Raw genomic sequence first — 56937 nt, forward strand, 5'->3', positions numbered from 1 at the left:
CGCTTTGCCTGGGAAAAACGCTGCACACTTTTGCGCGACTGCGTCATTTGCGCGAGGCGTAGCCGCCCCGATTGATGCCGTGGCGCTGCAGCTTGTCGTAAAATGTCTTTCTCGGAATGCCGAGCGCTTCGATGGTGCCACGTACGTCGCCGTCATTGGCCGAAAGCGCATCGCGGATGATCTCCGCCTCATAGCGTTCCAGCCGTTCGGGCAGCGTGCCGCCGGTAGGTTGAGGGGAAACGGGGGCAGCTCCGCCGCCTTCCACGCCCAGCACCACGCGTTCGGCATAGTGGGAGAGTTCGCGGACATTGCCGGGCCATGAATGGGTGGCAAGATAGCGGCGGACATTCTCTGAGAGTTGCGGGACATCGCGGCGGAAGCGGTCGGCCGCACGGGCGGCGAAATGGGAAAACAGCAGCGGAATATCGTCGCGACGCTCCCTCAGCGGTGGAATGGAAATCGTCACGACATTCAGCCGGTAATAGAGATCCTCACGAAAATCCCCGCGCACTTCGGGATCGCCGAGGTCGATCTTGGCAGCCGCGACGACGCGAAGGTCAACCGGACGGACCTCGTTGGTGCCGAGCGGGGTGATTTCACGCATCTCCAGCACTCTCAGCATCTTGACCTGCGTGGCGAGAGGCATGCTCTCGATCTCGTCGAGGAAAAGCGTACCGCCGCTCGCATGCTCGATGCGGCCGGTACGGCGCTTCTGCGCGCCGGTAAAGGCACCGGCCTCGTGGCCGAAGAGCTCGCTCTCGATGACGGTTTCGGGTAGCGCCCCGCAGTTCAGCGCCACAAAGTTGCCCCTCCGGCGATGGCTCCACTGATGCAGTATCTGGGCGACCACCTCCTTGCCGCTGCCGGTTTCGCCGGCGACGAGCACGTCGACATCGGTATCGGCTATGTGGCGAAGGATCTTCCTCAGGTTTTCCATGACAGGTGTCTGGCCGATCAGCGGCGAATTCTCCTGCGCATCTTCGGCCGCCTTGCGCAGCATGCGGTTTTCGAGAACGAGCCGGCGCTTCTCGCTTGCCCGGCGCACGCTCTGGACGAGCCGGTCGGCCGCGAAGGGTTTGGCGATAAAATCATAGGCGCCATCCTGGATCGCCCGGACGGCCATGGGGATATCGCCGTGGCCGGTCATCAGGATCACCGGCAGGTCGGCATCCATGCCTTGCAGCGTGGCGAAGAGCTGCAGCCCATCGATCTCGGGCATGCGGATATCAGTGACGACAGGGCCGGCAAAATCGGCAGGTAGATCGGCGAGAGCAGCTTTCGCGCCCTCATAGGCCGAAACGGAAAAGCCGGCGAGTTCGAGCGTCTGGGCTGTGGCGCGGCGCAGGTCCTTGTCGTCGTCGATCAGCGCAACGGGCATCGGTGTGGCCATGACCTCAAGCCTTCTTCAGATGAACGATGAATCGGGTGCCGCTGCCGTCGCTGTCGACCTCCATCCGGCCGCCGTAATCTCCGACGATATCCTTGGAGATGACCAGTCCCAGGCCGAGACCGCTTTCCTTCGAGGTGTTGAACGGCGTGAACAGGCCTTTGCGAATCTCCGGCGAAATGCCGGGGCCGTTGTCGGCGACCGTCAACGTCACCATCTCCGCATCGCCTGACGTCTTGATCTCGACGCGACCCTGATCAGCCTTCGGCGCCACCGCCTCCAGGGCGTTCTGAAGCAGATTGATCAGCACCTGTTCGAGGCGGATCCTGCTGCCCATGACCTGCAGGTCGGCGGGCGGCAGATCGATATCGAGCGTATCCATGCGCCCTGCAAAGCGGCTGCGCAGCAGCATCACCGCGCCTTCGATCACATCTCTCAAGCCGGTCGGTTCGGCGCTGCCGCGGCCCTTGCGGGCAAAACTCTTCAGCTCCTCGGTGATCGAGCCGATGCGCTCGGTGAGCGCGGCGATGTCCTGCAGATTTTCGCCGGCGGGCGCCGTCTGGCCGCGGTCGAGGAAGGTGCGAGCATTGTCCGCATAGGCGCGGATGGTCGCGACCGGCTGGTTGATCTCATGGGCGACGCCGGCGGCGACCTGACCGAGGATCGCCAACCGGTTGGCCTGCACCAGATCCTGCTGCACCGCCTGCAGCTTCTGCTCCGTATTCCTGTGGCCTGTGATTTCGGCCTGCAGCCGGTCTCGCGCCTGGCTGAGATCCTGCGTCCGCTCGGCCACCCGCTGCTCCAGTTCTTCGCGCGCCTGCTGTTCCCTGAAAATCCGCAAGGTGACCGCCTGGCGGCGGCGCAACAGAAAGGCTCCTCCGGCAAGCAGCGGCAAGAGCGTCAGCAACGCCAGCATGCGGGCTTCGCGAATGCCTGCATCGACGGCCGGCCCCAGCGCCACCAGATGCTGCAACAGCCATCGGGTCTCGGGAACCGGCGTGCCGACATCAAGAAACCTCGTCTTTCCAGCGCCGCCCGGCATGACGATCTCGACGACGTCGAGCCTGTCGCCAAGGCTTCGGACAATATCGAGCGGCAGCGGCTGAAGCGGCGCATCGCCGAATTGCAGACTGTCGCGGATCGTCGTCAGCCGATCTTCGGCGATGCGGCCGATCGTCATGAACCGCCACGAGGGAATGCTGGTGATGAGGACGATGCCGCGTTCATCGACGACATACGAGGGGGCGTCGGTGGCGTTCCAATCCGCCTCAACGTCATCAAATTCCAGCTTGACCACGACAACGCCCAGGAGACCGTTGCTGGCTAATATCCGCTCGGAGATATAAAGGCCGGGCTTCTTGCTGACGGTGCCGAGCGCGAAGTGCTCGGCCTGTCCATTCGCGACCGCACCCTGAAAATATTCGCGGAAACGATAGTCGTTGCCGACGAAGCTTGTTGGTTCGCGCCAGTTGCTGGCCGAAACCGCCACGCCGTCCTTGTCGATGACGTAGATGACAGCGGCTTTCGTGCCCGCCGCCAGCATTTCCAGCTTCTGGCTGAGCCGCTCGAACGTGCCGGTGTCGTTTTGCGTCAGCGCCGCTGCGAGTGCCGTGTCCTGCGAGAGCACGAAGGGAAGCGCCCGGTATTTTTCCAGCACAGTACGCAGCAGTGCCGCATTCAGCCTCGCATCCGTGCGAGCCTGCTCTTCGAGGGCGGCCTCTGCCTGCTGCCGGCCGATCTCGCCGCTCGCCCACAGGCACGCGACGACGGCGAGAAGCGCGGTCGCCGCATAGGCCCACCACATTCGGCGGATGCGATGATGCAGCGGCAGGGAAGGCCACAGCTTTTGCGACACGGACAAGGACATGGCGGATTTGTGCATTTTTCTGCACGAGATGCAAACGAGTTTGTGCGGATTTCCGCATTTCTTCACCAGCTACTGGCAGGCAAGAATTTTTTTACACTGAAAAATCAACTGGTTAATTTCGGCATCCGAAACTGGCACGGCGATTGCGAAAGACCGGGCAACAACGGCTGAGCTGTTGGAGTGAAGCGAACGGCTCGGGAGGCCGGAGTTCGTTCCGTAGGAGCCTTAGGAGGATATCATGATCGCAGCACCATTCGATGCAGTCGCAGACAGCAAGGGCAAAAAGCCCTTTTATACTCATCTTTACGTTCAGGTCCTCGCAGCCATCGCCGCGGGCATCCTGCTCGGCCATTTCTATCCCGAGCTCGGCACCCAGCTGAAGCCGCTTGGCGATGCCTTCATCAAGCTCGTCAAGATGGTCATCGCCCCGGTCATCTTCCTGACGGTGGCGACCGGAATTGCCGGCATGAGCGACCTCAAGAAGGTCGGCCGTGTTGCCGGCAAGGCAATGCTGTACTTTCTGACCTTCTCGACGCTGGCGCTCGTCATCGGCATGGTCGTCGCCAATGTCGTCCAGCCCGGCGCCGGCATGAACATTGATCCGGCGTCGCTCGACCCGAAGGCCGTGGCCACGTTTGCCGAAAAGGCGCATGAGCAGAGCATCGTCGGCTTTCTCACCAACATTATTCCGTCGACGATCGTCGGGGCGTTCGCGGATGGCGACATTCTGCAGGTGCTGTTCTTCTCGGTGCTTTTCGGCATCGCGCTCGCCATGGTCGGCGAAAAGGGCGAGCAGGTCGTGACCTTCCTTAATGCCCTGACGGCTCCGATCTTCAAGCTTGTCGGCATCCTGATGAAGGCCGCCCCGATCGGCGCTTTCGGCGCCATGGCCTTCACCATCGGCAAGTACGGCATCGGATCGATCGCCAACCTCGCCATGCTGATCGGCACCTTCTACATCACCTCACTGCTCTTTGTTCTCGTAGTTCTCGGCGCCGTCGCCCGCTACAACGGCTTCTCGATCCTGGCGCTGCTGCGCTACATCAAGGAAGAGCTGCTCCTGGTTCTCGGCACTTCGTCTTCCGAGGCCGCACTTCCGGGGCTGATGGACAAGATGGAAAAGGCCGGCTGCAAGCGCTCGGTCGTCGGCCTCGTCATCCCCACAGGCTATTCCTTCAATCTCGACGGCACCAACATCTACATGACGCTGGCCGCGCTCTTCATTGCCCAGGCGACCGGCATCCAGCTCTCCTGGGGTGACCAGATCCTGCTGCTCTTGGTGGCGATGCTGAGCTCGAAGGGTGCCGCCGGCATCACCGGCGCCGGCTTCATCACCCTTGCCGCGACGCTCTCCGTCGTACCCTCCGTGCCGGTCGCCGGCATGGCGCTCATCCTCGGCATCGACCGCTTCATGTCGGAATGCCGGGCGCTGACCAACCTGGTCGGCAATGCGGTCGCGACGATCGTCGTCGCACGCTGGGAAAAGGAGCTGGATACGGCGCAGCTCGCTAGAGCGCTGGGCGGTCAGGCAGAAGAGGGCGCTCCGGCTGCCGGGCTTCAGCCGGCGGAATAACCTCGGCTGATTGTCGGCATCTTTGCAGCGGCCCGTTTTACAGCGGGCCGTTCGCTTATTGATAATTCGATTCCTAGTCGTCATCCTCGGCCTCGTGCCGAGGATCTGCTGCCCAATCGACGGGGGATAGATGCTCGGACAAGCCCGAGCATGACGGAGGAGGGGTTGGCGGTCTTCGTCAGCGGCGCCGGCGGGCCCTTGTCCAATCGGCCGTCTCACTTTCCACTCAGCCGCGGTTGTCGCCGAGAAGGCGCTCGTAAACGGCGCCGATAGCACTTGCTTCCTTCTCCAGCGCGAAATTCGCCCGGACATGACGCAGCGCATTCTCGCCATGCGCGATCGCCAGTGCCGGATCTGCGATATAGGGGGCGATTGCCCGTGTCAGCGCCTGGCCATCGCCGGCGGCGACGACCGCGCCAGTCTCGCCCTCGGCAACGAGTTCGGCATAGGCGCCCGCATCCGATGCCACGACCGCCGTGCGCGAGGCCATGGCTTCGAGCGGCGTCAGGCCAAAGCCTTCGTTGCGGGAGGGGGCGACATAAAGAGTCAGGCGGCGATACCAGACCTTGATATCAGGCACTTCGCCGAGGAAGAGGATGCGATCGCCAAGGCCGGCGGCGGCCACATCGGCCTTGAGCTTCTCACCGAAGGCGGTGTGCTCCGCCGTCACCCGCCCGGAGACGACGGCCGTCCATTCGGGGTGCTGCGGCAAGAGCTCGATCATCGTCCGGACGAAGAGATCAGTGCCCTTCTGGTGGCGGACACGGCCAAAGCAGCCGACGAGATAGCGGCCGGGAAGGCCGGTCGCAGCGATGCCGTCCTCGGCCGTTTCTGGCGGGTGAAACAGGGAAAGATCGACGCCGTGCTGGATGACGGTGTGGGGCACCTCGAGGAAGGAGCCGGACTGGTCGCTGGTTGCGATCACCGCGTCCATGCGGCGGATCAGCCATTTCGTATAGGCGGTGTGACGGCGTTGCGCGGCCGAGGTGAAGAGCAGCTTCAGCGGCATGCGCAGGACATGGCGAAGCAGAATGCCGACGGCCATCTCGTTGTTGCGGCGGGCGTGCCAGACGCGGTGGCGCCGGCGTGCCGGCGGGCGCCACAGGCCGAGGAGCTGCGGCCATGTCAGTTTCGCCAGACCCTCCGGAAGGCCGGGACCGAGGGTCGCGATCCTGATGCCGAGCCGGAGTTGGCACGGGATGAGCTGGACGATGGTCGACGTGACGCCGGAGAGCCGGCGCTTGAAATTGGGCGCAATGATCTCGACGTCACGAATGTCCGGCAATGGGTGGATCTCGTGTCTGACGGGCGATCAGCCCCAGGAAACCTGGAGGATCTCGTAGGCCTTGGAGCCACCGGGTGCGTTGACCTCGATGGAATCGCCGACTTCCTTGCCTATCAGCGCGCGGGCGATCGGGGAGGAGATGGAGATGCGGCCGGCCTTGACGTCGGCTTCCTGGTCGCCGACGATCTGGTAGGTCTTTTCTTCTTCGGTGTCCTCGTCGACGAGCTTCACCTTCGCGCCGAACTTGATCTTGTCGCCCGACATCTTGCTGAGGTCGATGACTTCGGCGCGCGCCGTCAGGTCTTCGAGTTCGCTGATGCGGCCTTCATTGTGGCTCTGGGCTTCCTTGGCGGCGTGGTATTCGGCGTTTTCGGAAAGGTCGCCATGGGCACGGGCTTCGGCGATCGCCTCGATGATTCGGGGGCGCTCCTCCTGTTGACGCCAGCGCAGTTCTTCCTGCAGCTTGACGAAACCACCCTGTGTCATCGGTACCTTATCAACCATTTTTCTGTCCTTCACTCCTTGCGTCTAACAGTCCCTGCCTTTGAGCAGTCCCGCACACACAAAAGAAAACAGGTCCCGAAGGGGAGCTTCGGAACCGTGCCACAAACTTAGTCGAACGCTTATAGCAGATCGGCGATGCCGATTTCCAGAAAATTCGCATAAGTGCAACTCAACCCACCGCGGCATTTGGCGATGCGACCCGCAATTGGGCAAAAACGGGATCGTTTTGGTTGACTTTGCCCATAAGAACATATAGTGAACATAGGATGAAGAAGTCGCTTGCCGAACGCCTCGCCATCCTTTCCGACGCCGCGAAATATGACGCATCATGCGCTTCCAGCGGCACGGTGAAGCGCGATTCAAGCGCAAGCGGCGGGCTCGGTTCGACCGAGGGATCCGGCATTTGCCACGCTTACGCTCCGGACGGGCGGTGCATTTCGCTGCTGAAGATACTGCTCACCAACTTCTGCATCTATGACTGCGCCTATTGCGTCAATCGCTCCTCCAGCAATGTCGAGCGGGCACGCTTCACGGCGGAGGAAGTCGTCTGGCTGACGCTTGAATTCTACCGCCGCAACTATATCGAAGGCCTGTTCCTTTCCTCCGGCATCATTCGCTCTTCCGATTACACAATGGAGGAGATGGTCCGCATCGTCCGCGAACTGCGCGTGACCCATCATTTCCGCGGCTACGTCCATTTGAAGGCGATCCCCGAGGCGTCGCCGCATCTGATCGAGGAGGCGGGCTTATATGCCGACAGGCTGTCCCTCAATATCGAGCTGCCGACCGACAGCGGCATCACCCGCTTTGCGCCGGAAAAGAAGCCGGCGAATATCCGGCGATCGATGGGCGATCTCAGGCTGAAGATCGAGGCGGCCGGCGAGCCGACGCTGAAGACGAAGAGACGCCAGCGTTTCGTGCCGGCCGGCCAGAGCACGCAGATGATTGTCGGCGCGGACGGGGCGAACGACGCGACCATCCTTGCGAGCAGCGGCCGGCTTTACAGCAGCTATGGCCTGAGGCGCGTCTATTATTCCGCCTTCAGCCCAATCCCGGACGCTTCGAAGAACCTGCCGCTGATCAAGCCACCCCTGATGCGTGAGCACCGGCTCTACCAGGCAGACTGGCTCTATCGCTTCTACGGTTTCGGTATCGACGAGATTACCGCAAACCAGGCGGGGGGCATGCTCGATCTCGACCTCGATCCGAAGCTCGCTTGGGCGCTGGCCAACCGGGGCGAATTTCCCGTCGACATTAACAAGGCCGAGCGCGAGCAGTTGCTGCGTGTGCCGGGCCTCGGCACCAAGACGGTAAAGGCGATCGTTTCGGCGCGCCGTTTCCGCCGTCTGCGGCTCGAGGATCTCTCGCGGCTCGGCGTTTCGATCAAGAAGGTCCAAGCCTTCATCTCAGCGGAAGGCTGGTCGCCGCGTCGGCTGACCGACCGGCCGGACCTGCGCGCCATGTTCGAGCCGCAGCCCGAACAATTGTCGTTGCTGTGATGCGCCGGGTCGTGCTTGCAGGGCGTGGTGACCTTGGCGAATGGCGCGATGCCGCACGCGCCTTGGCGGCCGCCGGCATTCTGCCCGAGGAGATCGACTGGCGCGAAAAAAGCGCTGAGGCCGATCTGTCGTTTCAACGCGACGCCATGCTGCCGGTGCCTGCAACATCACGCAAGCAGATGACGGTGCCGCCCGCCTTCATCGAGCTTGCGGAAACGGTGCTCTGCCATTCCGATCCGGCGCGGTTTTCCCTGCTATACCGCATGCTCTGGCGCCTCCAGCTGGACCGGCAGCTGCTCGAGGTGACCTCCGACGAGGATGTCGTGCGGGCCAGGCTGATGGCGAAGAACGTTCGGCGCGATGCGCACAAGATGACGGCCTTCGTCCGTTTCAAGGAAGTCGGCGCGGTATCGGCAGCGCGTCGAAAGTTCCTCGCCTGGTTCGAACCGGATCATCATATCGTCAGGCGCACGGCTCACTTCTTCCAGCGCCGCTTCAACGACATGGATTGGTTGATCGCAACACCGAAGGGATCGGCCGCCTGGGACGGCGAGCGGCTGACGATCACCGACGAGCCTTGCGAAAAGCCCAATCTCAGCGATGCCACAGACGAACTCTGGCGCACCTACTATGCCAATATCTTCAACCCGGCGCGATTGAAGGTGAAGGCGATGCAGGCGGAGATGCCGAAGAAATACTGGAAGAACCTGCCGGAGGCCGATCTCATTCCAGGGCTGATTGCATCGGCCGAGAGCAAGGTGCGGGAGATGGCGGCGCGGGAAGCGACGCAATCGCTACCCTTCCACGACCGCTTGCAGCAGGCCGCGCGCAATCTCCGAGCCGAGCCAGAGGCCGCCGCGGGCACGCTGGAAGCACTGCGCGCGGAAGCCGCCGTCTGCACGCGCTGTCCGCTGCACGCCCATGCGACCCAGACGGTATTCGGGGAGGGGCCGCCGGATGCGCAGGTGATGTTCGTCGGCGAGCAGCCGGGCGATCAGGAGGATATTTCGGGGCGTCCTTTCGTCGGCCCTGCCGGCAAGCTTCTCGATCAGGTGATATCAGAGGCGGGCATCGACCGGTCGAGGCTCTACGTCACCAATGCGGTGAAGCATTTCAAATATGAGCCGCGCGGTAAGCGTCGCATCCACCAGAAGCCAAACATGGGCGAGGTGAAGCATTGCCGCTGGTGGCTCGATCGGGAGTTGGCGCTCGTCAAGCCGAAGCTGATCGTCGCGATGGGGGCGACGGCGCTTGCGGCGCTGACCGATGTGAAGGAGCGCCTGCAGGATGTGAGAGGGAAGGCGATGGCCATCGACGGAGAACGCACCCTCTTCGTAACCGTGCATCCATCCTATCTGTTGCGCATTCCCGACGAGCGGCTGAAGGCGGAGGAGATGGAAAGGTTTCGCGAAGATATGCTAAAAATCCAGGGGCTTATAAAAATGGCTGCATAAATTGATTCCGCTTGAGCTCGCGCCACCGCCCATCGGGCGATGGCGCTTTATGCTCAGGCGAAGTAGCTCTGCAGCGGCCGCACTTCGAGATTGCCTGCCTTCAGCGCCTTGATCGCCTGGGCGGCGGCTTCGGCGCCGGCCATCGTCGTATAGTAGGGCACCTTCTGCATCAGCGTGGCGCGGCGCAGCGACTTGGAGTCCGAGATCGCCTTGTTGCCATCGGTGGTGTTGATGACGAGCTGGACCTGGCGGTTGCGGATTGCGTCCTCGATGTGCGGGCGGCCCTCCAGAACCTTGTTGATCTTGGTGGCGGTGATGCCGTTTTCGCCGAGGAACCGGGCGGTGCCTCCGGTTGCCAGCACCTTGAAGCCCTGTTCGACGAGAATGCGGATCGCCGGCAGCACGCGCGACTTGTCCTCGTCGCGCACGGAGACGAAGACCGTTCCGTCGCGCGGCAGTTCGACGCCGGCGCCGAGCTGCGATTTGGCGAAGGCCAAGGCAAAATCGGTGTCGAGGCCGATGACTTCGCCGGTCGAGCGCATTTCCGGGCCGAGCAGCGTGTCGACGCCCGGGAAGCGGGCGAAGGGGAAGACAGCTTCCTTGACAGCGATGTGCTTGAGCTTGCGCGGATCGGGCTTGTCGCCATAGGCGGCGAAGGTGGCGTCGAGTTTCTCGCCGGCCATGACGCGGGCGGCGATCTTGGCGATCGGTGCCCCGATGGTCTTGGCGACGAAGGGCACGGTGCGCGAAGCGCGCGGATTGACTTCGAGAACGTAGACCGTGCCGTCCTTGATGGCGAACTGGACGTTCATCAGGCCGCCGACATTGAGCGCTTTGGCCATGGCTTTTGCCTGGCGCTCCAGCTCATCGAGCAGTTCGACGGGCAGCGAGCGAGGCGGCAGCGAGCAGGCGCTATCGCCGGAATGGATGCCGGCTTCCTCGATATGCTCCATGATGCCGGCGACATAGACGTCGGTGCCGTCGGAGAGGCAGTCGACGTCGACTTCGATGGCGTGGGTCAGATAGCTGTCGAAGAGCAGCGGGTTCTTGCCGAGCAGGGTGTTGATCTGGCCGGTCTTGTCGTTGGGATAACGCTGCTTGATATCTTCCGGCACCAGTTCCGGCACCGTGTCGAGCAAGTAGGTCTGCAGCTGGCTCTCGGCATGGATGATCTGCATGGCGCGGCCGCCGAGCACGTAGGAGGGGCGCACGACCAGCGGGAAGCCGATTTCGGCGGCGACGAGACGGGCCTGCTCGACCGAATAGGCGATGCCGTTGTTCGGCTGATTGAGGTCGAGCTTCATCAGAAGCTTCTGGAAGCGGTCGCGGTCCTCGGCGAGGTCGATCATGTCGGGCGCGGTGCCGAGGATCGGGATGCCGTTCTTCTCAAGCGCCTCGGCAAGCTTCAGCGGCGTCTGGCCGCCGAACTGGACGATGACGCCGACAACTTCGCCCTTTTCCTGTTCGGCGCGCAGGATCTCGATCACGTCTTCGGCCGTCAGCGGCTCGAAATAGAGCCGGTCCGAGGTGTCGTAGTCGGTCGAGACGGTTTCCGGATTGCAGTTGATCATAATCGCTTCATAGCCTGCATCCTTTAGCGCGAAGGCGGCATGGCAGCAGCAATAGTCGAATTCGATGCCCTGGCCGATGCGGTTCGGGCCGCCGCCGAGGATGACGACCTTCTTGCGGTCGGAGACCTGAGCTTCGGAGCGGGCGGCGCCGACGAAGGGCGTCTCGTAGGTCGAATACATATAGGCGGTGGGCGAAGCGAACTCGGCCGCACAGGTGTCGATGCGCTTGAAGACGGGGCGGACGTTCAGGCCGTTGCGCAGTTCAGCGACTTCCTTCGGGCGCTTGCCGGTCAGCGTCGCCAGGCGCGCGTCGGAAAAGCCCATGGCCTTCAGCATGCGGAGGTTCGCCGCATCATTGGGGAGGCCATGCTCGCGGATGCGGGCTTCCATGTCGACGATATTCTTGAGTTCGGCGATGAACCAGGGGTCGATCTTGCAGCCTTCATGCACCTCTTCGATGCTGAGGCCCTGGCGCAACGCCTGGGCGACCATGCGCAGGCGATCCGGGGTCGGCGTGCCGATGGCGGCGCGGATGGCGTTCTGGCTGGATTCGCCTTCCTCGAAATCGGGGATCTCGATTTCGTCGAGGCCGGTGAGGCCGGTCTCGAGGCCGCGCAGCGCCTTCTGCAGCGATTCGGCGAAGGTGCGGCCGATCGCCATGACTTCGCCTACCGACTTCATGGCCGTGGTCAAAACAGGCGAGGCGCCGGGGAATTTCTCAAAGGCGAAACGCGGGATCTTGGTGACGACATAATCGATCGACGGCTCGAACGAAGCGGGCGTTGCGCCGCCGGTGATGTCGTTTTCCAGTTCGTCGAGCGTATAGCCGATGGCGAGCTTGGCGGCGACCTTGGCGATCGGAAAGCCGGTGGCCTTGGAAGCGAGCGCCGAGGAGCGCGAGACGCGCGGGTTCATTTCGATGACGACGAGGCGGCCGTCTTTCGGATTGACGGCGAACTGGACGTTCGAGCCGCCGGTCTCGACGCCGATTTCGCGCAGCACCGCTATCGAGGCGTTGCGCATGATCTGGTATTCCTTGTCGGTCAGCGTCAGCGCCGGCGCGACGGTGATCGAATCGCCGGTATGGACGCCCATCGGATCGATGTTCTCGATCGAGCAGATGATGATGCAGTTGTCCGCCTTGTCGCGGACGACTTCCATTTCATACTCCTTCCAGCCGAGCACCGATTCTTCGATCAGCACTTCGGTCGTCGGCGAAGCATCGAGGCCGCCGCCGACGATCTCAAAGAATTCCGAGCGGTTGTAGGCGATGCCGCCGCCGGTGCCGCCGAGCGTGAAGGAGGGGCGGATAATGGCGGGAAGGCCGACATGGTCGAGTGCCTGGGCGGCGATCGCCATGGCATGGTTCATGTAACGCTGCTTGCGGTCGCTTTCGCCGAGGTTCCACTGGTTTTCCAGTTCGTCCAGCGCCTTGTCGAGGTCGGATCCGGAGAGGCTTTCGCGCAGCTTGTTGCGCTCGGCCTCGTGTGTCTTGCGGTCGAGGTCCTTGATGTCGGTGGCGTTCGCCAGCATCGAGCGCGGCGTTTCCAGGCCGATGCGGGCCATGGCTTCGCGGAACAGCGCCCGATCCTCGGCCATGTCGATGGCCGCGGGCTTCGCGCCGATCATCTCGACATTGTAGCGGTCGAGCACGCCCATGCGCTTCAGCGAGAGGGCGGTATTCAGCGCCGTCTGCCCACCCATGGTCGGCAGCAGCGCGTCCGGGCGCTCCTTGGCGATGATCTTGGCGACGACCTCGGGGGTGATCGGCTCGACGTAAGTGGCGTCGGCCAGGCCCGGGTCGGTCATGATCGTCGCCGGGTTGGAATTGACGAGGATGACGCGGTAGCCTTCCTCCCTCAGCGCCTTGCAGGCCTGGGTGCCGGAATAGTCGAATTCGCAAGCCTGGCCAATCACGATCGGTCCCGCGCCGATGATGAGGATCGATTTGATGTCTTGGCGCTTCGGCATGGGCGATATCCATTGTCTGGCTGCGCAAAAAGCCGGCCAGGGTGGGAGATCACCGGGTCGGGTCGCGCATTGAGGTCTTTTCAGGCTAGAAGCGGCTTATAGGCAAATGTTTTTGCAAACGGAACCCCATAAATCGCGGAATCGACAGGAATCCGAACAGGCGCGAACGGCTATTCCCGGCCGGGGATGACGAGCGCCCGGATTTCGCCGCCACGCGCCGGATTGATGATCGCTTCGCGGGCTTCCGCGAGCCCGATCCTGCGGGAGATCAACGGTTCGACCTTGATCCTGCCGGTGGCGATCAGATCGGCGGCGCGGCCATGGGTGAAAGGGTTGACGAAGGAGCTTATCAGCCGGACTTCGCGAATGAGCAGGTCAAAGGGCTCGATCTCGATCTTTGCCCCCTGCGGCATGACGCCGAGAATGACGGCGCTGCCGCCGCGGCGGGCAAGCCGCGGCGCCTGCTGCATGGTGTCAGTGACACCGGCGCATTCGAAAACGACATCGGCGCCGCCGGGCAACAGTCCGTCCGCGGCGGTGATGCGGGCAATGATATCGCCGTCGCCAGGATCAGCCGTTGCGGTGGCGCCGAGGTTTTCGGCTAGCCGGCGTTTTTCGGCGCTCCGCGTCACCAGCACGACGCGGGTTGCGCCGGCAAGCCGGGCCAGTTGAAGGGTGAGCAGGCCGATCACGCCGCCGCCAAGTACGATGACTGAGGCGCCGGCGTGCAGCCCGGCAAGATCGACGCCGTGAATGCAGCAGGCGAGCGGTTCGCAGAAGGCGCCGTGGAGCGGGTCGAGATCGGCCGGCAGTGCGAAGGCCTGACTTTGCGGCATGCAGACATAATCGGCGAAGCCGCCGTCGCGGTGAATGCCGATTGCCTGCAGGTTCCGGCAGAGGTTGACGCGGCCGCGCCGGCATTCTTCGCAACCGCCGCAGGAAATGTTCGGATCGCCGGTCACGCGCATGCCGGTGCGGAAATCGGTCACATCAAGTCCGACCGTCTCGACGATGCCTGCGAATTCATGGCCGAGCGTTACCGGCGGCTTCGACGGAAATTCGCCGTGGAAGATGTGGCGGTCGGTGCCGCAGATGCCGCAGGCCTCGATCCGGACGAGCAATTCACCCGGCCCTGGTTGCGGCTTTTCGAGTTCGCAAAGCTGCAACTGCCCTGTCGCTTGCAGGCGCACTGCCTTCATCGCCATCTCCTCCAGATTCTCCTCTTTTATCAGGAAGAGCGAAAGCAGGAGTCTCGTCAAGCTGTTGACGCATCTTCTTTGCGTGAACGACGATGCATGTCGAGGCATGGCTGCGGCAGGCCGGAGGGAACAATAGCCCGTCCCTGAAGTTTGCGGCCAAGAAGCTGGAGGCTTTGATGATGGATCCGAAAGACAAGGAACCGGCGGAGGGATCGCGAGAGACCGTGGATAAGGAGCTGGCACGGCAAGGGAAGGGCAAGCCCCAGGCCGACGGCGGCAAGAGTGCTGAACGAAAGGGAACGGAACGAGGCGCGAGGAAAAAATGAGCCGTTCAATCGGCTGTTTTTGATGCGGATGAAGCCGCTGGAATTCCTGCCGCTGACGGTTATATAAATTCCTTGATTATAAGCATCGGGATTGTCGGGGAGAACGAAGATGGAATGGAGAGGCCGGCGTCAGTCCGACAATGTCGAGGATCGTCGCGGCAGCCGCACAGGCGGCGGTTTCGGCCGCGGCGGCGGTTTCAGCTTTCCCTCGGGCGGCGGTGTCCGCCGCGCCGGCGGTGGCTTGAGCATCGGCACGATCATCTTCCTTGTCGTTATCTATTTCATCTTCAAGATGATGGGCGTCGATCTGCTGCAGGTGCTCGAAACCGGCGGCCTGTCGAGCGGCCCCGGCTACGAGCAGAGCCAATCGGAAACGCGCACGCCGGCCAATGACGAGATGACCGCCTTCATGCGCACTGTTCTTGCCGAGACCGAGGATACCTGGAACGGCATTTTCCAGGCACGGGGCCAGACCTACGAGGAGCCGCGGCTCGTTCTCTTCTCGGGCCAGACACAATCGGCCTGCGGCTTTGCCTCTGCTGCGACCGGTCCGTTCTATTGTCCGGGTGACCACAAGGTCTACCTCGATACGACGTTCTTCCAGGAACTGTCCGACCGTTTCGGCGCGTCGGGCGATTTCGCCGAAGCCTATGTCGTTGCCCATGAGGTCGGCCATCACGTGCAGAACCTTCTCGGCATCCTGCCGAAGTTCAACCAGGCCCGTCAGCGCATGAGCGAGGAGGAAGCCAACAAGATGTCGGTGCGCGTCGAGCTGCAGGCCGATTGCTTCGCCGGCATCTGGGGCAAATATACCGAGCAGAAGGGCATCCTGGAGGCCGGTGACCTCGAGGAAGCACTGAACGCCGCCCAGCAGATCGGCGACGACACACTGCAGAAGCGCTCGCAGGGTTACGTCGTCCCCGAGAGCTTCAACCACGGCACCTCGGCGCAGCGCGCCAGTTGGTTCAAGCGGGGGTTCGACAGCGGGCAGCTGACGGCGTGCGATACTTTCTCGGGGCCAGTTTGAAAAGGCGAGGGCCCTCCGTGCAGCCCCCTCATCCACCTGCCGGCACCTTCTCCCGCTGGGGAGAAGGGATTACGTCGCTACGTTCTCGCTCTTAGAGGACCGTAATGGAACGAGCGCAATCGGCTTGCTACCTCTTCTCCCCACCGGGGAGAAGGTGGTCCGTAGGGTCAGATGAGGGGGCTGCACGGCAGGACGTTCCCACTTATTCTCCCTATCCATAACGCCCGCGGCCGCCCGCATCCTTCGGCACGGCGCGATCGATCGCGGCGAAAACCTCCGCCGACTGATCGACAGCGCGTGAGCCGAGCGCGGCGGCGAGCGCCGATGAGCGGGACGATATCCTTCCCCTTGGCGATGACCAGGCGATGGCGATCTGGCCGAACGAGACGCTGCCGCGGCGATCGCGCAGCTTTTTCCACCAGCGAGGTTCTGATCAATGCCTTGCTGCCAGCCTTGCTGCGATTGCAAGAGAATATGTCGCTGGCGATCCGCGTCCATCGGTTGAGGCGCTCATGGTTTTCCCGTACAACTCAACAATGCATTTGAATGTTCACGGATTGTTTCGGTTTCTTTTCTGAGCTATGTCACTTTCCGGCGACGGAGATCGTCTTTTCAGAAAAAACCGCTGTAGAGATGCCTCATGCTTGATCCGAAATTCGTTCGCCGCGGCCTGTTCCTGGTCTTCGTCATCCTCTTTCTCGATATTATCGGCATCGCCATCATCATGCCGGTGCTGCCCGCCTATCTGGAGCAGCTGACCGGCGGCAGCGTCAGCGATGCGGCGATTGACGGCGGCTGGCTGATGCTCGTCTATGCCGGCATGCAGTTCCTCTTTGCGCCACTGCTTGGAAACCTGTCCGACCGCTTCGGTCGCCGGCCGATCCTTTTGCTGTCGGTGCTGACCTTCGCGATCGACAATTTCATCTGCGGCATCGCCACCAGCTTCTGGATGCTGTTCGTCGGCCGCGTGCTTGCCGGCATCAGCGGCGGCAGCTTCGCCACCTGCTCGGCCTTTATCGCCGATATCAGCACGGAGGAGAACCGGGCGAAGAATTTCGGGCTGATCGGCATCGCCTTCGGCGTCGGCTTCACCATCGGCCCCGTCGTCGGCGGCTTCCTCGGGGAGTTTGGCCCGCGCGTGCCGTTCCTCGGCGCTGCCGCTTTGTCGCTTCTTAATTTCATCGCCGCCTGCTTCCTGCTGCCGGAGACGCTGGAGGCGAAGAACCGTCGCCGCTTCGAGTGGAAACGTGCCAATCCGCTCGGCGCCTTGCGGCAGATGCGTCACTACCCCGGCATCGGCTGGGTCAGCCTCGTCATGTTCCTGTTCTTCCTGGCGCATGCCGTCTATCCCTCGGTGTGGGCATTCGTCTCGACCTACCGTTATGGCTGGAGCGAGGGTCAGATCGGCCTGTCGCTCGGCATCTACGGCATCGGCGCGGCGCTCGTCATGGGGCTGGTGCTGCCGCGTGTCGTGCCTCGGCTCGGCGAATGGAAGACAGCGCTTCTCGGCCTCTGCTTTTCCGCTGCGGGACTTACCGGTTATGCCTTCGCCTGGGAGGGCTGGGTGGTTTACGTCGTCATCGTCGCGACCGTCATCGAAAACGTCGCCGACCCGCCGCTGCGCAGCATTGCCGCCGGCAAGGTGCCGCCGTCGGCGCAGGGCGAGCTGCAGGGCGCGCTGACCAGCCTCAGCAGCATCACCACCATCGTCGGCCCACTGATCTTTACGCAGATGTTCGGATATTTCACACGGCCACACGCGCCCGTCACCTTTGCCGGCGCGCCTTATCTCACGGCCGCGGTGCTCATCCTTCTGGCCGCCGGGGTTTTCCTCACACGGGTTCGGGTGAGGGAGCCGGCCGAGGCGCTGGAGGCCGCGGGCTGATCGATCAGAAATGGTGATGTGATGATGAATTTTTCATCATCTGCCTGTTTTGGGGTGGTTCTTGTCGGGGCTTTGATCTAAGTCCGAATGATATTTCGCAGCAAGTTGCGACGACCGCATATTTCAATCACAGGACTGGTGTCATGGACACGTCGATCGACGCGCGCAGCCTTGCGCCGAGAAACGATAATCGTTGGGGCGCACATTTCCGCGCAACGCTGGCGCTCGGCATCCCGCTGATCGGCGCTCAGCTCGCCCAGCTCGGCATCCACACCACTGATGTGATGATCATCGGCCGCCTCGGCGCCGAGCAGCTGGCGGCCATGGTGCTGTCGGCCCAGTTCCTGTTCACGATCCTGATCTTCGGCTCGGGCTTTTCCATTGCCGTCATTCCGATGGTGGCGCAGGCCTATGGCCGCGGCGACGTCGTCTCGGTGCGCCGGTCGCTGCGCATGGGTCTTTGGGTGGTGATCGGATTCTGGATCATCGCGCAGCCGGCCTTCTTCAATGCCGAACAGATCCTGCTCTTTGCGCAGCAGAAGCCGGAGGTGGCGAGGCTCGCCCATGGCTATATTCTGATCGGCCAGTTCGGCGTGCTGCCGGCGCTTCTTTTCAATGTCATGCGGGCGCTCGTCAGCGCCATCGGCAAGGCGGGGATCATCCTCAACGTCACCATCGTCACGCTGGTGATGAACGCGATCTTCGCCTATGCGCTCGTGCTCGGCCATTTCGGCTTTCCGGCAATGGGGCTCGAAGGGGCGGCGATCGTCTCGGTGGTGGTACAGACGGCCGGCTTTGTCTTCATCCTGGTTTTTGTCCAGCGGCGGGAAGAGACGCGGCGCTACGAGATCTTCGTCCGGTTCTGGAAACCGGACTGGCACGCGTTGCTGGAGGTCATCCGACTTGGTTTCCCGATCAGCGTCACCGTGCTTGCCGAGGTCAGCCTGTTTACGGTCGCTTCGCTCCTGATGGGTTATATCGGCACCATCGAGCTCGCCGCCCACGGCATCGCCTTGCAGTGGGCCTCGATCGCCTTCATGATCCCGCTCGGCCTCAGCCAGGCGGCCACTGTGCGCATCGGCGTCGCGCATGGGCAGGGCGATTATGACGGGCTGGTGCGGGCCTCAATCATGGTTGTTGTCATCGCCTGCGCCATCTCGGCAGTCGGGTCGGTCATCTTCGCCACCATGCCGCAATTCCTCGGCAGCTGGTTCCTCGATGTCAGTTCGCCCGAGGCGCCTCAGGTGCTCGCCTATGCCGGGCCGCTGATCGTCGTTGCCGGGCTTTTCCAGCTGGTCGACGGGCTGCAGGTGATCGCCAACGGATTGCTGCGCGGATTGAAAGACGCACGCGTGCCGATGATCATGGCGCTGATCGCCTATTGGCCGGTCGGCTTCTTCCTCGCCTGGGCCTTTGCCTTCCCGCTCGGCTTCGGCGGCATCGGCATCTGGTTCGGTTTCCTCGTCGGGCTGGCGGCGGCCGCCGTCATGCTCTGCGCGCGCTTCTACCTCCTGCTTCGCCGGGAGGGAGCAACGGCCGGCGCTTGAGCCGGCCGTCTTATCAGACCGACTTGTAGCTGGCGATATTGCCTCGAGTGCCGAGACGTGCAAACATTTTCCTGCGGATCGAAAATCGCTGCCTTATCGGCGGCTGCCACGGCCGCCTGCGCGTGCTCGACGGCTTGGGAAAGCACTCTGTCGAGTCAGTATTCCGGAAGCGGCTTTGATCCGATGCCACCAGGGCTGGGTGGCTAAGCGAGGTAGCCTTCGCTATTGGACGGTGTAGCCGCCATCGACCGGCAAGGCGTGTCCGACAATGAAGCTCGCCGCGTCGCTGCAGAGCCAGAGGACGGCATCGGCGATCTCTTCGGCTTTGCCAAGCCTGCCGATCGGAACCACCTGCATCAACGCATCCATCGCTTCCGGCTGAGTCTCCAGCATTCCGGTCACCATCGGCGTCTCGATGATGCCTGGGCAGACCGCGTTGATGCGTATTCCCTTGGCGGCGTATTCGAGCCCGGCGCTTTTGGTCAAACCGACCACACCGTGTTTGGAAGCATGATAGATGCCGCGTTCCGCGATGCCGACCAGGCCGCCGAGCGAGGAGTTGTTCACGATCGTTCCGGAGCCCTGCTGGCGCATTTGCAGCAGTTCGTACTTCATGCAGTTCCATACGCCGCGCAGGTTGACGCCCATGACGAAGTCGTAGTCCTTGGGGTCCGCATCAGCGGTCTCAGCCACCGGGCTTTGGACGCCGGCATTGTTGAAAGCGGCATCGAGCCGGCCGAATTCCGCAACCGTCTTCTCGACCATGGCAGCAACCTGTTCCATGTCGGCGACGTCGCATTGAATCGCGATCGCGCGATGTCCACCGGAAATCAGGGTGTCTGCCGCAGCACGCACCGCGGTCTCGTTGACGTCCGCCAGCGCGATGGCGGCGCCGGCTTTCGCAAAGGCTTTTGCCGTCGCCAGGCCCATTCCGGAGGCGGCACCCGTAACGAGGGCGACTTTGTTTTCGAAAGAGATATTCATGGCTTCACTCGTTGTTTGTGGGAGAGCTTGAGTATCGTCCGCTAGAGCTTGGGCGACAGCTTGATAAGTTGATCGTCCGATGGACCTTCACCCCGCGGCGACCGGTTCGTCGTGATAGCGTAGAGGTCATCACCAAGTGGGAGGACGTCTCTGAACCGATCGCCGGATGCATAGATCGACTTGAGATCCCTCGCTCGCTCATCGAGAACGTAGATGCCCCGTCCGACCAGCGTGGCCACGAGAAGTTCATTTCCCCAGAATGCGATACCCGACGGCGCCCAGGTGTCGCTGCTGGAATGGAGATAGGCGGTCTCCATTCCCTCCAGCTGTTCGTCGCCATCGATCAGCGGCCACCCGAAGTTCAATCCGGGCCGGATGTGATTGATCTCGTCATGGGCTGATTGACCGTGTTCGGCGACGAACATCTTACCGTCACGGTCCCATGCCAGGCCTTGGGGATTTCGGTGGCCGAAGGAATAGACATAGGAGCCTGGAAAGGGATTGTCGGCAGGCACCTCGCCTTGTGGGGTGATGCGTAACACCTTTCCGGCGAGGCTCTCACGGTCCTGCGGAAGGTCGCCGTCCTCGATCCATCCGGTGGTAACGTAGAGGTTGCCGTCGGGTCCGATCGCCAGACGGCCCCCATTGTAGAGCCTGTGTCCGGGGATTTCCTCAAGGAGGGTGCGGGTCTCCCGCCACGAATTGCCGTCGAAGCTGGCTTCGATGACCTTGTTGAGCAATCCGCCGCCTGTCCGATAGGTGTGGTAGAAGTAAGCCACGCCGGAGGTCTCGAACTGCTTGGCCAGCGCCATGCCGAGAAGACCCCCACCGCCCTCGCGGCTTATGCCGCTCGAAGTCTGCAAGGGATATCTGCGCATCTGGCCGTCCTGGACCACGACGACGTTGCCGGCGGCCTCGGTCACGAAGATCCTCTGGCCGCTCGCCTCAATATCCCAAGGGTAGTCGAGTTCGTCCACGACGGTTTCGACGGCCCAATCGCTGGTGGACATGCCAGCGACGGAGCGGGGGGGCGACGCGTCCTTCGCCCAGCCGAGGGACATGACGGTGCCGTTCAGTATGCACGCCAACGCAATTGCTGATGGCCGGGGTTTTGTCATTATGGTCATCGATGTAAAGGATAGGTTGGTTAGCCAGCCATTTGCGCTTGCGCATCGCCGCATGGAGGTGGCAGGCGTTTGCAGCTGGCTTTTGGTTTTCCGTACGCTGGACGGAGGGTTGGTTCCTGATCTTCAGCAGACCAAAACCTCCGTCCCGTAGTGAGCAGCCATTCCGTGCGATGCGGGCATCACACACTAGGCTGAGAGGTGCTGGTCGAAGAACGACTTGAGCTTATCCCAGGGGATGAGGTCGGCCTTGTCGTAAAGGTCCACGTGACCAGCGCCCGGAACGATGAAAAGCTCTTTCGGCTCGGCCGCCTTCTCGATCGCCTGCTCGCTGAAGAAGCGCGAATGCGCATTTTCACCTGCAATCAGCAATACGGGCCGCGGCGAGATCATGTCGACATGGTCGAACGGCCGGAAATGCAGGTAGGACGGATCTCCGGAAACTGTCATCGCCGTTGTTGCGCGCGGATGGGCGCCGCGGGGTGTCCGGTAGTAGTCGAAGAATTCCCGCGTGATCGCATCTGTTTCAGGCGTCAGGATTTCGGGCAGAGCGCCGTATTGCTTCTGCGCGCCCGCGGCCTCGGCCCAGCGCTGTTCGCCAATTTTGGCGAGCATGTCGATGCGGGCTTCGGCCTTCATTTCTTCGCCCTTCCACGCCCATTTGGCGCCGCCCATGTCGTACATGCTCACCGTGGCGACCGCTTTCATGCGAGGATCGATTTGTGCGGCGGCGAGCGCAAAAGCGCCGCTCGCGCAGACGCCGATGATTCCGATGCGGTTCCGATCGACGCGCGGGTCAAGTCCAAGGAAGTCGACGCCTGCGCTGAAGTCTTCGACAACGGCTTCCGGCGACGAGATGAAGTGAGGCTGGCCGCCGCTTTCGCCATTGTACGAGGCATCATGGGCAATGGTGATGAAGCCGCGCTCCGCCATCGTCTGGGCGTAGAGCCCGGAAGTCTGCTCTTTGACGCCGCCATAGGGATGGCCGACGATGAGCGCTGGATGGCGCTGCGAAGCATCGATACTCTTCGGGACATACATGTCCGCCACGAGAGTGATGCCGAGGCGGTTCACGTAAGATACCTTCTTATGCTGAACGCGATCGCTCTGCGCGAAGGTCTTGTCCCACGTTCCGGCATATTGAGCGAAGGCGGGACCTGCCGCGAGCGACATCACGCCGGCAGCAGCCGCGCCTGCGCCGGTAAGCTTCAGAAGGTCACGCCGACCGATCCCGATCGTTTCCTGTCGGTCGGTTGGTCCGACGGGTCCATTGTCCATAGCCATTCTCCATTGCCGTCTGATTGGGTGCAGGAGGAATATAAGCGGTCTGGACCTGTGTGATTATCGGCGGCGATCTGCTAGCGCTTATGTAGCCTACGCATATATCGCCCCGGTGGAAAAGCCATCATTCATGACTTCGAAACCGCTTCGAACGTAGAGATTGGCTACTTCGTCTGCCTAGAGCCATCCCTCTCGCGCATCTCAATCCGCATCAACAACGATGACTTATTCTTGAGGAGCAATAATCGGGGATGACGTTCCGCAATACAGGCCATAGTCTTGTGGGCACTGATATAAAGGAACAAGCGGATGCTGCGCGCGAACGTAAATGACCTCTTGGCCTTCATTGTCGTAGCGCGGGAACGCAGCTTCACGAGAGCCGCCGCACAGTTAGGCATGTCGCAATCGGGTCTCAGCCATACGATACGGGCGCTCGAATCTCGTCTTGGGCTTCGACTTCTGACGCGCACCACTCGCAGCGTATCGCCGACGGCCGAGGGGGAGCGACTGTTGAACGTGATCGCTCCCCGGTTCGAGGAGATCGAAGGCGAGCTTTTTTCAATCACCGAACTGGGAGAGAAGCCGGCGGGTACGATCCGCATCACCGCTGAGGACTACGCGATCGACACGGTTCTCTGGCCGAAACTCGAGAAGGTTCTGCGTCAATATCCCGAGATCAAAGTCGAGTTCATCGTTGACTATGGACTGACGGACATCGTCGCAGAACGCTTTGACGCAGGCGTTCGGCTGGGGGAGATTGTGTCACAAGGCATGATCTCGGTGTGTATCAGCCCATATCAGCGCATGATTGTCATTGCCAGCCCAACGTATGTCGAAGAGCGGGGCATTCCGATAACGCCTCAAGAACTGACGTCGCATAAATGCATCAACCTCCGGCTGCCAACACATGGCGGAACCTACGCCTGGGAGTTCGAGAAAGACGGGGAAGAATTGCGGGTCCGAGTGGAAGGTCAGGTCATCTGCAACGGGATCCGGCAGATACTGAACGCTGCTGTTGATGGTTACGGTTTCGGGTTTGTGCCTGATGGCTTGGCGAAACCCGATATCGACGCCGGAAGACTGGTTCAGGTGCTCGCCGACTGGTGCCCGTCGTACCCAGGTTATCACCTCTATTATCCGAGCCGTCGACAACCGTCTGCGGCGTTCAAAGTAGTCCTCGATGCACTCAGGCAGAAGTCGTAGCGCATCGTCTTCGTCACCAATCCCGGAGCGACGCCGGCGCCCGGCCGGCCGTCTTATCGTCAGGCCGCGACAGGCTTGTAGCTGGCGATATCGGCTCGAATGCCAAGACGCGAGAACATTTCCTGCGGATCGAAATTTGCAGCCTTATGGGCGGCCGCCACGGTCGCCCGCGCGCGCTCGACGACCTCGGTATTTTGCCATTCGGCAATGGTGATGAAATTGAATTCGCCGGTACCTGCGACTTGCTCCAGCACCTGGTGATCGATGAAACCCTCCTGTGCCTCCAGTAGCTTGTGGGTCATCATCACGTTGACAAGAAACTCCTCACGCGCCGCAGCCGGCACGATGAACTTGTCTACACGATAGAAAGCTCCGCTCATCTTCTTCTCCTGCGTCGGATCTGCAGGCACTTCTGTAATTCCTCAAGTGTGGTTGAGGTCAATAGTGAAAGGGGAGGGGCCGGTTGAATGTCCCTTAGCTTCCCTGTGTCGGGGATATTGTCGAAGCTTGATGCAACCGTGCGCCAGAAGTTGCTGGCTCGGCATCAAGGAACGACAGAGCAGTCATTGCGTGGCGCTACAATGGCGGGTGCGTCCATATGAGCCATTTGGACAATTCGATCGCAACCAAGATCGCTGCTGAGCCGCGGCTGGAAGTTCTTTCTTGCCCTCTGTCTCCCTGATATCCTGGAAGTGAGGAGACCGCGCCATGAGCGAGAACCGAAAGCTAGCTGCAATCCTGGCCGCAGACGTGGTCGGGTACAGCCGGCTTGCCGGCGCCGACGAGGACCGCACGCTGGCGAGGTTGCGGGCACTGCGCAGCGATCTCATCGATCCGACGATCGCCGTGCACCATGGCAGGGTGGTGAAGCGCACCGGCGATGGGGGCTGGTCGAGTTCCGCAGCGTGGTGGACGCCGTGCGCTGCGCCATCGAGGTGCAAAACGGTATGGTAGAGCGCAATGATGGCGTGCCGCAGGACCGTCGCATCGAGTTCCGGATCGGCATCCATTTGGGCGACGTCGTCGAGGAAAGTGACGGCGATCTGATGGGCGACGGCGTCAACATCGCCTCGCGATTGGAGGGCGTCGCCGCGGCCGGCGCAATCTGCCTGTCAGAGGATGCCTATCGCCAGGTCAAAGCGAGGCTCGATCTATCGGTCAGCGATCTCGGCAACACGCAACTCAAGAACATCGCCGAACCGATCCGAGTCTATTCGCTGCAAGTCGGCATCGCCGGGACCAAGGCAGCCGCGACTTCCGAAACCGGGGCGACCCAAACGGTGACCGCATCGTCGCCAAAGCTGTCGATCGCCGTCCTGCCCTTCGCCAACATGAGCGGTGACGCCGAACAGGACTACTTCGCCGACGGCATCTCGGAAGACATCATCACGGCACTATCGAAGTTGTCGCAGCTCTTCGTCATCGCCCGCAATTCGTCGTTTACCTTCAAGGGCAAGAACGTCCAGGTGCAGGAGGTGGGCACGAAGCTCGGGGTGCGGCATGTTCTTGAGGGCAGCGTACGCAAATCGGGGAACAGGGTACGCATCACCGCGCAGCTTATCGACGCGGCCACCGGCGGGCATTTATGGGCGGAGCGGTTTGATCGCGACCTAACCGATATATTTGCGGTTCAGGACGATGTAACGCAGCAGATCGTCGATGCGCTGGCGGTCAACCTGACAGAGGGCGATCGAAAAAGGCTGGTGCCGGGGCAGACCGGGCGCCCCGAGGCGTATGACTGCTTCTTGCGCGGCCGGGAGCTGTGGCACCGACTGACGAAGCAAACGAACAACGATGCCCGCGACCTTTTGCAACGTGCCGTCGAACTGGATCCGAACTTCGCTTCGGCGCACGCCTTTCTCGCCCTTACCCACGGGCTCGACTACCTGAACCGGTGGAGCGCGTCCCCGCAGCACTCGCTCCAGCAGGCCGAAGAGGCCGCGACGCTGGCGGTGGCGCGGGATAATAACGATCCCGTAGCGCACTGGGCACTGAGTGTGGTCAGGCTTTACTCACGACAGCACGACAGAGCCATCAGCGAGGCCGAGCGCGCAATAGGCCTCAATCCGAACTTCGCCGAAGGGCAGGTCAGCCTCGGCGAGGCGCTTCTCTATTCGGGCAGATCCGAGGAGGCACTCGCCTGTTTCGATCGGGCGAGGATCTTGAACCCGTACTTTCCTGATATCGTTCTCCACTTTCAGGCCTTGGCTCTGTTTCAACTGGGAAGCTACCAAGAGGCCGTCGAACTGTTGCTGCAGCGCGTGAGCCGCAACCCCGTTACGGATGTCTCGCGCGCACTTCTGGCCGCCTGTTACGGACACCTCGGCCGTTTCGAAAACGCTCGCGCGACGTGGCAAGAAGTGCTGCGGGTCAATCCCGACTACTCCCTGGAATACCGCCGCAAAGTCTTGCCCTTCAAGAACCCCGCCGATTTCGAGCTTGTCGTGGAGGGGCTACGCAAGGCAGGTGTCGTACAATGACGAGTGATCAATGTCCGATCTTCAACCCGTTGCCGCCGCTTGCACGGAGGATGAGTGATAGCGAGTGGCTGCCGGTTTAACGCGCCCTTGCCAAATCGGCACTCTTGAAATCAGCGTTCGGCGAGTGCCGGCTCGCCCTTTTTCTCGCGCACCATGTTGATGAAGCGGCGGAAGAGATAGTGGCTGTCCTGTGGGCCGGGCGAGGCTTCCGGATGATGCTGGACGGAGAAGACCTGTTTGCCGAGCACGCGCAGGCCGCAATTGGTGCCGTCGAAGAGCGAAATATGAGTCTCTTCAACGCCGTCGGGCAGCGACTTCGAGTCGACCGCGAAGCCGTGGTTCATCGAAACGATCTCGACCTTGCCCGTCGTATGATCCTTGACCGGGTGATTGGCGCCGTGATGGCCCTGATGCATCTTTTCGGTCTTGGCGCCGAGTGCGAGACCGAGCATCTGGTGGCCGAGGCAGATGCCGAAGACCGGGATGTCGGTCTTAACAAGGGTCTTGATCACCGGCACGGCATATTCGCCGGTTGCAGCCGGATCGCCCGGGCCGTTCGACAGGAAGATGCCGTCCGGCTGCATGGCGAGCACGTCTTCAGCGCTTGTCGTGGCCGGCACGACCGTCACCTTGCAGTCGAGGCCGGCAAACAGCCGCAGGATATTGCGCTTGACGCCGTAATCGAGGCAGACCACGTGGTATTTCGCATCCTCCGCGCCGAGTTCGCCGTAACCTTCGTTCCAGATCCACGGCGTCTCGGTCCATTGCGAGGACTGGCCTGACGAGGCGATCTTGGCGAGGTCGAGACCTTCGAGACCGCTCCAGGCCCTGGCTTCAGCCTTCAGCTCCTCGATGTCGAAGACGCCGTTCGGGTCGTGGGCGATCACCGCGTTCGGAGCGCCGTTCTCGCGGATCCAGGCGGTCAGCGCGCGCGTGTCGATGCCGCAGAGGCCGATGATGCCGCGTGCCTTTAGCCATTGGTCAAGATGCTTGGCGGCGCGGTAGTTCGATGGTTCGGTGATATCGGCCTTGAAGATGACGCCGACGGCGCCGTGGCGGGCGGCTGGCGTCAGGTCTTCGATGTCTTCACCGTTGGTGCCGATATTGCCGATATGCGGAAAGGTGAAGGTGACGATCTGGCCGAGATAGGAGGGGTCGGTCATGATCTCTTCATAGCCGGTCAGCGCCGTGTTGAAGACCACTTCGGCCTGGACCTTGCCGGTCGCGCCGATGCCCTTGCCTTCGATCACCGTACCGTCGGCAAGAACGAGCAGGGCGGTCGGCTTTTCGTTTGTCCAGGGTGCTGTCGCGGTCATCTTCATCCCGTTTCCGGCGGTCGGCGCGCGTTGCCGCGCTCGTCGCCATTTGATCTCGCAGGCGTGTGGACGCGGCAATGCCGCGCGCTTCAGGCCTGATCACGAATTTTGGTGCAGGTGGCGGTAGATAGCCACGCAATCGCTTGCGGTCAACTCTTTGTAGCCGAGATCGAGGCTGTTTTCCTGCGGTTTATCGCGCCGATCGCGCAATTTATTTGATCCCTCGCATCGGCGTGGTTTATGAAGCGGCATCAAAAAAGGAGTGAAGACCATGCTGCGCGATCAACTCGCCACCCAGCTGAAAGAGGCGATGAAGGCCAAGGATTCAGAGCGGCTTTCGACCGTCCGGCTTATCCAGGCCGCGATCAAGGACCGCGACATCGCCAATCGCGGCACCGGCAAGGAGCAGGCGAGCGACGACGAGATCCTGCAGATTCTCGCCAAGATGGTGAAGCAGCGGGACGAATCGGCCAAGATCTACGAAGAAAATTCCCGGCCGGAGCTTGCCGCCAAGGAGCGCGCCGAAATCATCGTCATCCAGGATTTCATGCCGAAGCAGCTTTCCGACAGCGAAGTGCGCGCCAATATATCGGCTGTTATCGCGGAGACGGGCTCCTCAGGCGTCAAGGACATGGGCAAGGTGATGGCTGCGCTCAAGGAGCGTTATGCCGGCCAGATGGATTTCGCCAAGGCGTCGGCGACCGTCAAGGAGTTGCTGAACTAAAACGTCTCGCCTGCGGTTCTTCGTGTACCGCAGGCCCGAGCACCGCCTCGGCGGCAGCATCGATAATGGCGAATTTCGCCGCCTGATAATTCCAATATTCCATGATGAAGCGACCCGACAGCCAGAAGTCGCCCTTCCGCGAAGGTTCGGTCCAGCCGACGCTTTCCATGGTCGCCGCCTGTGTCAGAAGCCGCTTCAGGTGCGTATTGGAGATCATGAATTGTTCGCGGAGCTCCCTGAGCGACATGGGCCCGATCACAACACGTTCGGCCGTCCGAGGAAATTCCGGCAGGCGCGAGATCAGGTAGTCCATCACCAGCCCGCCGGAATTCGCCCAGTTGAAGAGGTTGAAGGTCGGGCCCGGACTGCGCACCGCTTCGCTGCCAATGATTGCCCTTGCAATCAGCGGCTGGATCGCGGCCATCATCGCCGAAGGATCGACGGTGACCTTCCTAGCACGTTCGCCGCCATCCAGGCTGTCGAGGATCATCATGTGCGCTAGGAGCCATCGGGTAAAATGCTGTTCGGCGATCTCCGTGGGTTCCAGGTAGCGCGTGCGCTTGTCGGGGCCGGGAACGGCCTCCAGGAAGCGATAGGCCAGCATTTCCTGCATGAAGGCGGCGGCCGTGTTGCGGCTGGCAATGTCATTCCTGACCGCGAAATCGATGAAGCGGCCGGAATAGAGGCCGCTCTTCCCATCGCCGGGATAGCCATAGTGAAGCGCGAAGCCGGCATGGGCCATCAGCCAGCGCTGCTGCGCGGCGAAAATCGAGGCGATGCGCGGGCTTTCGCGATAGATCGCGAGCAGTTGATTGGCGCAATGCAGGATCGCAGCGGAAAAGCGATCGTCTGCTGCAAGATTTTCAGCGGTGAAGGCCATTGGGAGGGGTCCAGGATGTCGGCGCATACATCTTTCGAACTGCCGCCGCCTGTCAACGGCTTTGTCAATAATCGGTTAATTCCAAAGGGAAATTGTATCAGGAGAAGCCAAAAATTAAGAAGGCAGGAGCTGGGGGCGCTCCTGCCTTCTTGCTCTTTGCTTCCGCCGGCACGCAGGGCCGAGGCCCAAGCCGGAGGGTATTTGCAAAGGCACCCTTGCGAAGCGGCGCCGGGGGTAGGGATGGTGCTTCGCTCGGGGATTGCTTTGTTGAGATGAACCTACGGCCGGGCGGCTGCTTATTCAAATTACAAAAAAATAATGATTGCCGGAAACGGCGTTTGGGACGGCGTGGAAGCGAAGTTTTGGCACTTGGCGGGACGATAACGCCGCTCGACCGAAGGATTTCATAAGTCGCTGTTTTTTAACGTTTTAGTCTAGCGTTGCCGAAGGCGGAAGCTCTCGATAGATACTGGCGAGAAGCGAAATCGCGATCTCGGACGACAACAGTGTCGCACCCCTTGTCGCAGGGGTGATAACGCGTTGTTGATCGGATAACCGACAGTGTCGGCGATGAGTGCACTTGCCTGTGAATAGCGGGTTTTCCCGACAAGTTTCGTGGCATGGTGCGGCAAAGCAGCTTATATGGAGCTTGGCCAAGAGGTATAAATGCGCTTTTCCAACACCTTTCTCGATGAGATCCGCGATCGCGTTCCGATTTCGAACGTGATCGCGCGCCGTGTGAGCTGGGACAAGCGTAAGACCAATGTGTCTCGCGGAGATTACTGGGCCTGCTGCCCGTTCCACGGCGAGAAGTCGCCGAGCTTTCACTGCGAGGACCGGAAGGGCCGCTATCACTGCTTCGGTTGCGGCGTCACCGGCGACCATTTTCGCTTCCTGACCGAGCTGGAGGGCTTGAGCTTTCCCGAGGCCGTGCAGCAGATTGCCGACATGGCGGGCGTGCCGATGCCGCTTGCCGACGCCGCAATGGAAAAGCGCGAGAAGGATCGCGGCTCTCTGATCGACGTCATGGAAATGGCGACGAGCTTCTTCCAGGACCAGTTGCAGACGGCCAATGGCGCCAAGGCGCGCGCCTATCTGCGCGATCGCGGGCTGACGGGGCGCACCATCGAGACCTTCCGTCTCGGTTATGCGCCCGACAGCCGCAATGCGCTGAAGGAATTCCTCGCCGGCAAGGGCGTTACGAAGGAGCAGATCGAGGCCTGCGGCCTGGTCGTCCATGAAAACGTGCCGGTGTCCTACGACCGTTTCCGTGATCGCATCATGTTTCCGATCCTGTCGTCGCGGGAAAAGGTCATCGCCTTCGGCGGCCGCGCCATGTCACCAGATGCGCCGGCGAAGTATCTGAACTCCAACGAAACCGAGCTCTTCCACAAGGGCAACGTGCTCTACAATTTCGCCCGCGCGCGCCGGGCAATCCAGGGACCTGGCCGCGGCGATCATCAGGACGACAATGGCTCCGGCACCATCATCGCCGTCGAAGGCTATATGGACGTGATCGCGCTTCATCAGGCGGGCATCGAAAATGCCGTTGCGCCGCTCGGCACGGCGCTCACCGAAAACCAGCTCGAACTGCTCTGGAAGATGGTGCCGCAGCCGGTGCTCTGCTTCGATGGCGACGGCGCCGGCATCCGCGCGGCCAATCGGGCCGCCGAACTGGCGCTGCCGCATCTGAAGCCCGGCCGCTCCGTCCGCTTCGCGCTGCTGCCCGACGGAAAGGATCCCGACGACCTCGTGCGCGACGAGGGCCGCGCGCCCTTCGACAAGGTGATGAGCCAGGCAAAGCCGCTTTCGGAGATGCTGTGGAGCCGGGAGGTCAACACCGGCAAGTTCGATACGCCCGAAGCGCGCGCCGAGCTCGAAGCTCGGCTGAAGCAGCTCGTCGCGGTCATCGCCGACGAGAATGTGCGCCGTCATTACCAGCAGGATATTCGCGACCGGCTGAACGCCTTCTTTCAGCCGCAGTTCCAGAACCGCAACAGTGGCGAGCGGCGCGGTTTCAGCGGCAATTCCCGGAACGGCCGCGACAATGCGGGCAAGGCAGGACCGAAAAGCCCCAGCCTCATTTCCGACCGGCTCGCCCGCTCAGGGCCTGTGCGCGGACACCGGGACAATACAGCGCTGCGCGAAAGCGTGCTGGCGCTCACCATCGTCAATCATCCGGCCCTGATGATCGACGATTATGATGAGATCGCCGCGATCGAATATGACAGCCGCGAGCTGCAGCGGCTCTGGTCGGCGATGCTCGGCGCAGCCGCTGCCGTTGCCGGCCCGCATCTGACGCGCGAATATCTGACTGAGCGGCTGGAATTCGAAGGTTTCGGTCCGCTCATCAAGAGCCTCGACCAGCAGGTGCGCAATGCGAGGCTGTGGACAGCGACCGAGGAGGCGGCGATGGAGGATGCCCGTGAGGGCTATCGCCAGGCGCTCGCCTTCCACAAACGCGCGAAGGCGTTGCGCCGGCAGAAGATGGAACTCGAACGCGAGATAGCGCTGGCGACCGAAGCCGGTGACGGCGAGGCGATCGTTCAGCTGATCCGGGCGCAGCAGGAAGTGCATCTCGAAGGCGTGCGCCTAGAGAACCAGGAGGCGATCATCGACGGCTTCGGCGTGCTTTCCGGCCGCGTCAAAGGAGCGGCGAGCCACTGATGTCGCTGAGCGAAGGCAGTCAACCCGGCTTTTCCGCTTCCGGCGCGCTGTTTGCGGGCGGCCGATCGCCGCTCGACATCCTGAAACAGATCTACGGTTATTCCTCCTTCCGCGGCAAGCAGCAGCAGGTGGTGGAGCATATCGTTTCCGGCGGCGATGCCGTGGTGCTCTTTCCGACGGGTGCAGGCAAATCGCTGTGTTTCCAGATCCCGGCGCTTTGCCGAGACGGTGTCGGCATCGTCGTTTCGCCGCTGATCGCGTTGATGCGCGATCAGGTGGAGGCGATGAAGCAGCTCGGCATCCGCGCCGCGGCGCTGAACTCGTCGCTGTCGCGCGAGGAGTTCGTCGAGGTTCGCCGTGCACTTTCGGCGGGAAAGCTCGACCTTCTCTACGTCACGCCCGAGCGCATCCTGACCGACGGTTTCCGCGAGCTGATCGCCAGTGAGAAGATCGCGCTGTTTGCCATCGACGAGGCCCACTGCGTCTCGCAATGGGGCCATGATTTCCGCCCGGAATATCGCGAGCTCGGCCGGCTCGGCGAGCAATATCCCGGCGTGCCCCGCGTGGCGCTGACGGCAACGGCCGACCCGCATACGCGCGACGACATTATCGAGCGGCTGGCGCTTGAGAATGCCGAGATCTTCACCACCAGCTTCGACCGGCCGAATATCGCCTATGAGATCGTCGAGCGCGACCAGCCGCGCCAGCAGCTCCTGCGCTTCCTCTCCGGCCACAAGGACGATAGCGGCATCGTCTATTGCCTGTCGCGCGCCAAGGTCGAGGATACGGCCGAGTGGCTGAACGCGCAGGGCATCCGCGCGCGGCCCTATCATGCCGGCATGGACCGGGCGCTGCGCGATGCCAATCAGGATGCTTTCCTGAAAGAAGAAAACCTCTGCCTGGTCGCCACCGTCGCCTTCGGCATGGGCATCGACAAGCCGAACGTCCGCTATGTCGCTCATCTCGATCTGCCGGGCTCGGTGGAGGCCTATTACCAGGAGACCGGGCGAGCGGGACGTGACGGCCTGCCGTCCGAGGTCTGGATGGCTTATGGCATGGCCGACGTGATCCAGCGCCGCGGCATGATCGACGAGGGCAATGCCGCAGACGAGATCAAGCGGGTCGAGCGGGCCAAGCTCAATGCTTTGCTGGCGATCTGCGAAACCGCCTCCTGCCGCCGGCAGGCGATCCTTGCCCATTTCGGCGAGGCGCATGCCGGCCATTGCGGCAATTGCGACACCTGCCTGAAGCCGGTCGAGACCTGGGAGGGCACAGAAGCGGCGATCAAGGCGCTCGCCGCCGTCTACCGCACCGGCGAACGCTTCGGCGCCGGCCATGTCATCGATGTGCTGCTCGGCAACGTCAACGAAAAGACCGAGCGTTTCGGCCATGTCAACATGCCCGTCTTCGGCGCCGGCAAAGACATTCCGGCGCGCACATGGCAATCTGTCTACCGTCAGCTGCTCGCCATGGGGCTGATCCGCATCGATCATGAAGCCTATGGCGCGCTGAAGCTGGAGCCGGAGGCGCGCGCCGTCTTCAAGCATGAACGGCAGGTTTTCTTCCGCAAGGACAGACCGGCCTCGGAGCGACGCACGAAGAAGGCCGAGCGCAGCGAACGAAAATCGGGACTATCCGGTGCCGACGGCACGCTTTTCGAAGCGCTGCGGGCCGAGCGCATGGCGATTGCGAAATCGCTCGGCGTACCGCCCTATGTCGTCTTTCCCGACACGACGCTGGTTGCCTTTGCAACGGAACGGCCGCGAAGCCGCAAGGAATTGCTCGGCATATCAGGCGTCGGCCAATCGAAACTCGAGCGGTATGGCGACGCATTCCTGGAGATCATTCTCTCGCACGACAAGGACTGAAGGTCAGGGCGCTCCTTGAGATGGGCCGGATTGGCATGATAGATGCTGCTCCGAGGAGGAACGCCGATGGCTCAGAATATCTATGACCGGCCGGAATTCTTCGCCGGATACAGCGATCTCAGCCGATCTCTTCGCGGGCTAGACGGAGCGGCCGAATGGCCGGCGGTGCGTGTGCTTCTGCCCGATCTTACCGGCAAACGTGTGGTCGACCTCGGCTGCGGCTTCGGCTGGTTTTCGCGTTTTGCCAGTAGTCAGGGGGCCGCAAGCGTGCTTGCGCTCGATATCTCCGAAAAGATGATCGCCAGAGCCAGGGCCGATACAAGCGATGCGGCGGTTACCTACAAGATAGCCGATCTCGAACATCTCGAACTTGCCGAGGCCGCTTTCGATTTCGCCTACAGTTCGCTGGCGCTGCATTATATCGAGGATTTCACCGGCCTCGTCGTGACGGTGCATCGCGCGCTTCTTCCGGGATCGCATTTCGTCTTCACCATCGAGCATCCGATCTATATGGCGCCGAGCAGGCCGGATTGGGCGCGCGATGCCGAAGGGCGCCGCATCTGGCCGCTCGATCGCTATTGCGTCGAAGGTGCGCGCACGACGGACTGGCTCGCCAAAGGCGTGATCAAGCAGCACCGCAAGCTTGGAACGACGCTCAACACCTTGATCGCGGCCGGCTTTTCCATCCGCCATGTCGAAGAGTGGAGCCCGAACGATGAGGAATTGCGAGACAATCCCGACTGGGCGACGGAAATGGACCGGCCGATGTTCCTGCTGATCTCGGTGCAGCGCTAAAGAAGACAAGCCGGTGGCGATATGCTAATCCCGGAGCCTATAGAAACGTCAGGAAGGGCCGCCCATGACCTCGCCATTTCTTTCCCATCTCCGGGCCGAGATTTCGGCGCTGAAGGATGCCGGACTCTATAAGTCCGAGCGGATTATCAGCTCCAAGCAGGCGGGCGAGATTGCGATTTCCACAGGCGAGCGCGTGCTGAATTTCTGCGCCAACAACTATCTCGGCCTCGCCGATAACGAGGAACTGGCCGAGGCCGGCAAGCAGGCGCTCGATCGCTACGGCTACGGCATGGCCTCCGTGCGCTTCATTTGCGGCACGCAGGAGGAGCATAAGCAACTCGAAGCCCGCATCTCCTCCTTTCTCGGCATGGAAGACACGATCCTCTATTCCTCCTGCTTCGATGCGAATGGCGGCCTGTTCGAGACGCTGCTTGGCGAAGAGGACGCGATCATTTCGGACGCGCTTAACCACGCCTCGATCATCGACGGCGTCAGGCTTTCGAAGGCCAAGCGCTTCCGCTACGCCAACAATGACATGGCGGCGCTGGAAGAGGAGCTGAAAAAGGCCGAAGGCAGCCGCTTCAAGCTGATCGCCACCGACGGTGTCTTCTCCATGGACGGCATCATCGCCAATCTACCGGGCGTGTGCGATCTCGCCGAGAAATACGGCGCCATGGTCATGGTCGATGACAGCCACGCCGTCGGCTTCGTCGGCAAGAATGGCCGCGGCTCGCCGGAATATTGCGGCGTCGAGGGCCGCATCGACATCATCACCGGCACGCTCGGCAAGGCGCTCGGCGGCGCCTCCGGCGGTTATACCTCGGCGAAAGCCGAGATCGTCGAGTGGCTGCGGCAGCGCTCGCGGCCATACCTGTTCTCGAACACGCTGGCGCCCGTTATCGCTGCGGCTTCGCTGAAAGTGTTCGATCTCATCGAAAACGGTGATGCCCTGCGCCAGCGCCTTTCCGACAATGCCGATCTCTTTCGCCGCGAGATGACGAAGCTCGGCTTCACGCTCGCCGGGGAAGGTCATCCTATCATCCCCGTCATGCTCGGGGATGCCAAGCTGGCGCAGGACATGGCAAGCCTGATGCTGAAGAAGGGGATCTATGTGATCGGCTTCTCTTTCCCCGTGGTGCCGAAAGGCCAGGCCCGCATCCGCACGCAGATGTCGGCGGCGCATTCGAAGGCGGATGTGGAGCGGGCGGTTGCGGCTTTTGCGGAAGCAGGGCGGGAATTGGGTGTGATTTGAGGATGAGCGTTTGCTGCCCTCACCCTAACCCTCTCCCCGCTCGCGGGGAGAGGGGACGTGCCCAACCGGCCCGCTTGAGTATGCGGAGACGGCACGGCAAGTCCCTTCGCCCCGCGAGTGGGGAGAAGGTGCCGGCAGGCGGATGAGGGGCGGCAACAGGCAACCGCCAAAGGGGCATAGGATACAGATATGTCGAACATGATGAAGGCACTGGTCAAATCGAAGCCTGAGGTCGGGCTCTGGATGGAAAATGTGCCGGTGCCGGAGGTTGGGCCGAACGACGTGCTGATCCGGGTGAAGAAATCGGCGATCTGCGGCACCGACGTGCATATCTGGAACTGGGACCAGTGGGCGCAGAAAACCATTCCGGTACCGATGGTCGTCGGCCATGAATTCTGTGGCGAGATCGCCGAGATCGGTTCGGCGGTCACCCGCTATCATGTCGGCGAGCGGGTTTCCGGCGAGGGGCATATCGTCTGCGGCAAGTGCCGCAACTGCCGGGCGGGCAGGGGCCATCTCTGCCGCAACACGCTCGGCGTCGGCGTCAATCGGTCGGGTTCCTTCGGCGAGTTCGTCTGCATTCCGGAAAGCAATGTCGTGCCGATCCCCGACGATATCTCAGACGAGATCGCCGCGATCTTCGACCCGTTCGGCAATGCGGTGCATACGGCGCTTTCTTTCGATCTCGTCGGCGAGGATGTGCTCGTCACCGGCGCAGGGCCAATCGGCATCATGGGGGCGCTCGTCGCCAAACGGTCCGGCGCCCGCAAGGTCGTCATCACCGACATCAATCCGCACCGTCTGGCGCTGGCGCGCAAGCTCGGCATCGACCATGTCGTCGATGCGTCGAAGGAAAATCTTGCCGATGTGATGAAGGCGATCGGCATGACCGAGGGTTTCGATGTCGGGCTCGAAATGTCGGGCGCAGCACCTGCCTTCCGCGACATGATCGACAAGATGAACAATGGCGGCAAGATCGCCATTCTCGGCATTGCGCCGGCGGGTTTCGAGATCGACTGGAACAAGGTGATCTTCAAGATGCTTAATCTCAAGGGCATCTATGGCCGCGAGATGTTCGAGACCTGGTACAAGATGATCGCCTTCGTCCAGGGCGGCCTCGATCTTTCGCCGATCATCACCCATCGCATTAAGATCGACGAATTCCGCGACGGCTTCGAGGCGATGCGGTCGGGCAACTCCGGCAAGGTGGTGATGGATTGGATGTGAGGAGGACGACATGCTCTACGAAGGAAGCTGCCATTGCGGCAACATCGCTTTCAACGTCGAAGGCGAATTCGCCGAGGCGCTCGATTGCAACTGTTCGCTCTGCCGCAGGCGAGGCGGGCTTCTCGCCTTCGTGCCGCGCGAGAAGCTGGTGCTGAAGACGCCGGAAGACAATATGTTGACCTATACTTTCAACAGGCATGTCATCCGGCATCATTTCTGCGCCAATTGCGGCATCGCGCCGTTCGGTGAAGGTGTCGCCCCGAATGGTTCGGTCATGGCCTCGATCAATCTGCGCTGCATTCCCGAACTCGATCTCGGCGCACTGAAGGTGACGGCCTATGACGGCGCGGCGCACTAGCGCGAACGATATCCGCCCGGCAAGAGGGCAATATATCCCAGCTACAACTGGCGCCAGCGGCCGCAGTAATAGATGCAGCGGCCAAAATCTTTGCCGCCCTTGTCTTTTGTTCGCTGCTTCTTAAATAAGGTTCGCAATCGCAGCCGCGGTTCAAAGCCTGTGGATAAGGCTTTTTCCGAGTTTTCGCGTGCTTTTTTGCTGGAAAAGCTTGACGAGAACAAAAAATGTGGGAATCACCGTTCGACTTGTTGAAACGGTGAACTGGGTCAAGGCGGATCGCGCAACCATGGCCGGAAATCCAAAGGCAAGAATGCTTTGCTGTCCGGTACCGGCGATCGTGGTTAATCAGACTTTAAATGTCATCCCGTTAGGTGGGCTCAGGTGATTCAAGGGCGACGCGAGCGGCGCGTCAGGCCCTGAGACGGCCCATTCACCGTAGCGAGATTGGATAGCGTCAGGAAGGCGACGATATAAATGGCAACCAAGGTCAAAGAGAACGAAGACGCGGAAGTCGAACGCGACGGCGCAAGCGACGGCCCTCTTCTCGATCTTTCCGACGACGCGGTCAAGAAGATGATCAAGGCCGCCAAAAAGCGCGGCTACGTGACGATGGACGAGCTGAATGCGGTCCTGCCGTCCGAGGAAGTGACATCCGAGCAGATCGAAGACACGATGTCGATGCTGTCAGACATGGGCATCAACGTCATCGAAGACGAGGAAGCCGAAGAGGCCGGTGCTTCCGGCGGCGGCGATGACGACGACGCCGGCGGCGATGACGACAGCGAAGGCGGCGAGCTCGCGCCTTCCGGCGGCACCGCGCTTGCGACCGCCAAGAAGAAAGAACCGACCGACCGCACCGATGACCCGGTGCGCATGTATCTGCGCGAGATGGGCTCGGTGGAGCTTCTTTCCCGCGAAGGCGAAATCGCGATCGCCAAGCGCATCGAAGCCGGTCGCGAAACGATGATCGCAGGCCTCTGTGAGAGCCCGCTGACCTTCCAGGCGTTGATCATCTGGCGCGACGAACTGAATGAAGGCACCACGCTGCTGCGCGAGATCATCGATCTCGAGACGACCTATTCCGGTCCCGAAGCCAAGGCTGCGCCGCAGTTCCAGAGTCCAGAAAAGATCGAGGCCGACCGCAAGGCGGCCGAAGAGAAGGAAAAGACCCGGCGCGCCCGTTCGGGCGACGACGACATCACCGATGTCGGCGGCGAAGGCCTGCCTCCGGAAGAGGAGGAAGAGGACGAGGACGAATCCAATCTGTCGCTGGCGGCCATGGAAGCCGAGCTTCGCCCGCAGGTGATGGAGACGCTCGATACGATCGCCGAGACCTATAAGAAGCTGCGCAAGCTGCAGGACCAGCAGGTCGAGCAGCGCCTGTCGGCGTCCGGCACGCTGTCTTCCGCCCAGGAGCGCCGCTACAAGGAGCTCAAGGATGAGCTGATCAAGGCGGTCAAGTCGCTGTCCTTGAACCAGAACCGCATCGATGCTCTGGTCGAGCAGCTCTACGACATCAACAAGCGCCTCGTTTCCAACGAAGGCCGCCTGCTGCGTCTGGCCGAATCCTATGGCGTCAAGCGCGACTCGTTCCTGGAACAGTACCAGGGCGCCGAGCTGGATCCGAACTGGATGAAGTCGATCGGCAATCTAGCCGCTCGCGGTTGGAAGGAATTCGCCAAGGGCGAAAACACGACGATCCGCGACATCCGCCAGGAGATCCAGAATCTGGCGACCGAGACGGGCATTTCGATCTCGGAATTCCGCCGTATCGTGCATATGGTGCAGAAGGGCGAGCGCGAAGCGCGCATCGCCAAGAAGGAAATGGTCGAAGCGAACCTTCGCCTCGTCATTTCAATCGCCAAGAAGTACACGAACCGCGGTCTGCAGTTCCTCGACCTCATCCAGGAAGGCAATATCGGCCTGATGAAGGCGGTCGACAAGTTCGAATACCGCCGCGGCTACAAGTTCTCGACCTATGCGACGTGGTGGATCCGTCAGGCGATCACCCGCTCGATCGCCGACCAGGCCCGCACGATCCGCATTCCGGTGCACATGATCGAGACGATCAACAAGATCGTCCGGACCTCGCGCCAGATGCTGCACGAGATCGGCCGTGAGCCGACGCCGGAAGAGCTGGCCGAAAAGCTCGCAATGCCGCTCGAAAAAGTCCGCAAGGTCCTGAAAATCGCCAAGGAGCCGATCTCGCTCGAAACGCCGGTCGGCGACGAAGAGGATTCGCATCTCGGCGATTTCATCGAGGACAAGAACGCGCTGCTGCCGATCGACGCCGCCATCCAGGCGAACCTGCGCGAGACGACGACCCGCGTTCTCGCCTCGCTGACGCCGCGCGAGGAGCGTGTGCTGCGCATGCGCTTCGGCATCGGCATGAACACCGACCACACGCTCGAAGAAGTCGGCCAGCAGTTCTCGGTCACCCGCGAACGTATCCGCCAGATCGAGGCGAAGGCGCTGCGCAAGCTGAAGCATCCGAGCCGCTCGAGAAAGCTGCGCTCGTTCCTCGACAGCTGACGCTTCGACGATGTGATAATTTTGGAAAAGCCGGGCTTCGCGCCCGGCTTTTGCTTTTATGATCAATATCAACGATCCTGGCGGCTGCTTGTCGCCTTGTGGTGACAAGCCTATAATCCGGCCACGGGTAGGGATCGATCGCGACGCGCGAGCGAGGGGCGACATATGCCTGCATAGGCCTATCCTCCGCTGGATCCAGATGGTTTCAGACCTTGCCGGCCTAAAATCCGAATCCGGATCTGCATCAAGAAATAGAGCATGTGTCGTCTGCTGAGGTTTTCGGCACCACGCTCTGGGGAGGTGCGATATGACCACTTACATTCTTTTGATCAATTGGACGGACCAAGGCATCCGCAATGTCCGAGACTCGCCGAAACGGCTGGACGCGGCGAAGAAATTGCTCGCGAGCGTCGGCGGCTCCTTCAACCAGTTTTATCTGACGATGGGCGGGCATGACATGGTTGCCGTCTGCGAGGCGCCCGATGATGCCGTCATGGCGCATTTCACTTTGTCTCTATCCATGGGCGGCAATGTCCGGACCGAGACGCTGAAGGCCTTCCCGGAGGCGGCCTATCGGGATCTGATAGGCTCGCTCAGCTAGACCCAAGCCAAAGGAAGCTGGCGACGGGGCCCTGCCGACCAACGGGCCTTGCGGCGATCACAAGGTTTTTTGCTTTTGCGGCTTGATGCTGCCGGCTTTAGAGGCCACATCGCTGCTGTGACAGACGACGTGGACTTGGCAGAGACGACTCACGAAACGGCAAAACGGCGGCCTGAAATCCGCTGGGGTATCGGTGCGTCCGTGCTTCTGCATGTGCCGGTCGTTGCCCTCCTTATCTTCGGACTGCCGAAGATCGAGCCGAAGCCCCCGGAGGACGACAGCGTGAAGGTGGAACTCGTGCCGCCGCCGGAGGAGAAGAAGCCGGAAGAGAAAAAGCCTGAGAAGAAGCCGCCGCAAGAGGCCAGGAAGGCGCCTCCACCACCGCCGCCGCCTCCGCCTCCGCCAGCAAAGAAAGCTGTCGAGCAGGCTAAGCCGAAGCCCATGCCGACTTTCAATCCTGTTACCGAGTTTGGAAATAGGAATAGCGGTCCTGACAAAGCCTTGGCGGGAAATTCTTCTCAAGGTGAAAAGAAAGCCGCAACAACTCCGCCGCAGCGCGATACTGCATCGGAACACGGGCCGACGAAGACTATTGCGGCAGAACAAAAAACCGAGGAGCCGCCATCGAAACCCGTGCCGGATGATGTGAAGCTGCCCGAGGTGGCTGCGATCGACGTTTCTCCGGAGCGGAAGGGGCCGCCGGCGGAAGCTTCTGGCGAAGTCAACACGACGATCGAGCCGGCCAAACCGCCTGAGAAAACTACCAACAAGCCGAAAACGCTGCCTGACAACAACGATCTACCGGAGTCAAAAACGCTGTTTTCACCGGCGGCCGATGGCAGTTTATTTGCGCAAACGGCGATGGGTGGCCTTTCGCGCAAAGAACGAGTGGCGACGCTTTGTACCACCGAGCTGCAGGGCCAACTTGTCAACGGTTCGCCGCCGTATTTCCCGGTCGCCTTGCCAAGTTTCGGCTTGCGAGCCGGTACGATTCTGGACGTGAAGGATGCAGCTTTTGGCACAGCCAACGGCTGGTTCCAAGTTCGTTTCCGTTGCGAGGTGGACGAGGGAGCTACCAAAGTTGTGTCCTTTGCTCACCAGGTCGGCGGACGAGTTCCCCGCAGCGAGTATTCCAAGTATGATATCGATGACTAAAGCGCGTGCGATCTTCTCCGTCTCGCAACCAGCCACGCGCAAGGAACCGCACCTAGCCTCTCCTCAGGCCGTGATGGTACGGTGAAGAGGGGACGGTGATATGTCGAACGAGATCGAGCGGTTTTTGGAGCGTCAGGATGAAGCCGTGGCTGCGCTGTTTCTCGAAAACAAATCCGACGAGCTGACCGATATCCTGGTGGCGGCGCTCGAAGAGGCTCTCGAGATCCTGCTCGAAGCAGCCCCCGCCGAAACGCTTCATTGACATATTCCAAGACGTTGCCGGCTGGACCTTTCGGCGCGCGCCTGTCCGGCTACCGGATGGAGCGCGATGCGCTCGGTCGGTCAGCGGCGAGCGTCTTTCGCCTGGAAGGCGAGGGACTGCCGGCGCTTTATCTAAAGGTCGAGGCGGCGGGGCCGTTCGGCGAGCTTGCCGATGAAGCCGCTCGGCTCGCCTGGCTCAAGGCTTCCGGCCTGCCATGTCCGGAGGTGATTGGCCGGGAAAACGACGGCGAGCGCAACTGGCTGCTGATCAGCGCACTGCCAGGAACCGATCTTGCCAGCGCCTCGGCGCTGACGCCGCTGGCGCGCGTCGAGCTGCTGGCGGAGGCGCTGCTCGCTCTTCATCGCCTGCCGATCACTTCCTGTCCGTTCGATCACCGTCTGGCGGGGCGCGTGCCGCTGGCGCGCGCCCGCATGCAGGCCGGAATCGTCGACGGGACCGACTTCGACGAGACACGGCTCGGCAAAAGCCCCGAAGCATTGTTTGCCGAACTCGAAAACCGAAGGCCGTGCAGCGAGGATATCGTCGTCACCCATGGAGATGCCTGCCTGCCGAACTTCGTGGCTTCCGACGGCCAATTCTCGGGCTATATCGATTGCAGCCGCCTCGGCGTCGCCGACCGCTACCAGGATATCGCGCTCGCCTGCCGCAGCATCACCTATAATTTCGGCGAGGCGCTGGTGCAGCCATTTCTCGATCGTTACGGCCTGCCGGCGCCTGATCCGGCGAGGCTCGATTACTATCAGCTGCTCGACGAATTCTTTTAGACGGTTGCGTCATCAAGGCGCGGCTGGCAGAGTTGCCGGCATCGGGCCTGCGGATGTGAAATGCCTAAAAACCAGTTCAGGATGCTGCGCTCGGCGCTGACAGGCGTCGAAGCGGTGGAAGCCGAAACGCCTCACAGTTTCGCCAGGCATACGCATGAGCAGTTCGGCATTGGTCTCGTCTCGTCTGGGGCACAGAAATCGCTGAGCGGGCGCGGCATGGTGGAGGCCGAGGCCGGCGATATCATCACCGTCAATCCGAACGAGGTGCATGACGGCGCGCCGATCGGCCAGCGCCGGTCGTGGCGCATCCTCTATTTCGATCCCGAAATCGTCACCGGCCTCTCGCGAGAGATCGGCTCAGGGCGCTCGGAAATCCCGCATCCCGTCATGCGCGATGCGGTGATCGCCGCCCGCTTCGAAACGCTATTTGGCGCGGTGACCGCCAACACGGCCGACGGGCTGCTCTGCGAGCAACTGCTTCTGCAAGTCGTCGCCGATGTAATGGGGGAACGCGGCCGCAGCGAAGAGAGACCGCCTGTGCCGACGTCCATCCGCGCGGCGCGGGATCTGATCGACGACGATCCTCTTGCCGCCGTCTCGCTTGCCGATCTTTCCAGGGAAAGCGGCCTCAGCCGCTTCCAGGTGCTGCGCGGCTTCGCCAGGGCGACGGGACTGACACCGCATGCCTATCTCGTCCAGGCCCGCATCCATATCGCCCGGCGGCTGATCGCCGATGGCATGCCGCTTGCGCAAGCCGCTTTTGCCAGCGGCTTTGCCGACCAGAGCCATATGACGCGGGTCTTCGTGCGCAAATATGGTCTCTCGCCACGGCTCTATGCCGGCGCGTTTCTCTGAAGGTGGCTCTAGCACCCGCCATCGTCCTTCGATGTCTTAGTCATACGTCCCTGCAATTTCGTTCAAGACCCCAGCGGGTCCCTGCTGTTTCCTCGGCGCATCCAACGGGGGCGCTTCATGTCGAGACAGGTTCAAGGCTATTTCTATCTGGCGCTGGCCATGCTGACGGTCGGCAGCACTGTCATCGCGAGCAAGCTGATTGCTTCGGGACTGCCGCCGTTTACCGCAACAGCTTTGCGCTTCGCCCTCGCTCTTCCCGTCTTTTTCCTCCTGATGCGGGCAAGCGGTGCCCGGTTGCCGAAGCTCTCCGGCCATGACCGTCTCATCCTCGTCATTCAGGCTGGCGCCGGCAGCGTCGGGTATACGACGCTGCTGATATCGGGCCTTAGCCTGACCTCGGCCGCCGATGCCGGCGTCATCATCGGCACGCTGCCTGTGGTCTCGGCGGCGATTTCGATCCTGCTGCTGCGGGAACGGCCGCAGCGCGCCCTGCTTCTCGCCGTGGCGCTGGCGAGCGTCGGCGTGTTTTCGATCGCCTTCACGCCGCAGGCGATCGGCGGGTCGCTTGCCGGCAATCTGCTGATTTTTCTCGCGGTCATCTGCGAGGGCCTGTTCATTCTCTTGAACAAGCGGCTGGCGGCTGACATTCCGCCGCTTGCCCAGTCGACGCTGATGACCGGTATCGGCTTCGCCGTCTCTATCGTTCCGGCCATTTTCGAGGCGCCCTTTGCGCAGGGATTTTCCACAAGCGCTGCCGCTGCCGTCGTCTATTACGCCCTGGTGCCGACCGTCGGCGGCTTTCTGCTCTGGTATGCGGGGGCGGAGAGGGTGAGCGGCACCGAAGCCGCGCTCTTCACCGCGCTTGCGCCTGTTTCGGCCGTCATGCTCGCCTTCGTCGTTCTCGGCGAGCCGGTCGGCTTCAACCAGATTACCGGCATCGCCTGCGTGCTGGTGGCGGTGTTCGGGCTTGCCCTTGCGGGAAGGCACAGGAAACCCATTGAGGGGAAATGACCATGCAGTTCAGCCATTCCGACGCAATATGGCAGGTTTTTCCGGAGCTTGCCGCCGGTGTGCTTCATGCCGAAGGCATTCATGCGGCGGCAGACGTCGAGGAGGCGGTCGCAAGTTTCAGCGCGATTGCCGAGGCCCGCCTGGCCGAAGCCCAGGAGAGCGAATTCCCGGAGATCCAGGCCTGGCGGCGCGGCTTTTCCCGCATGGGGCTGAAGCCGACGCAGTATCGCTGCGCCTCCGAGGCGCTGTTGCGCCGCTTCCGCCAGGAGCGCACCCTGCCGCGCCTCCATCCGCTCATCGATCTCTGCAATTCGATTTCACTCGCCTTTGCCATCCCTGTCGCGGTCTTCGACGCGGGAAAAATCGCCGGCGATCTCCAGGTGCGGCACGCAACGGGGCATGAGACCTATCTCACCTTCGGCGGCGAAAGCGAACATCCGGAGCAGGACGAGGTGATCTTTGCGGATGACGAAGGCAGAGCGCATGCGCGCCGCTGGACGAACCGGCAGAGTGGGCTTTCGGCGGTGCGGGAGACGACGGCCTCGGTGCTGATCGTCGCCGAGGCGCTGCATGCCGGCGCCGGCGAGGATACCGGCAGGCTAATCGCGACGCTCGCCGATGCACTCGCAAGTCGCTGGCCGGTGACGGCGGCGACCGCCACGCTCACGCGCGCATCACCGCGTTTCGAATTCCATGTGTGAGGGCAGGGAATGTTCAGGGCTTGGGCCGGCTTCATAAGCGCCCTATCTCAGGGGCATCGCTATTCTCTGGAGACGAACCCATGTTGGACAAGTCGATCAAGATTCCGGGGCCGGACCATCCGATCACGGTCGAGCATAATTCCTGCCGCGTCGTCGTCACAGTCGGCGGCAGGCTGATTGCCGACAGTCGCAACGCGCTGACGCTGCGCGAAGCCTCCTATCCGCCGGTCCACTATATTCCGCGCAGCGATGTCGACATGTCGCTGCTTCAGCGCACCGATCACACCACGCATTGCCCCTACAAGGGCGATGCCTCCTATTACAGCATTGCTCTGGGCGGCGAACGCTCCGAGAACGCGGCCTGGACCTACGAAGCCCCGCATGCCGCCGTCAGCAACATCAAGGACCATCTCGCTTTCTATCCCGACCGTGTCGACGCAATCGAGGAAATGGCTTCGCCCGAGGCGGGCGCCTTCTGACGATCCCCCTGAGCTGCCGAGTGTCGGAGCGTTGAGATCCTTCCGGCGGAACCTGTCGCCTCCAGTTTCGTTAAGGGCATCATCGAAGGAGTATGCCGTGCCGAAATTCCACTTCCAGCTCTTCGATCGCGATGGCGTCGGCACTGAGACCGGATACGAATTCGAATCCGTCGAGGCGGCGAAGGCCGAAGCGCGAAGGGTGCTCGCAGAGATGGCAGCCGAAGGCCTGCCGACTGCACCTTTGAACATGCTTTCGGTCGAACTCTTCGACGAAAGCCGAAAACCGCTTGCGGAAATCCGGCTGGTTCTCGAAGAGATCGCGAAATAACCGCGATCGGCATCCCGAACGGACAAATACCTGCAGACACCGCCCGGGTCGCGGAACTATGTCAAATTTAATTGCCGCTTGTGAGGGCGAGCCTTAATGCACTTCGCCGGACGTGTGCAGCGGTTCGGGACAACGACATGTATAAAACAAGGAGCCGAAGCGCGTCCATCGACCGGGTCGGATTGATGTGTATGGATGGCCAGGCGGCAGCCCCGATGGAGGGCGTCATCGCGTGACGTCGAGCCACTCATTGCTGAAGACAAGGCTGGCGACCGTGACCGGATCGCCGCTTTCGTCGCGAACGGTGACGGCGATTGTCATGCGATCAGCTGCCGGCAATTCGTCACGGGCCACATCCAGCAGGATGCGAGTCACCTCTTTTGGAATGTCCTCGCGAGATTTGAGCTCGGTGCCGTGCTCGTCGCGTGTCGGACCTTCCCCGTTGTGCAGATCGAAAAAGTAGCGAGCCATGTTCTTTCCTGCGCGTCAGGAGAGAACTCACAGATGAAGATAATTGTTCCGAGGCTAGGCATTGATTCTTATAGAAAATACAGGTCGCATCGAAATCGATCGGGGCTACGGCAATATTGGCGGGCAGGCCTGTGATTGAGTCGCTGCTGCTCAACCTCGGAAGCCGGGACGCGCTGTCGGCCGAGGAGGAAAACCATCTGCGATCGATCATCGTCAGGGATCGGCAGTTTGCCGCCGGGGAGGATCTCGTTCCGGAGGGAAGCCGGCCACCCTACAGCACGCTGCTCATCGACGGCTTTGCGGCGCGCTACAAGCTGATGGCCGACGGCAGCCGGCAGATCACCGCCCTGCATGTCGCCGGCGATTTTGTCGACCTCCATGCCTTCCCGGTCAAGAAGATGGATCATGGCATCGTGGCGCTGTCGCCCTGTCACGTCGCATTGGCCGATCATGCCGACTTGCGGGCGATCACCGAGCACATGCCGCATCTGACGCGGCTGCTCTGGCTCGACACGCTCGTCGATGGCGCCATTCACCGGGAATGGATCGTCGCCATGGGCCGGCGCTCCAAACGCGCACAGATCGCCCATCTCGTCTGCGAACTCTTCGTGCGCCTGCAGGTCGTCAGGCGGACGCGGGGCGAGAGCTTTCAGTTTCCGCTGACACAGATCGAGATGGCCGATGTGCTCGGCATTTCAGTCGTCCACCTCAACAAGACGCTGCAGGCCCTCAGGCGCGAGGGCGCCTTTACCTGGGAAAACCGCACCATCACCATCGTCGACTGGGAACGCCTGCAGGAGATTGCCGAATTCGACCCCGCCTATCTCAGCATCTCCAGGGAGCCGCGCTGATATCAGCCGCCACGCACGCGCGTTGAAAGCGCGGAAAGGCATCGTTAGATTCTGGCGGCGGGAATCATTCGGCGGGGCGGTGCGTGAAGACGATTTTTCTACCTTGTGTGCTGGCGGCGACTGCCGCCGCATTGCCGGCGGCGGCGCAAACCGAATGGCAGGCAATCGAGGAGGTGCGGCCTTACTCAATTTCAGGCAGGACGGGCGCCGAACTTTATGAATCGATCGGGGCACATGGGCCAAAGGCCGGCGTCGCCGGCCGCGTCATCGCCCATACGACGTTCAAGCTCACCTGGACCCGCAAATACGAGCCGCAGGACAATGCCTGCGCCATCGTCACCAATCGACCGAAGCTCATTATCACCTACACCCTGCCGAAGCCCTCGGCCGCGCTGCCGCCGGCCGTCAAGAGCAGCTGGGATGGCTTCATATCGGGTGTTGCCGCACATGAGCGGGTGCATGGCGAAACCATCAAGGAAATGGTCAAGGAGATCGAGACGATGAGCGTCGGCCTCACCGTTGCCGACGACCCCGACTGCAAGAAAATCCGGGTCGAACTGACCCGGCGCCTTGGCGAGATCTCCGCAAGGCAGCGCCAGCGCGGCCGCGACTTCGACAAGGTCGAGATGGGCGACGGCGGCAATATCCACCAGCTCATCCTCAAGCTGGTGAACGGGCCGTGACTGCCTGAAGAGCCTGCCTGCCGCTCCGTCCCTGGACCTGCCCCGCCGGCCTCCTATCTTTGCCGCTAACAGGGATGAACGAGGAGGCGTGTCATGTCCTATGTCGATGGTTTCGTCGTGGCGGTACCGAGAGAGCATATCGAGGCCTACAAGAAATTTTCGGCCTTCGCCGGCTCGATCTGGAAGGAATATGGCGCACTCGAATATGTCGAATGCATCGGCGATGACGTGCCCTATGGCGAGCTGACCTCTTTCCCCCGCGCCGTGCAGGCCAAAGAAGAGGAGGTGGTGGTGTTTTCCTGGATCACCTATCGGTCGCGGCAGGAGCGCGACGACGTCAACGCCAAGGTGATGGCCGATCCGAGGCTCAAGGGCGATCAATGGCAGATGCCCTTCGACGGCAAGCGGATGATCTATGGCGGTTTCGAGACGCTGCTGAAGCTTTGATGCCGGCTCCGCCGCGGCTTCAGCCAGGCATTGACTTGGTCGTCATGGCGCGCCAACTCGCGGGGATGTCATTGCGAGACGGAGAGCGCCCGTGACTCAGACAATCCTCACCCTGTCCACGCGCGGCCAGGGACTTTACGAATTCACCGATCAGGCGGCCGCCTTCGTCAGCGCTTCGGGGCGGGAGGAGGGGCTTCTCACCGTCTTCGTGCGCCACACATCCTGTTCGCTGCTGATCCAGGAAAATGCCGATCCCGACGTGCGCACCGACCTTCTCGCCTTCTTCCGCCGGCTGGTGCCGCCTGCCTCCGATCCGTCGATGGGCTGGGTCGTGCATAGGGCCGAGGGGCCGGACGATATGCCGGCGCACATAAAGGCGGCGCTGACCCAGGTGTCGATCGGCATTCCTGTCGCCAGGCGGCGCTTGACGCTCGGCACCTGGCAGGGCCTCTATCTCTTCGAGCATCGCGACCAGCCGCACCGACGCGAAATCGTGCTGCATCTCAGCCCGTGAGATCAATTGGCGCCGGATCCAGACGATCGGGCGAATCCTGATCGAAAGAAGAGGCATCGAAAACCGCTTATCGTCTTGTGAATGCAAACTGAATGGCCGGTTCGAACATCGTTCAGCTTGCAGCGTCTACTGTCGAGACAATCCCTGAAGGGAGAGCTTAAAGACCAATCGACGGAGACACTCCATGACGCATTTCCTCACCAAGGCTTGCCTTGCCGCAGTGCTCGGCCTCTCGTCCATTCCGGCCACTGTTTCCACCGCGGCAGCCGCAGGGCCGCAGACGAACTTCATCGTCGAGGCGCAATATCATCGTCCGATCCGCGGCTGCTCGCCGGTGCACGCCGTGCGCAAGGCGCGCGATTTCGGCTTGCGCAGAGCCCATATCACCCGCATGTCCCCGCGCGTCGTCGTTGTCGCCGGGCGCGACCGTCGCGGCTGGGACAGGATGGTCTTCGCCAATGTCCGCGGCTGCCCGCTGATCCGGCGCTGAACATCGCAGCGGCAAGCGCCGACGTGCGCTTGCCCGCCCCTTTTGCCTTGACGGTGACACTTTCCGCCGTCTTTTCTCTGATTTGTATAAGTGATTCCACTGACGCTTCGGCGTGATGCGGAGAGTGGGGAGGGCGGCTCGACCGCACCGACTATAGAACGAAAGGTTTTTTAATGATGCAGTTTCTTGCAAAGGCGGGTCTTGCCGCCATGCTTACCGTCGGCACCCTTGCCGGCACGGTGGTCCCGGCGGCCGCCCAGTTTAGTATCATTATCGGCGATCAGGATCGCGATCCGCCGCGGGATTATCGTCGTCCGCCTCCGGGCTTCGATCGGCGTCCGCGCGGCTGCGACCCCCGTCTGGCCGAAGACCGCGCCCGCGATTGGGGCTTCCGCCGCGCCCGCGTCGTCGACATCACCCCGCGCCGCGTCATCGTCCAGGGCTGGACCCGCCGCGGCCCCGATGAAATGAGCTTCGGCAACGTCCGCGGCTGCCCGCCTTTGCGCCGCTGATTTTGCAGAATACGGGCCTCGTCTTCTCGATGCGGCCACCAGAACCGCCTTTGCCAGTCTCCCCGATCGGCAAGGGCGGTTTTCTTTTTTGGATATCCTTTGTGCTCGGTTTGGCTGCGTCAAAGACCCCTCCCACAAACGGTCACAAAAGGGGGAGAGGCTAAGCTGCGGTTCCGGCGGTGACCAAAAGGAGAGGCTTTGCTGGCTGTTCCCGTTCTGCCATTTGGCACGATTATGTGAAGCGGCGCGGCATTTTAGCCCCTCCCCTCGTGGGAAGGGGTTGGGGAGGGGTCTTCGTCGGCCACCGGCGCAAATTGGACCGCATCGACCTCATGTCGAGGATCGGCTGCCTATCGCACCTGTTTCCCGACGCGATTTACTGCTCGATGGCGAAGGTCACGGTGACGCTGACCGTGTAATTGTTCTCGCCGCCCTGGACGGGGACTGCGGCAGCGTCGGCTTCCTTCATCATCGTGGCGCGATAGGCGGGCTGCGGCAGCGGGCGCGGCACATTCTCGTTGATCTCGAGGATGCGGCCGAGCTTGACGCCGGCGGCCTCGCTCAGCGTCTTCGCCTTCTTGACGGCTTCGGCCACGGCGTTCTTGCGCGCCTCTTCCAGCGCTGCCTCCGGCTTGTCATTGGTGAACTGGATGTCGCCGCCCTGATTGATGCCGAGTGTGACCGACTGGTCGATCACCTGGCCGAGCTTGGAAAGATCGCGCAGGCGGATGGTGACCGAATTGATTGTCTGGTAGCCGATCAACTGCGGCTGCTGCTGCTGGCCGTCGACCGGCTGCGGATAATTATACTGCGGCTGGATGGAAAAGCCCGAAGTCTGCAGATCGCGCTCGGCGATGCCACCGTCCTTCAGCGCCTTCAGCACCTCGTTCATCGCCTTGTTGTTCTCGTCGAGCGCTTCGCGGGCGGTCTTCGCCTGCTTGACGACGGCGAGATTGACGACGGCCATATCGGGTGCGACCGCCGATTCGCCATCGCCGGTCACCGAAATCACCGCTTCACGCGGCTTTGCCTCCTGCGCCAGCAAAGGCGCGGCGCTGCCGAGCGGCAGGGCGAGAAGGGCAGTCATCACAAGTGTCTTGGAAAGAATCGGCGCCATGTTTCATTCCCTAGTTGTCGTTTCCCGGATCAGCTTTCTGTCGGTTGATTGTGAAGCTATTGCGGCGGAAGGACGGGCGGCGGCGCATTGAGAGAAAAATATGAGGGCCTGCCGCGAAGCCGAAACATCCAGCCTCTTAATCGGCAATTTATGGGTCGCGCAAATCGGAGCGGTTCAAGGGCATCGGCACAAAGCTGATGGCGGCGGAAGAGGAGGGATGCCGCCGCACCGGTGTCACGGCCTGCGTCGATACGCTCTCGACCCAGGCGCCGGGCTTCTATCCGAAGCTCGGCTATGTCGAGTTCGGCAGGAACGGCGGGCGCGCCGAAGGCCGGCCGGTAGATCGAATCTGGTTCCGAAAGGAATTTGTCCGCCGCCGCTTGAGAGGAGCCGGCGACGGCTTAGCGGCGCGTCAGGCGCCGAAATCATCCATGAAGGACGGATGAATCGCGGGCTTGCGCTCTTCACGGGCTTCGCGAATGCGCTGGGGAACCGCCCCGAGACCGGCGACGAAGCGGGTCAGTAGGTTGCGGTTGAAAAGTTTCTGTATGCTCATGGCAGTTCACTCATTCTTTTTTTTGTTAGCCGGCAGCATATATTTTGCCCAGGCTGCCATAACAATGGGCAATTTGGCATGACTGCTATGCACAGGCGTGCAAAGCGATCACATTGACGTTAAGTGCGGCCTGTCGAGGGTCAACCCGCGGTTATCGATAGTCCTTTGTCCGCTATGGCGTGGTAGATTGCAGGCTCGGGCTAAAGCCATGCCCTCCGAAGGAGAAGCTCAGATGAACCGATTTTTCGCATTTATCGCGACCGGAACGCTGATCAGCCTTGCCGCGATCACCTCGGCCTGCACGTCATCGGGAAACGGCGATCAGACCTCGTCGATCGGCGGCTATTATCAGGAAGGGCGACCGCTTAATCCGGCTTGCGCGAATGGGTTCAGGCCTAGCGATGGACGCTCTTGTAGCTATTAAGCAGCCGCGACACTTGCCATGACCACTTCGGCGGATATGTACTCTAACGTACAGTTCCGCGAGTGTGTCTTTGGCGTTACAGCTATTTGTTGAGTTGCGCTGTACCCTTCAGTTGTGTTGCAGAGATGGGGTAAACGAAAATGAAGCTAACGATCGCCACCACTTTTCTAGCACTTGCCGCCACGACCGCGTTTGCAGCGGATGCCGTGCAGGAGGTCCCGGCCGCACCTGTTGCGGCTGCGCCAGCTTTCACCTGGTCAGGCCCCTATCTCGGTATCGATGGCGGCGCCAGTTGGCTAAACGGTGACTTCAGCGTCGGCGGCGCCAGCGATTCTCAGGATTTCAACGGCGGCGTCTTCGGTGGATTTGTGGGGTATAATTTCCAGTTCGACAACAACTTCGTTGTCGGTATCGAGGGCAATCTCGAACACAACTGGAACGAAGAGGAAGCGCTGGGGGCGGACGTTGGCACCGACTGGGCCGGCGCTGTTCGTGGTCGTGTCGGCTACGCCTTTGACAGAGCGCTGCTTTATGGCGCAGCCGGTTGGACCGCCACGCGTGGATACGTCGACCTGCCGGGATTCGACAAAGAAACGGAGACCTTCAACGGTTACACCGTCGGCGCTGGCGTCGATTTTGCCATCACCAACAACATCTTCGCCCGCGGCGAGTATCGGTATAACGACTTCGGCGAGAAAGACATTCTGGGTGTTGATGTCGATCTCGACCAGCACGAACTCAAGTTCGGAATCGGCGTGAAGTTCTAAGAACTGTCTGTTGGATCGCAGTACGAAAGCCCCGCCAGAAAGCGGGGCTTTTGCGTTTCACAGCGAGACCCCGCGGTTACGGCGTCACCTGAGGCGGTTGACTGCCGTGGATGCCAAGCTGAGTTCACTCCTGCGCTCCGAGCGACCGGAGGAATCGCGGGCCCCTGAAGCGGGCCCGCGATCTTTGAAGTTACTCGATGACCTCGATGACCGCGCGGGTCTTCGGATTGACGAGCACACGCTTTTGGTTGACGACCACATAGCCGTAATCGGGTTGATCGGGGATCGTATGGATCTCGACTGTGTCAGGAAGCGCTGTGCCGACGACAACGTCACCTTCAAACGTGACGGATGGCGTTTCCTGTTTCAGCACATAGGTTTTGACGTCGCCAGGAACGACGACCGTAGTAGTCTGCGCGACCGCGGCTGCTCCGAGTGACAGAAACAGCGAAACGGCAGAGATGACCAGTATTTTCATGTTATCCTCCCAGGATCTTGAATGTCCCGGCGAAACGCTACCGATAGGATATAGTTCCCGCGCTACACGGAATGCCTGCGGATATGTTGAAATATTCACGTCCGTCTTTGGTTCTCGACAATTCCAGCGAGTAGCTGTTCTAAGCTGTCCTCGTTCGTGACGCCATGCCGATACAAATGGATGATCTGGATTGCGAGCTCGTCGCAGGCGTCTCCGCCTGTTATATGCCCGCTCGCGCAGAGATGGTCGAAGACTCTTTGGCAGATTGCGATATCTTCGTTCTGTAATGGTGCATCGTTCGCAGCGAAATCGTCTCTGGCCATGGTGAACACCCCCAAGAAGATGCTGTAGTTTCCAACATCCACCCTGAATGCAGGATGAAGAGCAAATCGCCTACCAAACGACTCTCCTGATACCGCGAGATCCAATGTTGCTTTTCACCAAGTTCCTTGCTGCGGCTCAATCTCGGCGGCAGGTTCTCACGCAGTTGAAATTGCTAAGATATTCAGACGGCGTTGAATAAGCTCAAAACACGGCTACCGCGTGTTCCAATAACTCTGACCTGAGGGGTTGACTACGATTGGGCTGAGTGAATTGTGGCAGCTCTTTCTGACCGACAAATCAAGAGAATATTGGTGTTCTTGGCAAATCTCCGCGAGTTATGTCACCAATAGATTCAGAAGCGGCACCGCCGATCCGGCACGATCCTGTCGCGGACGGGCTTAGTACCCAGTCGAGCGCCTGCTCGAACCGTAGATTCATGAAGGGTGCTAAGACCGGCGGTACGTTAAGGTGCCGACACTTTCGAGGCGCCATCAACGCGGACGCTGTAGCCTCGCGAGTTCGACGCGAAAGCTCGATCCATAGTGGTACGACAGTGGACATTTAAGTCACTGCCAACGCCACTCATATGACACGCTGCGCCGGGCCTCGAGTTCTTCGTACAGCCGCATGCTGCCGCGTTCATGGATGCTGCAGTTGAGCCCGCACTTCTCAACGGAAGCCGAAGAAGCTCAGAATAGCGAGCACTATGACTACGGCGCCGACGATCCAAATTAACTGGTTCATGTGAAATCTCCTTCAAAATGAGATGAGCCAAGTTGCATGCAAATAATGTATAGCGGCAGCTCCGGTTCCATTACCCATCACCTGGCGCTTTTTTCCCGACGACAGGCGATTCCTGCGGTTGTTCCCATTTGGATCCAGCGGCTGCTTTCGGTTTCCAGGGGCGAGCGGTACATCGATCGAAGTAGGTTGAAATCCAACCTCACCCACCAATCATGCAGGGTAAAGCAGCATGGTAGCTCGTCGGGCATAACCTGGAGGCGGGCGGCTCAAGTGCGATCAAAGACATCCAGCCGGGGATGAAGTCCTGCATGGCCGACTGCGACAACATTCTGATAGGCAGCCTTGTCAACCACGAGGCGGGCATGCGCCCGTGCCTGAACGTGCCGGATGCGCTCCGATCCGAACGCCGATCGAGCTATAGCCGGCAGCGGCCGGCTGAGCCGCCCGTGGGCGCTTGCCCTGCCGCCGGCGGGGAGCATGAACCCCGATGGCCGGCGCGAGCGCCATCCGCGCCGGCCGGTGTTTTCGGGAAGCGCGCAGCCGTTCATCGGAGGTTAATGCTTATTAACCCAGAATCGCAGCCTGAAAGGATGCGCCGATGAAGATGCTTTTTTCCTCACTTGCAGCCATGGTCTTGTCTGCATCTTTCGCCCTGCCGCTAAACGCCGCGCCGATGGTCGTGCCGAAAGCGGTAGCAATACACGCCGCCGACGTCGATCTGGTCCATTACCGTCGTCACGGGAAGGGACATGCGTATGGCCACTGGAAGAAACACCGGTACGCTCACCGCGACTGCAGGTATTACGGCTCGTGCTACCGCCAGCGGTATTACGGCCATCGCGACTATTACGGCTATCGCGACGACTACCCCTATCGTCGTCGGTCAGGTGTGACCGTGTATTTTAATTTTTAGCCGGCAGTATCACGGCACCTTAGCGCCTCACACGCGCACTGTCGAACCGTACCAGCCGGCGGCTTCGCGAGCCCTGGGACTGCTGCGTTTCTGCGGGAGCATGAGTGCGGTTGAAAAGGGCATTCCCCGTGCGGGCGTCTGTGACGCCCGTCCCTACGAGTGGCGTTGAGGCCAACGTCCAGAGGGGCAGATGACATTTGTGGTCAAAGAATACCGGAAGCCGGTTTCCACTTGGTGGTCAAGCTTTGAAGAGTGGGACTTGGAAAGTCAAAAATCTGCAAAGGAACATTGGCTTGCAGTAAATAGTGGTGGGCCCGGAGGGCTAACCACTACTACCGAAGATCAATGAGTTAGCCGAGAGTGGGACCAGCAACTGTCCCGTGCGCTTGTTATGTTTTTCGGCTCGAAGTCCCACCGATCGAATTCAATTTGCCGTTTTGCTCTTCGGCGAAAAGTGAACCGCCCACAGGCTTTCGAGAGTGGTTCCTTTGATCCCTGTTCCTACATTATCAAGCCCCCGAACAATGACGTAAACACCGCCGATTATTTGTAAATATTCGAGAGCGGTTAGGCCGTTGAAATCATATTGCGCACCGGCAACCGCAAACGATCCTGGCTCATCATTTCGAGGATGACGAGGGAAACGTGGCAGCCGTCGGCGAGACGGCGTAAACCACAAGCCCGACGAAGAAATGCCATTCCGCCAATGGATGCGGACTGGTCTGGGCGGTTTGGGCTGGCGACCGGCAGACTTCTGGTCTGCCACGCTGACCGAATTCTTCGAGGCCATCAACGGTCACAATGAAGCGCAAGGTGCCGAAGAACCGAAGGCGGCACCGAGTGACGACGAAGTGGCGGCATTGGTCGCGAAGTATGGTTAGAGCGGTGCCAGTTTGACTGCGGTGCCGCTGGCGGCCACGAACAGGATGCCGCCGCCACTGCCAGACGTGGAAAGTTGATTGTAGTCGAGATCGACGGCAATCACAGCATCTGCACCCAACGCGGCGGCCTCCCGCCGCAGCCCTTCTAAGCAGGCTAGGCGGGCTTCTTTCAAGGCTTTTTGTGACGACTCTGACCGGCCGCCGACAAGGTCTCGAAAGTTGTTCGCAATATCTCGGAAGATGTTCATCCCGAGGGCTGCCTCCGAGGCGATTATTGAGATCACTCGGTCGACCTGCCGATTTGGGACGTCAATCGAGGTTGTCAGGATCACATTTGAATTTTGCGTTTGACCGCGGCTGCTGCCGCCTGGGCTCCAACGCTGCGATCCGTCCGACGGAGCTCCGTAATTGAAGCAGGTGTCGCAGATACCGAGTTGAACCTCGTTTTCAGGTTTTTGTTGGCCACATTCCTTGCAGGTCTGCATTCGATTCCCCAAGCCCACCAACCGTGGGCTTTTCTATTATAAGGCGAGCAGTTGATGGCCGACAACACCGATGACCTGATTATCAGCATCTCGACTGACCAGGCCACGCTTCGCCGCAGCATCAAACGCATCGAGCAGGATCTCGGCACACTTGCCGGCAGCGTCCAGAAGCAGTTCACGGCCGTCGGCAAGTCGATCGACAATACCGTTTCGTCGACGCTGCAAAACCGTATCAACGGCATGGTTGGTATTGGAAAGGCGGCATCTAAGGAATGGACTGGCGCGCTCGCTGATCAGGGCAAAGAGCTCGAGCGGCT

52 protein-coding genes and 3 pseudogenes are annotated in these 56937 nt (G+C 61.3%); 37 read left to right on the top strand and 18 right to left on the bottom strand.

What is annotated here, in order from left to right; all coding sequences use genetic code 11:
- Positions 1-43 precede the first annotated feature (43 nt).
- Both GA0061105_RS05405 and GA0061105_RS05410 read right to left on the bottom strand, forming a co-directional pair.
- A complete protein-coding gene (locus GA0061105_RS05405; RefSeq protein ID WP_092748581.1) occupies positions 44-1390 on the bottom strand; it encodes a sigma-54-dependent transcriptional regulator in 1347 nt (448 codons plus the stop codon).
- Positions 1391-1394: 4 nt separating this feature from the next.
- Positions 1395-3269, bottom strand: a complete 1875-nt coding sequence (locus tag GA0061105_RS05410) for a sensor histidine kinase (RefSeq protein WP_092748583.1) — start codon at positions 3267-3269, stop codon at positions 1395-1397.
- 223 nt (positions 3270-3492) lie between these two features.
- Here GA0061105_RS05410 and GA0061105_RS05415 point away from each other — a divergent pair, with 223 nt between their 5' ends.
- On the top strand, positions 3493-4827 hold the full coding sequence (locus GA0061105_RS05415; RefSeq protein ID WP_092748585.1) for a dicarboxylate/amino acid:cation symporter: 1335 nt from the start codon (positions 3493-3495) through the stop codon (positions 4825-4827).
- Positions 4828-5053: 226 nt separating this feature from the next.
- Here GA0061105_RS05415 and GA0061105_RS05420 read toward each other — a convergent pair whose 3' ends face one another.
- Both GA0061105_RS05420 and greA read right to left on the bottom strand, forming a co-directional pair.
- Complete coding sequence (locus GA0061105_RS05420) at positions 5054-6112, bottom strand: glycosyltransferase family 4 protein (RefSeq protein WP_092748587.1); 1059 nt, start codon at positions 6110-6112, stop codon at positions 5054-5056.
- A gap of 27 nt (positions 6113-6139) precedes the next feature.
- Positions 6140-6616: a transcription elongation factor GreA gene (gene greA, locus GA0061105_RS05425; RefSeq protein ID WP_064695900.1), complete on the bottom strand. Its 477-nt coding sequence runs from the start codon at positions 6614-6616 to the stop codon at positions 6140-6142.
- Positions 6617-6882: 266 nt separating this feature from the next.
- Here greA and GA0061105_RS05430 point away from each other — a divergent pair, with 266 nt between their 5' ends.
- Complete coding sequence (locus GA0061105_RS05430; RefSeq protein WP_064695901.1) at positions 6883-8115, top strand: putative DNA modification/repair radical SAM protein; 1233 nt, start codon at positions 6883-6885, stop codon at positions 8113-8115.
- The gene (locus GA0061105_RS05435; RefSeq protein WP_092748589.1) at positions 8115-9569 is read left to right on the top strand and encodes a UdgX family uracil-DNA binding protein; all 1455 of its coding nucleotides are present in this window, start codon (positions 8115-8117) and stop codon (positions 9567-9569) included. Before GA0061105_RS05430 ends, GA0061105_RS05435 begins: the two co-directional genes overlap by 1 nt.
- A gap of 53 nt (positions 9570-9622) precedes the next feature.
- On the opposite strand, the gene carB is transcribed toward GA0061105_RS05435, so the two are convergent.
- Both carB and GA0061105_RS05445 read right to left on the bottom strand, forming a co-directional pair.
- Entirely contained in the window at positions 9623-13111 is a 3489-nt protein-coding gene (gene carB / locus GA0061105_RS05440) for a carbamoyl-phosphate synthase large subunit (RefSeq protein ID WP_092748591.1), read from the bottom strand.
- Between the two features lie 170 nt (positions 13112-13281).
- Entirely contained in the window at positions 13282-14310 is a 1029-nt protein-coding gene (locus GA0061105_RS05445) for a zinc-dependent alcohol dehydrogenase family protein (RefSeq protein WP_092749035.1), read from the bottom strand.
- Between the two features lie 92 nt (positions 14311-14402).
- Here GA0061105_RS05445 and GA0061105_RS05450 point away from each other — a divergent pair, with 92 nt between their 5' ends.
- Both GA0061105_RS05450 and ypfJ read left to right on the top strand, forming a co-directional pair.
- Positions 14403-14636: a hypothetical protein gene (locus GA0061105_RS05450; RefSeq protein ID WP_092748593.1), complete on the top strand. Its 234-nt coding sequence runs from the start codon at positions 14403-14405 to the stop codon at positions 14634-14636.
- A gap of 109 nt (positions 14637-14745) precedes the next feature.
- Positions 14746-15663: a KPN_02809 family neutral zinc metallopeptidase gene (gene ypfJ, locus GA0061105_RS05455; protein WP_092748595.1), complete on the top strand. Its 918-nt coding sequence runs from the start codon at positions 14746-14748 to the stop codon at positions 15661-15663.
- A gap of 211 nt (positions 15664-15874) precedes the next feature.
- Here ypfJ and GA0061105_RS33260 read toward each other — a convergent pair.
- Positions 15875-16113, bottom strand: a pseudogene (locus GA0061105_RS33260) (aldo/keto reductase); the annotation flags it as partial.
- A gap of 190 nt (positions 16114-16303) precedes the next feature.
- On the opposite strand from GA0061105_RS33260, the gene GA0061105_RS05465 reads away from it, so the two are divergent.
- Together GA0061105_RS05465 and GA0061105_RS05470 are read left to right on the top strand one after the other, a co-directional pair.
- Positions 16304-17548: a TCR/Tet family MFS transporter gene (locus tag GA0061105_RS05465; RefSeq protein ID WP_092748597.1), complete on the top strand. Its 1245-nt coding sequence runs from the start codon at positions 16304-16306 to the stop codon at positions 17546-17548.
- A gap of 143 nt (positions 17549-17691) precedes the next feature.
- Positions 17692-19095: an MATE family efflux transporter gene (locus tag GA0061105_RS05470; RefSeq protein WP_092748599.1), complete on the top strand. Its 1404-nt coding sequence runs from the start codon at positions 17692-17694 to the stop codon at positions 19093-19095.
- Between the two features lie 222 nt (positions 19096-19317).
- Here the strand turns inward: GA0061105_RS05470 and GA0061105_RS05475 are convergent, their stop codons facing one another.
- From GA0061105_RS05475 to GA0061105_RS05485, 3 genes are all read right to left on the bottom strand, one after another.
- A complete protein-coding gene (locus GA0061105_RS05475) occupies positions 19318-20079 on the bottom strand; it encodes a glucose 1-dehydrogenase (protein WP_092748601.1) in 762 nt (253 codons plus the stop codon).
- Positions 20080-20120: 41 nt separating this feature from the next.
- Complete coding sequence (locus GA0061105_RS05480; protein WP_092749037.1) at positions 20121-21197, bottom strand: PQQ-dependent sugar dehydrogenase; 1077 nt, start codon at positions 21195-21197, stop codon at positions 20121-20123.
- Positions 21198-21392: 195 nt separating this feature from the next.
- Positions 21393-22481, bottom strand: a complete 1089-nt coding sequence (locus GA0061105_RS05485; protein WP_092748603.1) for an alpha/beta hydrolase — start codon at positions 22479-22481, stop codon at positions 21393-21395.
- A 312-nt stretch (positions 22482-22793) separates the two neighbouring features.
- Here GA0061105_RS05485 and GA0061105_RS05490 point away from each other — a divergent pair, with 312 nt between their 5' ends.
- Entirely contained in the window at positions 22794-23687 is an 894-nt protein-coding gene (locus GA0061105_RS05490; RefSeq protein ID WP_092748605.1) for a LysR family transcriptional regulator, read from the top strand.
- Positions 23688-23746: 59 nt separating this feature from the next.
- Here GA0061105_RS05490 and GA0061105_RS05495 read toward each other — a convergent pair whose 3' ends face one another.
- Complete coding sequence (locus GA0061105_RS05495) at positions 23747-24067, bottom strand: antibiotic biosynthesis monooxygenase family protein (protein ID WP_092748607.1); 321 nt, start codon at positions 24065-24067, stop codon at positions 23747-23749.
- Positions 24068-24395: 328 nt separating this feature from the next.
- Between GA0061105_RS05495 and GA0061105_RS05500 the strand changes: the two are divergent.
- Positions 24396-26167, top strand: a pseudogene (locus GA0061105_RS05500) (adenylate/guanylate cyclase domain-containing protein).
- Positions 26168-26277: 110 nt separating this feature from the next.
- On the opposite strand, the gene carA reads toward GA0061105_RS05500, so the two are convergent.
- Positions 26278-27483 (bottom strand): glutamine-hydrolyzing carbamoyl-phosphate synthase small subunit, encoded by a 1206-nt coding sequence (carA, locus tag GA0061105_RS05505; protein WP_092749039.1) that lies wholly within the window; start codon positions 27481-27483, stop codon positions 26278-26280.
- Positions 27484-27754: 271 nt separating this feature from the next.
- On the opposite strand from carA, the gene GA0061105_RS05510 reads away from it, so the two are divergent.
- Positions 27755-28207 carry a GatB/YqeY domain-containing protein gene (locus tag GA0061105_RS05510; RefSeq protein ID WP_092749041.1) on the top strand — a complete coding sequence of 151 codons (453 nt, stop codon included), beginning with the start codon at positions 27755-27757 and terminating at the stop codon, positions 28205-28207.
- Here GA0061105_RS05510 and GA0061105_RS05515 read toward each other — a convergent pair.
- Entirely contained in the window at positions 28188-29087 is a 900-nt protein-coding gene (locus GA0061105_RS05515) for a hypothetical protein (RefSeq protein WP_092748609.1), read from the bottom strand. The genes GA0061105_RS05510 and GA0061105_RS05515 overlap by 20 nt on opposite strands.
- A 666-nt stretch (positions 29088-29753) precedes the next feature.
- Between GA0061105_RS05515 and dnaG the strand changes: the two genes are divergently transcribed.
- The 16 genes from dnaG to GA0061105_RS05595 all read left to right on the top strand — a co-directional run bounded on the left by dnaG (position 29754) and on the right by GA0061105_RS05595 (position 45963).
- Positions 29754-31754: a DNA primase gene (gene dnaG, locus GA0061105_RS05525; RefSeq protein ID WP_092748611.1), complete on the top strand. Its 2001-nt coding sequence runs from the start codon at positions 29754-29756 to the stop codon at positions 31752-31754.
- A complete protein-coding gene (gene recQ / locus GA0061105_RS05530; RefSeq protein WP_092748613.1) occupies positions 31754-33622 on the top strand; it encodes a DNA helicase RecQ in 1869 nt (622 codons plus the stop codon). The genes dnaG and recQ overlap by 1 nt, the downstream gene beginning before the upstream one ends.
- Before the next feature lie 66 nt (positions 33623-33688).
- The gene (locus GA0061105_RS05535) at positions 33689-34417 is read left to right on the top strand and encodes a class I SAM-dependent methyltransferase (protein WP_092748614.1); all 729 of its coding nucleotides are present in this window, start codon (positions 33689-33691) and stop codon (positions 34415-34417) included.
- Between the two features lie 64 nt (positions 34418-34481).
- Positions 34482-35669 (top strand): glycine C-acetyltransferase, encoded by a 1188-nt coding sequence (locus GA0061105_RS05540; protein ID WP_092748616.1) that lies wholly within the window; start codon positions 34482-34484, stop codon positions 35667-35669.
- Positions 35670-35858: 189 nt separating this feature from the next.
- Positions 35859-36896, top strand: a complete 1038-nt coding sequence (gene tdh / locus GA0061105_RS05545; RefSeq protein ID WP_064695922.1) for an L-threonine 3-dehydrogenase — start codon at positions 35859-35861, stop codon at positions 36894-36896.
- A 10-nt stretch (positions 36897-36906) separates the two neighbouring features.
- Positions 36907-37254: a GFA family protein gene (locus GA0061105_RS05550; RefSeq protein ID WP_092748618.1), complete on the top strand. Its 348-nt coding sequence runs from the start codon at positions 36907-36909 to the stop codon at positions 37252-37254.
- 474 nt (positions 37255-37728) lie between these two features.
- Positions 37729-39786: an RNA polymerase sigma factor RpoD gene (gene rpoD / locus GA0061105_RS05555; RefSeq protein ID WP_064695924.1), complete on the top strand. Its 2058-nt coding sequence runs from the start codon at positions 37729-37731 to the stop codon at positions 39784-39786.
- A 307-nt stretch (positions 39787-40093) separates the two neighbouring features.
- On the top strand, positions 40094-40387 hold the full coding sequence (locus tag GA0061105_RS05560; RefSeq protein ID WP_064695925.1) for a GYD domain-containing protein: 294 nt from the start codon (positions 40094-40096) through the stop codon (positions 40385-40387).
- 75 nt (positions 40388-40462) lie between these two features.
- On the top strand, positions 40463-41542 hold the full coding sequence (locus GA0061105_RS05565; RefSeq protein WP_092749043.1) for a DUF930 domain-containing protein: 1080 nt from the start codon (positions 40463-40465) through the stop codon (positions 41540-41542).
- Between the two features lie 100 nt (positions 41543-41642).
- Positions 41643-41804: a hypothetical protein gene (locus tag GA0061105_RS32780; RefSeq protein ID WP_167358524.1), complete on the top strand. Its 162-nt coding sequence runs from the start codon at positions 41643-41645 to the stop codon at positions 41802-41804.
- Positions 41801-42589: an APH(3')-II family aminoglycoside O-phosphotransferase gene (locus GA0061105_RS05570; RefSeq protein WP_092748620.1), complete on the top strand. Its 789-nt coding sequence runs from the start codon at positions 41801-41803 to the stop codon at positions 42587-42589. Before GA0061105_RS32780 ends, GA0061105_RS05570 begins: the two co-directional genes overlap by 4 nt.
- A 60-nt stretch (positions 42590-42649) precedes the next feature.
- The gene (locus tag GA0061105_RS05575; RefSeq protein WP_092748622.1) at positions 42650-43444 is read left to right on the top strand and encodes an AraC family transcriptional regulator; all 795 of its coding nucleotides are present in this window, start codon (positions 42650-42652) and stop codon (positions 43442-43444) included.
- 117 nt (positions 43445-43561) lie between these two features.
- A complete protein-coding gene (locus tag GA0061105_RS05580; protein WP_092748624.1) occupies positions 43562-44455 on the top strand; it encodes a DMT family transporter in 894 nt (297 codons plus the stop codon).
- 2 nt (positions 44456-44457) lie between these two features.
- Complete coding sequence (locus tag GA0061105_RS05585) at positions 44458-45156, top strand: B3/B4 domain-containing protein (RefSeq protein ID WP_092748626.1); 699 nt, start codon at positions 44458-44460, stop codon at positions 45154-45156.
- Positions 45157-45236: 80 nt separating this feature from the next.
- Positions 45237-45635: a DUF427 domain-containing protein gene (locus GA0061105_RS05590; protein ID WP_092748628.1), complete on the top strand. Its 399-nt coding sequence runs from the start codon at positions 45237-45239 to the stop codon at positions 45633-45635.
- A 97-nt stretch (positions 45636-45732) separates the two neighbouring features.
- A complete protein-coding gene (locus tag GA0061105_RS05595; RefSeq protein ID WP_092748630.1) occupies positions 45733-45963 on the top strand; it encodes a DUF6894 family protein in 231 nt (76 codons plus the stop codon).
- A 225-nt stretch (positions 45964-46188) separates the two neighbouring features.
- Here GA0061105_RS05595 and GA0061105_RS05600 read toward each other — a convergent pair whose 3' ends face one another.
- Positions 46189-46434, bottom strand: a complete 246-nt coding sequence (locus GA0061105_RS05600; protein ID WP_092748632.1) for a DUF6894 family protein — start codon at positions 46432-46434, stop codon at positions 46189-46191.
- Between the two features lie 131 nt (positions 46435-46565).
- Between GA0061105_RS05600 and GA0061105_RS05605 the strand changes: the two genes are divergently transcribed.
- The 6 genes from GA0061105_RS05605 (at position 46566) to GA0061105_RS05630 (ending at position 49931) form a co-directional block, all read left to right on the top strand.
- On the top strand, positions 46566-47285 hold the full coding sequence (locus GA0061105_RS05605; protein WP_092748634.1) for a Crp/Fnr family transcriptional regulator: 720 nt from the start codon (positions 46566-46568) through the stop codon (positions 47283-47285).
- An 83-nt stretch (positions 47286-47368) separates the two neighbouring features.
- Positions 47369-47968 carry a DUF922 domain-containing Zn-dependent protease gene (locus GA0061105_RS05610; protein ID WP_208601625.1) on the top strand — a complete coding sequence of 200 codons (600 nt, stop codon included), beginning with the start codon at positions 47369-47371 and terminating at the stop codon, positions 47966-47968.
- 93 nt (positions 47969-48061) lie between these two features.
- Complete coding sequence (locus GA0061105_RS05615) at positions 48062-48415, top strand: DUF1428 domain-containing protein (protein WP_092748636.1); 354 nt, start codon at positions 48062-48064, stop codon at positions 48413-48415.
- A 91-nt stretch (positions 48416-48506) separates the two neighbouring features.
- Entirely contained in the window at positions 48507-48929 is a 423-nt protein-coding gene (locus GA0061105_RS05620; protein WP_064695935.1) for a secondary thiamine-phosphate synthase enzyme YjbQ, read from the top strand.
- Positions 48930-49113: 184 nt separating this feature from the next.
- Positions 49114-49419: a hypothetical protein gene (locus tag GA0061105_RS05625; protein WP_092748638.1), complete on the top strand. Its 306-nt coding sequence runs from the start codon at positions 49114-49116 to the stop codon at positions 49417-49419.
- Positions 49420-49592: 173 nt separating this feature from the next.
- On the top strand, positions 49593-49931 hold the full coding sequence (locus GA0061105_RS05630; RefSeq protein WP_092748640.1) for a hypothetical protein: 339 nt from the start codon (positions 49593-49595) through the stop codon (positions 49929-49931).
- 376 nt (positions 49932-50307) lie between these two features.
- Here GA0061105_RS05630 and GA0061105_RS05635 read toward each other — a convergent pair whose 3' ends face one another.
- On the bottom strand, positions 50308-51048 hold the full coding sequence (locus GA0061105_RS05635) for an SIMPL domain-containing protein (protein ID WP_064695938.1): 741 nt from the start codon (positions 51046-51048) through the stop codon (positions 50308-50310).
- A 127-nt stretch (positions 51049-51175) separates the two neighbouring features.
- On the opposite strand from GA0061105_RS05635, the pseudogene GA0061105_RS33265 reads away from it, so the two are divergent.
- A pseudogene (locus GA0061105_RS33265) lies at positions 51176-51416 on the top strand (GNAT family N-acetyltransferase); the annotation flags it as partial.
- A gap of 44 nt (positions 51417-51460) precedes the next feature.
- Here GA0061105_RS33265 and GA0061105_RS32785 read toward each other — a convergent pair.
- The gene (locus GA0061105_RS32785; protein ID WP_164517803.1) at positions 51461-51604 is read right to left on the bottom strand and encodes a hypothetical protein; all 144 of its coding nucleotides are present in this window, start codon (positions 51602-51604) and stop codon (positions 51461-51463) included.
- Positions 51605-51836: 232 nt separating this feature from the next.
- Between GA0061105_RS32785 and GA0061105_RS05645 the strand changes: the two genes are divergently transcribed.
- Together GA0061105_RS05645 and GA0061105_RS05650 are read left to right on the top strand one after the other, a co-directional pair.
- A complete protein-coding gene (locus GA0061105_RS05645) occupies positions 51837-52028 on the top strand; it encodes a hypothetical protein (protein ID WP_064694783.1) in 192 nt (63 codons plus the stop codon).
- 140 nt (positions 52029-52168) lie between these two features.
- Positions 52169-52795 carry an outer membrane protein gene (locus GA0061105_RS05650; protein ID WP_092748642.1) on the top strand — a complete coding sequence of 209 codons (627 nt, stop codon included), beginning with the start codon at positions 52169-52171 and terminating at the stop codon, positions 52793-52795.
- A 190-nt stretch (positions 52796-52985) separates the two neighbouring features.
- On the opposite strand, the gene GA0061105_RS05655 is transcribed toward GA0061105_RS05650, so the two are convergent.
- Positions 52986-53273 carry a DUF1236 domain-containing protein gene (locus GA0061105_RS05655; protein WP_092748644.1) on the bottom strand — a complete coding sequence of 96 codons (288 nt, stop codon included), beginning with the start codon at positions 53271-53273 and terminating at the stop codon, positions 52986-52988.
- A gap of 1666 nt (positions 53274-54939) precedes the next feature.
- On the opposite strand from GA0061105_RS05655, the gene GA0061105_RS05670 reads away from it, so the two are divergent.
- Positions 54940-55254 (top strand): hypothetical protein, encoded by a 315-nt coding sequence (locus GA0061105_RS05670; protein WP_092748648.1) that lies wholly within the window; start codon positions 54940-54942, stop codon positions 55252-55254.
- Positions 55255-55946: 692 nt separating this feature from the next.
- A complete protein-coding gene (locus GA0061105_RS05675; RefSeq protein ID WP_092748650.1) occupies positions 55947-56135 on the top strand; it encodes a phage tail assembly chaperone in 189 nt (62 codons plus the stop codon).
- On the opposite strand, the gene GA0061105_RS05680 is transcribed toward GA0061105_RS05675, so the two are convergent.
- Positions 56132-56620: a YbjQ family protein gene (locus tag GA0061105_RS05680; protein WP_092748652.1), complete on the bottom strand. Its 489-nt coding sequence runs from the start codon at positions 56618-56620 to the stop codon at positions 56132-56134. The genes GA0061105_RS05675 and GA0061105_RS05680 overlap by 4 nt on opposite strands.
- Between the last annotated feature and the right edge of the window lie 317 nt (positions 56621-56937).

This window comes from Rhizobium aethiopicum (assembly GCF_900094625.1).
Lineage (GTDB): Bacteria > Pseudomonadota > Alphaproteobacteria > Rhizobiales > Rhizobiaceae > Rhizobium > Rhizobium aethiopicum.

Coding starts and splice junctions, on each gene's coding strand:
- GA0061105_RS05405 (WP_092748581.1), bottom strand. CDS start 1,390: ATGGCCACACCGATGCCCGTTGCGCTGATCGACGACGACAAGGACCTG.
- GA0061105_RS05410 (WP_092748583.1), bottom strand. CDS start 3,269: ATGCACAAATCCGCCATGTCCTTGTCCGTGTCGCAAAAGCTGTGGCCT.
- GA0061105_RS05415 (WP_092748585.1), top strand. CDS start 3,493: ATGATCGCAGCACCATTCGATGCAGTCGCAGACAGCAAGGGCAAAAAG.
- greA (WP_064695900.1), bottom strand. CDS start 6,616: ATGGTTGATAAGGTACCGATGACACAGGGTGGTTTCGTCAAGCTGCAG.
- GA0061105_RS05430 (WP_064695901.1), top strand. CDS start 6,883: ATGAAGAAGTCGCTTGCCGAACGCCTCGCCATCCTTTCCGACGCCGCG.
- GA0061105_RS05435 (WP_092748589.1), top strand. CDS start 8,115: ATGCGCCGGGTCGTGCTTGCAGGGCGTGGTGACCTTGGCGAATGGCGC.
- carB (WP_092748591.1), bottom strand. CDS start 13,111: ATGCCGAAGCGCCAAGACATCAAATCGATCCTCATCATCGGCGCGGGA.
- GA0061105_RS05445 (WP_092749035.1), bottom strand. CDS start 14,310: ATGAAGGCAGTGCGCCTGCAAGCGACAGGGCAGTTGCAGCTTTGCGAA.
- GA0061105_RS05450 (WP_092748593.1), top strand. CDS start 14,403: ATGCATGTCGAGGCATGGCTGCGGCAGGCCGGAGGGAACAATAGCCCG.
- ypfJ (WP_092748595.1), top strand. CDS start 14,746: ATGGAATGGAGAGGCCGGCGTCAGTCCGACAATGTCGAGGATCGTCGC.
- GA0061105_RS05465 (WP_092748597.1), top strand. CDS start 16,304: ATGCTTGATCCGAAATTCGTTCGCCGCGGCCTGTTCCTGGTCTTCGTC.
- GA0061105_RS05470 (WP_092748599.1), top strand. CDS start 17,692: ATGGACACGTCGATCGACGCGCGCAGCCTTGCGCCGAGAAACGATAAT.
- GA0061105_RS05475 (WP_092748601.1), bottom strand. CDS start 20,079: ATGAATATCTCTTTCGAAAACAAAGTCGCCCTCGTTACGGGTGCCGCC.
- GA0061105_RS05480 (WP_092749037.1), bottom strand. CDS start 21,197: ATGACAAAACCCCGGCCATCAGCAATTGCGTTGGCGTGCATACTGAAC.
- GA0061105_RS05485 (WP_092748603.1), bottom strand. CDS start 22,481: ATGGACAATGGACCCGTCGGACCAACCGACCGACAGGAAACGATCGGG.
- GA0061105_RS05490 (WP_092748605.1), top strand. CDS start 22,794: ATGCTGCGCGCGAACGTAAATGACCTCTTGGCCTTCATTGTCGTAGCG.
- GA0061105_RS05495 (WP_092748607.1), bottom strand. CDS start 24,067: ATGAGCGGAGCTTTCTATCGTGTAGACAAGTTCATCGTGCCGGCTGCG.
- carA (WP_092749039.1), bottom strand. CDS start 27,483: ATGACCGCGACAGCACCCTGGACAAACGAAAAGCCGACCGCCCTGCTC.
- GA0061105_RS05510 (WP_092749041.1), top strand. CDS start 27,755: ATGCTGCGCGATCAACTCGCCACCCAGCTGAAAGAGGCGATGAAGGCC.
- GA0061105_RS05515 (WP_092748609.1), bottom strand. CDS start 29,087: ATGGCCTTCACCGCTGAAAATCTTGCAGCAGACGATCGCTTTTCCGCT.
- dnaG (WP_092748611.1), top strand. CDS start 29,754: ATGCGCTTTTCCAACACCTTTCTCGATGAGATCCGCGATCGCGTTCCG.
- recQ (WP_092748613.1), top strand. CDS start 31,754: ATGTCGCTGAGCGAAGGCAGTCAACCCGGCTTTTCCGCTTCCGGCGCG.
- GA0061105_RS05535 (WP_092748614.1), top strand. CDS start 33,689: ATGGCTCAGAATATCTATGACCGGCCGGAATTCTTCGCCGGATACAGC.
- GA0061105_RS05540 (WP_092748616.1), top strand. CDS start 34,482: ATGACCTCGCCATTTCTTTCCCATCTCCGGGCCGAGATTTCGGCGCTG.
- tdh (WP_064695922.1), top strand. CDS start 35,859: ATGTCGAACATGATGAAGGCACTGGTCAAATCGAAGCCTGAGGTCGGG.
- GA0061105_RS05550 (WP_092748618.1), top strand. CDS start 36,907: ATGCTCTACGAAGGAAGCTGCCATTGCGGCAACATCGCTTTCAACGTC.
- rpoD (WP_064695924.1), top strand. CDS start 37,729: ATGGCAACCAAGGTCAAAGAGAACGAAGACGCGGAAGTCGAACGCGAC.
- GA0061105_RS05560 (WP_064695925.1), top strand. CDS start 40,094: ATGACCACTTACATTCTTTTGATCAATTGGACGGACCAAGGCATCCGC.
- GA0061105_RS32780 (WP_167358524.1), top strand. CDS start 41,643: ATGTCGAACGAGATCGAGCGGTTTTTGGAGCGTCAGGATGAAGCCGTG.
- GA0061105_RS05575 (WP_092748622.1), top strand. CDS start 42,650: ATGCCTAAAAACCAGTTCAGGATGCTGCGCTCGGCGCTGACAGGCGTC.
- GA0061105_RS05580 (WP_092748624.1), top strand. CDS start 43,562: ATGTCGAGACAGGTTCAAGGCTATTTCTATCTGGCGCTGGCCATGCTG.
- GA0061105_RS05585 (WP_092748626.1), top strand. CDS start 44,458: ATGCAGTTCAGCCATTCCGACGCAATATGGCAGGTTTTTCCGGAGCTT.
- GA0061105_RS05590 (WP_092748628.1), top strand. CDS start 45,237: ATGTTGGACAAGTCGATCAAGATTCCGGGGCCGGACCATCCGATCACG.
- GA0061105_RS05600 (WP_092748632.1), bottom strand. CDS start 46,434: ATGGCTCGCTACTTTTTCGATCTGCACAACGGGGAAGGTCCGACACGC.
- GA0061105_RS05615 (WP_092748636.1), top strand. CDS start 48,062: ATGTCCTATGTCGATGGTTTCGTCGTGGCGGTACCGAGAGAGCATATC.
- GA0061105_RS05625 (WP_092748638.1), top strand. CDS start 49,114: ATGACGCATTTCCTCACCAAGGCTTGCCTTGCCGCAGTGCTCGGCCTC.
- GA0061105_RS05630 (WP_092748640.1), top strand. CDS start 49,593: ATGATGCAGTTTCTTGCAAAGGCGGGTCTTGCCGCCATGCTTACCGTC.
- GA0061105_RS05635 (WP_064695938.1), bottom strand. CDS start 51,048: ATGGCGCCGATTCTTTCCAAGACACTTGTGATGACTGCCCTTCTCGCC.
- GA0061105_RS32785 (WP_164517803.1), bottom strand. CDS start 51,604: ATGAGCATACAGAAACTTTTCAACCGCAACCTACTGACCCGCTTCGTC.
- GA0061105_RS05645 (WP_064694783.1), top strand. CDS start 51,837: ATGAACCGATTTTTCGCATTTATCGCGACCGGAACGCTGATCAGCCTT.
- GA0061105_RS05650 (WP_092748642.1), top strand. CDS start 52,169: ATGAAGCTAACGATCGCCACCACTTTTCTAGCACTTGCCGCCACGACC.
- GA0061105_RS05655 (WP_092748644.1), bottom strand. CDS start 53,273: ATGAAAATACTGGTCATCTCTGCCGTTTCGCTGTTTCTGTCACTCGGA.
- GA0061105_RS05670 (WP_092748648.1), top strand. CDS start 54,940: ATGAAGATGCTTTTTTCCTCACTTGCAGCCATGGTCTTGTCTGCATCT.
- GA0061105_RS05675 (WP_092748650.1), top strand. CDS start 55,947: ATGCCATTCCGCCAATGGATGCGGACTGGTCTGGGCGGTTTGGGCTGG.
- GA0061105_RS05680 (WP_092748652.1), bottom strand. CDS start 56,620: ATGCAGACCTGCAAGGAATGTGGCCAACAAAAACCTGAAAACGAGGTT.